Annotated in this window: 46 protein-coding genes and 7 pseudogenes (1 of these 53 running past the window's edge); 27 read left to right on the top strand and 26 right to left on the bottom strand. The window is 43.3% G+C overall.

All coding sequences use genetic code 11. The features are described 5' to 3' along the window. Window positions 1–52: the 3' end of an aldo/keto reductase gene (locus tag ACYRY3_RS08375; RefSeq protein WP_460201239.1), read on the top strand. 329 nt of this gene lie to the left of the window's left edge; only the last 52 of its 381 coding nucleotides appear in the window; its start codon lies beyond the left edge, outside the window; it ends in the stop codon at window positions 50–52. A gap of 187 nt (window positions 53–239) precedes the next feature. Here ACYRY3_RS08375 and ACYRY3_RS08370 read toward each other — a convergent pair whose 3' ends face one another. The 4 genes and pseudogenes from ACYRY3_RS08370 to ACYRY3_RS08355 form a co-directional block, all read right to left on the bottom strand. After that, window positions 240–551: a hypothetical protein gene (locus ACYRY3_RS08370; RefSeq protein ID WP_460201237.1), complete on the bottom strand. Its 312-nt coding sequence runs from the start codon at window positions 549–551 to the stop codon at window positions 240–242. 113 nt (window positions 552–664) lie between these two features. Further along, window positions 665–1468 carry an Rpn family recombination-promoting nuclease/putative transposase gene (locus ACYRY3_RS08365; RefSeq protein WP_460201236.1) on the bottom strand — a complete coding sequence of 268 codons (804 nt, stop codon included), beginning with the start codon at window positions 1466–1468 and terminating at the stop codon, window positions 665–667. A 389-nt stretch (window positions 1469–1857) separates the two neighbouring features. After that, window positions 1858–6282, bottom strand: a complete 4425-nt coding sequence (locus ACYRY3_RS08360) for an amino acid adenylation domain-containing protein (RefSeq protein WP_460201235.1) — start codon at window positions 6280–6282, stop codon at window positions 1858–1860. Between the two features lie 129 nt (window positions 6283–6411). Continuing rightward, window positions 6412–6558, bottom strand: a pseudogene (locus ACYRY3_RS08355) (MbtH family NRPS accessory protein); the annotation flags it as partial. A gap of 9 nt (window positions 6559–6567) precedes the next feature. Here ACYRY3_RS08355 and ACYRY3_RS08350 point away from each other — a divergent pair. Then, window positions 6568–7053: pseudogene (locus tag ACYRY3_RS08350) on the top strand (alpha/beta hydrolase family protein); the annotation flags it as partial. 47 nt (window positions 7054–7100) lie between these two features. Here ACYRY3_RS08350 and ACYRY3_RS08345 read toward each other — a convergent pair. Continuing rightward, a complete protein-coding gene (locus ACYRY3_RS08345) occupies window positions 7101–7928 on the bottom strand; it encodes a DUF2382 domain-containing protein (RefSeq protein WP_460201234.1) in 828 nt (275 codons plus the stop codon). A 137-nt stretch (window positions 7929–8065) separates the two neighbouring features. Further along, on the bottom strand, window positions 8066–8353 hold the full coding sequence (locus ACYRY3_RS08340; RefSeq protein ID WP_460201233.1) for a hypothetical protein: 288 nt from the start codon (window positions 8351–8353) through the stop codon (window positions 8066–8068). Window positions 8354–8524: 171 nt separating this feature from the next. On the opposite strand from ACYRY3_RS08340, the gene ACYRY3_RS08335 reads away from it, so the two are divergent. Further along, window positions 8525–9208, top strand: a complete 684-nt coding sequence (locus tag ACYRY3_RS08335) for a general stress protein (RefSeq protein WP_460201232.1) — start codon at window positions 8525–8527, stop codon at window positions 9206–9208. Window positions 9209–9317: 109 nt separating this feature from the next. On the opposite strand, the gene ACYRY3_RS08330 is transcribed toward ACYRY3_RS08335, so the two are convergent. Continuing rightward, complete coding sequence (locus tag ACYRY3_RS08330; protein ID WP_460201250.1) at window positions 9318–10736, bottom strand: DHA2 family efflux MFS transporter permease subunit; 1419 nt, start codon at window positions 10734–10736, stop codon at window positions 9318–9320. Between the two features lie 108 nt (window positions 10737–10844). Continuing rightward, a complete protein-coding gene (locus ACYRY3_RS08325; protein ID WP_460201231.1) occupies window positions 10845–11132 on the bottom strand; it encodes an MFS transporter in 288 nt (95 codons plus the stop codon). A gap of 175 nt (window positions 11133–11307) precedes the next feature. On the opposite strand from ACYRY3_RS08325, the gene ACYRY3_RS08320 reads away from it, so the two are divergent. The 3 genes from ACYRY3_RS08320 (at window position 11308) to ACYRY3_RS08310 (ending at window position 14872) form a co-directional block, all read left to right on the top strand. After that, complete coding sequence (locus ACYRY3_RS08320) at window positions 11308–11814, top strand: GNAT family N-acetyltransferase (protein WP_460201230.1); 507 nt, start codon at window positions 11308–11310, stop codon at window positions 11812–11814. A gap of 63 nt (window positions 11815–11877) precedes the next feature. Then, window positions 11878–12921, top strand: coding sequence for an amino acid ABC transporter substrate-binding protein (locus ACYRY3_RS08315; protein WP_460201228.1), 1044 nt, complete (start codon window positions 11878–11880; stop codon window positions 12919–12921). A gap of 91 nt (window positions 12922–13012) precedes the next feature. Then, window positions 13013–14872: a DUF4335 domain-containing protein gene (locus ACYRY3_RS08310; protein WP_460201226.1), complete on the top strand. Its 1860-nt coding sequence runs from the start codon at window positions 13013–13015 to the stop codon at window positions 14870–14872. A gap of 219 nt (window positions 14873–15091) precedes the next feature. On the opposite strand, the gene ACYRY3_RS08305 is transcribed toward ACYRY3_RS08310, so the two are convergent. Genes ACYRY3_RS08305 through ACYRY3_RS08295 form a run of 3 tightly spaced genes read right to left on the bottom strand, consistent with a single transcriptional unit; the run spans window position 15092 to window position 16188 of the window. Beyond that, window positions 15092–15553: a ferredoxin gene (locus ACYRY3_RS08305; protein WP_460201225.1), complete on the bottom strand. Its 462-nt coding sequence runs from the start codon at window positions 15551–15553 to the stop codon at window positions 15092–15094. Next, the gene (locus tag ACYRY3_RS08300; protein ID WP_460201224.1) at window positions 15553–15939 is read right to left on the bottom strand and encodes a DUF1257 domain-containing protein; all 387 of its coding nucleotides are present in this window, start codon (window positions 15937–15939) and stop codon (window positions 15553–15555) included. Before ACYRY3_RS08300 ends, ACYRY3_RS08305 begins: the two co-directional genes overlap by 1 nt. Window positions 15940–15978: 39 nt before the next feature. After that, a complete protein-coding gene (locus ACYRY3_RS08295; protein ID WP_460201222.1) occupies window positions 15979–16188 on the bottom strand; it encodes a DUF2997 domain-containing protein in 210 nt (69 codons plus the stop codon). Window positions 16189–16612: 424 nt separating this feature from the next. Here ACYRY3_RS08295 and bioU point away from each other — a divergent pair, with 424 nt between their 5' ends. Together bioU and ACYRY3_RS08285 are read left to right on the top strand one after the other, a co-directional pair. Beyond that, window positions 16613–17638, top strand: coding sequence for a (S)-8-amino-7-oxononanoate synthase BioU (gene bioU / locus ACYRY3_RS08290; protein ID WP_460201249.1), 1026 nt, complete (start codon window positions 16613–16615; stop codon window positions 17636–17638). Between the two features lie 745 nt (window positions 17639–18383). Further along, window positions 18384–19220 (top strand): DUF4198 domain-containing protein, encoded by an 837-nt coding sequence (locus ACYRY3_RS08285; RefSeq protein ID WP_460201221.1) that lies wholly within the window; start codon window positions 18384–18386, stop codon window positions 19218–19220. A gap of 256 nt (window positions 19221–19476) precedes the next feature. Here the strand turns inward: ACYRY3_RS08285 and grpE are convergent. Then, window positions 19477–20070, bottom strand: a pseudogene (gene grpE / locus ACYRY3_RS08280) (nucleotide exchange factor GrpE); the annotation flags it as partial. A 542-nt stretch (window positions 20071–20612) separates the two neighbouring features. Between grpE and ACYRY3_RS08275 the strand changes: the two are divergent. The 4 genes from ACYRY3_RS08275 to ACYRY3_RS08260 all read left to right on the top strand — a co-directional run bounded on the left by ACYRY3_RS08275 (window position 20613) and on the right by ACYRY3_RS08260 (window position 25817). Then, window positions 20613–22625, top strand: coding sequence for a GspE/PulE family protein (locus ACYRY3_RS08275; RefSeq protein ID WP_460201220.1), 2013 nt, complete (start codon window positions 20613–20615; stop codon window positions 22623–22625). 45 nt (window positions 22626–22670) lie between these two features. Beyond that, entirely contained in the window at window positions 22671–23783 is a 1113-nt protein-coding gene (locus tag ACYRY3_RS08270; RefSeq protein ID WP_460201219.1) for a type IV pilus twitching motility protein PilT, read from the top strand. Between the two features lie 110 nt (window positions 23784–23893). Then, window positions 23894–25108 (top strand): type II secretion system F family protein, encoded by a 1215-nt coding sequence (locus ACYRY3_RS08265; RefSeq protein WP_460201218.1) that lies wholly within the window; start codon window positions 23894–23896, stop codon window positions 25106–25108. Window positions 25109–25256: 148 nt separating this feature from the next. Further along, window positions 25257–25817 (top strand): hypothetical protein, encoded by a 561-nt coding sequence (locus ACYRY3_RS08260; RefSeq protein ID WP_460201217.1) that lies wholly within the window; start codon window positions 25257–25259, stop codon window positions 25815–25817. 182 nt (window positions 25818–25999) lie between these two features. Here the strand turns inward: ACYRY3_RS08260 and ACYRY3_RS08255 are convergent, their stop codons facing one another. The 3 genes and pseudogenes from ACYRY3_RS08255 to ACYRY3_RS08245 form a co-directional block, all read right to left on the bottom strand. Then, entirely contained in the window at window positions 26000–26572 is a 573-nt protein-coding gene (locus tag ACYRY3_RS08255) for a Uma2 family endonuclease (protein ID WP_460201216.1), read from the bottom strand. A 182-nt stretch (window positions 26573–26754) separates the two neighbouring features. Continuing rightward, window positions 26755–30063, bottom strand: a complete 3309-nt coding sequence (locus ACYRY3_RS08250) for a GAF domain-containing protein (RefSeq protein ID WP_460201215.1) — start codon at window positions 30061–30063, stop codon at window positions 26755–26757. 26 nt (window positions 30064–30089) lie between these two features. Next, window positions 30090–31388 (bottom strand): annotated as a pseudogene (locus ACYRY3_RS08245) (GAF domain-containing protein); the annotation flags it as partial. A 505-nt stretch (window positions 31389–31893) separates the two neighbouring features. Here ACYRY3_RS08245 and ACYRY3_RS08240 point away from each other — a divergent pair. The 7 genes and pseudogenes from ACYRY3_RS08240 (at window position 31894) to ACYRY3_RS08210 (ending at window position 37107) form a co-directional block, all read left to right on the top strand. Beyond that, complete coding sequence (locus ACYRY3_RS08240; protein WP_460201214.1) at window positions 31894–32220, top strand: hypothetical protein; 327 nt, start codon at window positions 31894–31896, stop codon at window positions 32218–32220. Between the two features lie 59 nt (window positions 32221–32279). Continuing rightward, window positions 32280–32660, top strand: a pseudogene (locus ACYRY3_RS08235) (PspA/IM30 family protein); the annotation flags it as partial. Window positions 32661–32810: 150 nt separating this feature from the next. Continuing rightward, window positions 32811–33140 carry a thioredoxin family protein gene (locus ACYRY3_RS08230; RefSeq protein ID WP_460201213.1) on the top strand — a complete coding sequence of 110 codons (330 nt, stop codon included), beginning with the start codon at window positions 32811–32813 and terminating at the stop codon, window positions 33138–33140. Between the two features lie 102 nt (window positions 33141–33242). After that, window positions 33243–34466 carry an LL-diaminopimelate aminotransferase gene (locus ACYRY3_RS08225; protein WP_460201212.1) on the top strand — a complete coding sequence of 408 codons (1224 nt, stop codon included), beginning with the start codon at window positions 33243–33245 and terminating at the stop codon, window positions 34464–34466. 200 nt (window positions 34467–34666) lie between these two features. Continuing rightward, on the top strand, window positions 34667–34975 hold the full coding sequence (locus ACYRY3_RS08220; protein ID WP_460201211.1) for a PEP-CTERM sorting domain-containing protein: 309 nt from the start codon (window positions 34667–34669) through the stop codon (window positions 34973–34975). Between the two features lie 365 nt (window positions 34976–35340). Continuing rightward, a complete protein-coding gene (locus ACYRY3_RS08215; RefSeq protein ID WP_460201210.1) occupies window positions 35341–36192 on the top strand; it encodes an NF038130 family PEP-CTERM protein in 852 nt (283 codons plus the stop codon). A gap of 492 nt (window positions 36193–36684) precedes the next feature. Further along, entirely contained in the window at window positions 36685–37107 is a 423-nt protein-coding gene (locus ACYRY3_RS08210; RefSeq protein ID WP_460201209.1) for a response regulator, read from the top strand. A gap of 20 nt (window positions 37108–37127) precedes the next feature. On the opposite strand, the gene ACYRY3_RS08205 is transcribed toward ACYRY3_RS08210, so the two are convergent. Further along, window positions 37128–37307: a hypothetical protein gene (locus ACYRY3_RS08205; RefSeq protein ID WP_460201208.1), complete on the bottom strand. Its 180-nt coding sequence runs from the start codon at window positions 37305–37307 to the stop codon at window positions 37128–37130. A gap of 499 nt (window positions 37308–37806) precedes the next feature. Here ACYRY3_RS08205 and uvrC point away from each other — a divergent pair. Then, window positions 37807–38715, top strand: a pseudogene (gene uvrC, locus ACYRY3_RS08200) (excinuclease ABC subunit UvrC); the annotation flags it as partial. 165 nt (window positions 38716–38880) lie between these two features. Further along, a complete protein-coding gene (locus tag ACYRY3_RS08195) occupies window positions 38881–40050 on the top strand; it encodes a homocysteine biosynthesis protein (RefSeq protein ID WP_460201207.1) in 1170 nt (389 codons plus the stop codon). 64 nt (window positions 40051–40114) lie between these two features. On the opposite strand, the gene ACYRY3_RS08190 is transcribed toward ACYRY3_RS08195, so the two are convergent. After that, entirely contained in the window at window positions 40115–41152 is a 1038-nt protein-coding gene (locus ACYRY3_RS08190) for a hypothetical protein (protein ID WP_460201206.1), read from the bottom strand. 521 nt (window positions 41153–41673) lie between these two features. Here ACYRY3_RS08190 and ACYRY3_RS08185 point away from each other — a divergent pair. Next, window positions 41674–42546: a tetratricopeptide repeat protein gene (locus ACYRY3_RS08185; protein WP_460201205.1), complete on the top strand. Its 873-nt coding sequence runs from the start codon at window positions 41674–41676 to the stop codon at window positions 42544–42546. 84 nt (window positions 42547–42630) lie between these two features. Here the strand turns inward: ACYRY3_RS08185 and ACYRY3_RS08180 are convergent, their stop codons facing one another. Then, window positions 42631–43251 (bottom strand): TMEM165/GDT1 family protein, encoded by a 621-nt coding sequence (locus ACYRY3_RS08180; protein ID WP_460201204.1) that lies wholly within the window; start codon window positions 43249–43251, stop codon window positions 42631–42633. A 325-nt stretch (window positions 43252–43576) separates the two neighbouring features. Continuing rightward, window positions 43577–45016 (bottom strand): annotated as a pseudogene (locus ACYRY3_RS08175) (succinate dehydrogenase/fumarate reductase flavoprotein subunit); the annotation flags it as partial. A 5-nt stretch (window positions 45017–45021) separates the two neighbouring features. On the opposite strand from ACYRY3_RS08175, the gene ACYRY3_RS08170 reads away from it, so the two are divergent. The 4 genes from ACYRY3_RS08170 (at window position 45022) to ACYRY3_RS08155 (ending at window position 50690) form a co-directional block, all read left to right on the top strand. Further along, entirely contained in the window at window positions 45022–45312 is a 291-nt protein-coding gene (locus ACYRY3_RS08170) for a hypothetical protein (RefSeq protein ID WP_460201203.1), read from the top strand. Window positions 45313–45731: 419 nt separating this feature from the next. After that, window positions 45732–46010, top strand: coding sequence for a ribbon-helix-helix domain-containing protein (locus ACYRY3_RS08165; RefSeq protein WP_460201202.1), 279 nt, complete (start codon window positions 45732–45734; stop codon window positions 46008–46010). A gap of 210 nt (window positions 46011–46220) precedes the next feature. Continuing rightward, window positions 46221–50489, top strand: coding sequence for a two-partner secretion domain-containing protein (locus tag ACYRY3_RS08160; RefSeq protein ID WP_460201201.1), 4269 nt, complete (start codon window positions 46221–46223; stop codon window positions 50487–50489). A gap of 3 nt (window positions 50490–50492) precedes the next feature. Then, the gene (locus ACYRY3_RS08155; RefSeq protein WP_460201200.1) at window positions 50493–50690 is read left to right on the top strand and encodes a hypothetical protein; all 198 of its coding nucleotides are present in this window, start codon (window positions 50493–50495) and stop codon (window positions 50688–50690) included. Between the two features lie 207 nt (window positions 50691–50897). Here ACYRY3_RS08155 and ACYRY3_RS08150 read toward each other — a convergent pair whose 3' ends face one another. The 4 genes from ACYRY3_RS08150 to ACYRY3_RS08135 form a co-directional block, all read right to left on the bottom strand. After that, window positions 50898–51272, bottom strand: coding sequence for a hypothetical protein (locus ACYRY3_RS08150; protein ID WP_460201198.1), 375 nt, complete (start codon window positions 51270–51272; stop codon window positions 50898–50900). A gap of 6 nt (window positions 51273–51278) precedes the next feature. Continuing rightward, complete coding sequence (locus ACYRY3_RS08145) at window positions 51279–52067, bottom strand: leucine-rich repeat domain-containing protein (RefSeq protein ID WP_460201197.1); 789 nt, start codon at window positions 52065–52067, stop codon at window positions 51279–51281. 236 nt (window positions 52068–52303) lie between these two features. Continuing rightward, window positions 52304–52525, bottom strand: a complete 222-nt coding sequence (locus tag ACYRY3_RS08140; protein ID WP_460201196.1) for a UPF0175 family protein — start codon at window positions 52523–52525, stop codon at window positions 52304–52306. A 284-nt stretch (window positions 52526–52809) separates the two neighbouring features. Continuing rightward, window positions 52810–54225: a 1-acyl-sn-glycerol-3-phosphate acyltransferase gene (locus ACYRY3_RS08135; RefSeq protein WP_460201195.1), complete on the bottom strand. Its 1416-nt coding sequence runs from the start codon at window positions 54223–54225 to the stop codon at window positions 52810–52812. A 370-nt stretch (window positions 54226–54595) separates the two neighbouring features. On the opposite strand from ACYRY3_RS08135, the gene ACYRY3_RS08130 reads away from it, so the two are divergent. Beyond that, entirely contained in the window at window positions 54596–55450 is an 855-nt protein-coding gene (locus tag ACYRY3_RS08130) for a uroporphyrinogen-III synthase (protein ID WP_460201194.1), read from the top strand. Between the two features lie 105 nt (window positions 55451–55555). On the opposite strand, the gene ACYRY3_RS08125 is transcribed toward ACYRY3_RS08130, so the two are convergent. From ACYRY3_RS08125 to ACYRY3_RS08115, 3 genes are all read right to left on the bottom strand, one after another. Continuing rightward, complete coding sequence (locus ACYRY3_RS08125) at window positions 55556–55684, bottom strand: hypothetical protein (protein ID WP_460201193.1); 129 nt, start codon at window positions 55682–55684, stop codon at window positions 55556–55558. An 87-nt stretch (window positions 55685–55771) separates the two neighbouring features. Further along, on the bottom strand, window positions 55772–57268 hold the full coding sequence (locus ACYRY3_RS08120) for a hypothetical protein (protein ID WP_460201191.1): 1497 nt from the start codon (window positions 57266–57268) through the stop codon (window positions 55772–55774). A gap of 151 nt (window positions 57269–57419) precedes the next feature. Further along, window positions 57420–57671: LptF/LptG family permease (locus ACYRY3_RS08115; protein ID WP_460201190.1), on the bottom strand; the 252-nt coding region annotated here is incomplete at its 5' end.

The raw sequence follows: 57671 nt of genomic DNA, 5'->3' as shown, positions 1-57671 counted from the left end.
TGGGCATATTCCGGGCTGCGATCGCAAAGCTGTCATCCGTTTCTGCCTCTAAAACAAAAGTGGGAAATTTTAAAAGAACACGTACATTACAAGAAGTCGGAGTTTGGCGAGTATTTTGTGATACATCAGTGAGCAACGTGCGGATGATTTCTGCGTTTAAGCGGGTTGGGTATCGACAGTATGGGATAAAGTAGTGGTAATGCCCAGTAAGCGTAACCGGGCTTTTTCGCGATTTCGTTCTACAACCCATCAGTCCGATTGATTGACTCAATAAGTTCCTCAACTTCTTCATCATTAGAGCATTGCTGCACTTGAGACTTGAACCATTCCAATTCTTCCGGTTCTGTGTTCTGCACTTGATATACGAGTAGTGTTCCTGCTACCCGTGCCAAGGTGAGTGGTTCGTAGGGGATGCTATTGAGCAGAGTACTGGCATCTTGATACAGCCGTTCTGCTGCTATCTCATCCAAAGGCTGCCCCATTTGCAAAGCAATTTCTTGCAAGCTTTCTTGAATTGATTGTTGAATATCTGGTGGAAAAGAATTGTTCATTCTTTAGGGATATTTTCTACTCCGTATTTGAATGCTTTGTTTGAAAAACTAGATGATAAGTGAATGCCAAAGGTGCTGTGAGGCGTTTCACCAGAAGGTTCCAAAAGATAATATTAACCTTGATTTTGCGCTAACCAAACTTCTAAATCGGTTAAACTCGAAAAATCAAGTAAAGCCTCTCCCAAGTCTTCAACCTGCACCAATGGTAGAGATTGAATTTTTAATTGTAGTACAGGCGGGACAGTTCCAACTTTACGGCTAAGTAGTCGCATAACTAAGGAAAGTGCTTCTTCCTGCAGAATATCCTGATAAATTACAGACTCGCGCATAGCATCACTCCGTAATAGCCTTTTAATCAGTTCCTTGTTTAATATTAACCCAGCTAGTATTGCTGTTGAGGCTGCAATATTACTTTGTGTCCGGGTATCGTTTATTTGCTCAATAGCTTTTGCAACCTGTTGTAACGTTCGCGTTTTATCCTCGGTTTGACTGAGGGTTGCGAACGGTAACAAACCAGGATTCTTCAAAAATGTGTCACTCGGTTGTTCCCAAAGACGAATAACTCCAAATTCATGACGGGTCTTTTCTAAAACAAAAGCTGTTTGCTGGACTAATTCGGATGTGGTGGGTTGCAAGTAAATTACAACTTGATGCATCCGCTTGTTGGGAAATCTACGATACACCCTTAACCGATAATCCGTCATCCGAAAGGGAATTTCGGCTTTTGGTTCAGTTTGGAATTCGATATGCAGAACAATTTCATCTGACTGTAACAGAATTAAAGCATCCGCTCGAATCGGTTCGAGGGATAATTCCGATGGGCTGAGTTGGGTAAGTGTAACAGATTCACCGAGTAGCCAGGAGGCGAAATCGGCTGAGAATGTCTCTGCTAAAAAGCGACATACGTTATCAAACATAGACAAACATCATATCAGCTATGTTTCATGCGTACCATGAATTTGGATAACTTTCATGATTTGTGCCATATTAATTATTTCTCTTTTTTGTAGCAAATAAAATAGGTGGGCAATGCCCACCCTACAAAAATATTTCAATGTTTTGGCATTGCTGAATTTAGTAATGAACTATCATTGTAGTACGTTTTTCAATTTGCAACACATCCTTGTAGAGACCAGCCATGCTTAGTCTCTACACCAATGGTAATTTTGAAATTCATATGTTGATTCAGCGACGCCAATATTTTTTTTCCAACTTTCTCCTAGTACATATCAGCGCAAATAAGGCTACCATTGCATGCTCGTTGTAAAGCTTGCAGTATATGCCAGCTACTTTCATCCTTTAGCCTTCATACTTCAGCCTTTATTAGTGCTTGATTTAAAGAATCTTCAACGCGATACGCTGAAGGCGTTAAGCTCTGCTGCGGAGCCGACAGAAAACCACGACGAATGTAGTATGACAAGTAGGTGTTAAGCAATTCTGCACTGACTGACGGACAGTTGATTAAAGTTCCCGCAAGCCCATTGAGGGTATTCTGACAGTCAAACCTTACTGAGTCATCGGGTGCTGACTCCCCAAAAAAAGGTATTAATGGGTATAATGCATTTTCTGAGGAATGCTCTGCAACCTTGAGCAGCTCTGCTCGCCATTGCTCGTAGGAAATTACTTCAAGGGAGTAACCAAAAGAACGCAGCCAAGTCATAGCGTTGCTCCAGTGGGCTGGGTGGGGATTAACTACGTGAAAAGTTTCTCCCAGACATTTTTGCTGCCTTGATAAGTGAACGATACATTTGCTCGCATAGTCTACAGGAGTCAAATCGACCATCATTTTAAGGTCTGGAACACTTCCAAGTTGAATACAACCTTTGAGCATTCTTGCGAGGAGGTCATCTGTATTACTGGTTCCGGTTTGGCTGTGTCCTGATACTCTTCCCGGTCGATAAATACATACAGGCATTCCTCTAGTGCGTGCAATTGTGACTAACTTTTCCGCAACCCATTTACTTTGCTCGTAGCCGCCTGCAAGATTACCGCTATCTAAAGAGTCATTTTCTCGGAAGATGTGCTCTTTAGAAAAGTCCTTCTCCCAAGGGAAAACGGAAATGGTAGAAATATAATGTACGGGCTTGAGTTTAATTTGGCTTGCCAGTCTCAGAACTTCCTGAGTTCCAAGAACGTTAGCTGCCTTTAGTTTTGGGTACGGATCGACGAAATTAACTAATGCGCCATTATGATAAATGACATCTATTGTACTTGCTAATGTTTGAAACTGTTGCTCGCCCAGACCAAAAAGTGGTTGGGATAAATCCCCGATAACTGAGATAATTCTGGAACTAAAACCCTCATTCCATAGTAAGTAGGATTGAAGATTTGCTCGGATTTTCTTTTTGCCTTCTTCTATATTGGAGGCGCGTACCAAGCAGTAAATCTCAGCATTGGTTTGCTCTAAGAGTTCACTCAGTAGAAAAGCTCCCAGAAAACCTGTTGCGCCAGTCAGAAAGATACGTGCTGGCTGTGGGCTAGACTCAACAGTTATGCCTTCAGGGCGGATTGTCTCATCCAAAACAGCTTCTGCACTCAAATCTCTGACAGATACTGTGCCAGTCGCAGTCGGTTTTGAGTCACGAACATTATCAACCGCCTCCGCCATTGCTGCAACTGTGGGTGTTTCGAGCAGGGCGTGTAAGGGCACTTCGACTTTGAATGTATTTCGGACGCGGAAGACCAGTTGAGTTGCGCTCAGGGAATGACCACCAAGGTCAAAGAAATTGTCATAAACACCAACTCGCTCTAACCGAAGCACTTGAGTCCAAATTTCAGCAAGAACTTCCTCAGTTGGTGTGCGAGGAGCGACAAAAGTTGTGTCTAGTTTCGGTTGTGCTAACTCGGGGTCTGGTAGTGCCTTGCGGTCTAATTTGCCATTGGGTGTGAGTGGTAGGGCATCGAGTACCACGAAAGCACTCGGAACCATGTATTCCGGTAACTTTTGTTTGAGGAAAGCCCGCAACTCACTGGCTGTGGGTGCGGGTTGCTGATGTGCTACTAGGTATGCTACCAACCGCTGGCTACCTACCACATCTCGTGTAGCAATCACGACGATTTGTTTCGCGTTTGGGTGTTGGCTGAGTACCGCCTCAATTTCCCCTAACTCAATGCGGAAGCCACGAATCTTCACTTGGTAATCAATACGACCGATGTATTCGATGTTGCCATCAGCCCGGTAGCGAACTAAATCTCCCGTTTTGTAGAGGCGATCGCTCAATTTGTCAGACGCAAAGGGGTTGGGAATAAATTTTTCTGCCGTCAACTCCGGACGGTTGAGGTAGCCGCGTGCTACACCCACCCCACCAATATGCAACTCGCCCGCTACACCCACTGGTACTGGTTGGTTGTAGCGATCGAGGATGTAAATTTGTGTATTGGCGATAGGGCGGCCAATTGGCACTGTCAACAGTTCGCTGTCTTGTTGGCATTGCCAATATGTAACGTCGATCGCTGCTTCTGTTGGCCCGTAAAGATTGTGCAAACTGCACCCCAAACGTGCAAAAAACTTCTCTTGCAACTCTTTTGGCAGTGCTTCACCACTACAGAACACTTGCCGCAAGCTGGCGCAACTTTCCAAATCTTGTTCTGACAGGAATACCTGTAGCATTGAGGGCACGAAATGCACTGTGGTAATCTGATGTTGGGCAATCAGCTTCACCAGATACGTACTATCTCGATGTCCTCCCGGTTGCGCCACTACTAACCGCGCTCCAGTCATCAATGGCCAGAAGAATTCCCACACTGAGACATCAAAGCTGAAGGGAGTTTTCTGTAAGACGCGATCGCCTGGTGTAATTTGGTACGCTTGCTGCATCCACAACAGGCGATTGCAAACCGATTGATGGGTGTTCATTGCTCCTTTGGGCTTGCCAGTAGAGCCGGAAGTGTAGATTACATAAGCCAGGTGATGGGGTAGCACTCCAGTGTGCGGATTTTCCGTGCTGAAGTGAGAGAACTGTTGGAAAATTGTATCTAAATATACTAACTTTGCCTGCGGCTGTGCCAGTCTGTCCGCTAATTTTTCCTCAGTCAACAGCACCTTGACTCCGCTGTCTGATAGCATATATGCTATACGTTCTTGCGGGTACTCTGGGTCTATTGGTACGTAAGCTCCACCCGCCTTAAGTATACCCAGCAATGCCACAACCATGAACGGCGATCGCTCCAGACACACACCTACCAACACTTCCGGTCCTACTCCCAACGAGACTAGATAGTGCGCCAATTGATTTGCTTTTGCGTTTAGTTCGCTGTAGGTGAGGTGTTGGTCTTCAAACACTACTGCCACAGCATTGGGTGTCTTGTGAACCTGTTGCTCAAACAACTCATGCAGACACAAATCTTGGAGATAATTTGCTTGGGTTTTGTTCCATTCGACCAGTATTTGATTTTGTTCCGCAGCAGTTAACAGAGGTAGTTCTGATAGCTTTTGGTCGGAATTGGAGACTAAACCCTGTAGCAGAGTTTGCAAATGCCCCACCATCCGCGTGATACTTGCATTTTCAAAGCGTTGAGTATCGTAAATCAAGCGCAACGACAGTTGCACTCCGGGCTGGGCGATGAGAGTGAGTGGATAGTTGTTCCTCTCAAAAGAACGAACATCACTGATGTCCAACTTCTGTGAGTGCTCCTCTAAAGCTGCATCTACCGGATAATTCTCAAACACCACGATGCTTTCAAACAACGGCAGCCCTCTAGGCACATCACTCCAGCCCTGAATCTGTACCAGTGATGCGTACTCGTAAGTACTGAGTTCCACTTGTTGCTTTTGTATCTGCTTGAGCTTTGGTAGAACTGTGTCCTCGTGGGAGACTCCCACTCGCATTGGCAGGGTATTGATAAACAGTCCAACTATCGACTCCACACCTTTGATAGCTGGGGAACGACCTGAGACAGTCACGCCGAACACCACATCGCTTTCCCCACTGTATCGTGACAGCAGTAAAGCCCAAGCTGCTTGCACTAGGGTGTTCAATGTCAGTTGATGCTGTCGTGCAAACGACACCAGCACGGAAGTTGCTTCAGTTGAGAGCAAAAGAATCTCCTCGCTGTAGCTTTGTTCTGTGGACTTGTTGTGGTGAGGTTTATCGACTACCAGTGGTGTTGGTGCCGTCACCCCGCGAAGTGTTTGCCGCCAAAATTGTTCGGCAACTTCCAACTTCTGCGTCTGTAACCAGGCAATATACTCGCGGTAGGAACGACTCGGTGGCAGGTGTAACTCTTGCCCCACAGACAATGCTTGGTAATAACCGAGCACTTCTTTAAGTACCAACGGCAGCGACCACCCATCTAGAAGTATGTGGTGATAACTCCACACAAATTGGTAGACATTTTCTGACATTTGAATCAGAGTCAGGCGCATTAGTGGAGCCTTGGTCAGTTGAAAACCACGCTTCCGATCCGACTCCAAAAAGGCTTGTAGTTGTTGTTGCTGCTCATTTGGAGGTAAACCCAGCCAAGAATGAATTTCTAGTGGTAGTTTCACCTGTCGGTACGCTACTTGTAGCGGCACATCACGTTCCCAGATGAAAGCAGTTCGCAAGACGGCGTGCCGCGCTACGACTTGCTGCCATGCTGTACCGAATGCCTCTACATTTAGAAAACCTGTAAAAGTACAACTAAATTGCTGGCAATACACCCCGAATTCCGAAGCATAAAGGGTGTGGAACAGCATCCCCTGTTGCGTTGGGGATAGTTGATAAATGTCTTCAATGTTATTTTTTTTCATTTAATGTTTATTCAAGTATTTAGTACAGAATTGAACAAGTTTGTAGCTTTATGGTTTGTAGTTGCGCTGTTTGTGCTAAAGCACAACTACAAGCCTAAGAGTGCGATACGAATTTATGAAATGTAGTACTTAGCTATATTGTGCTAATTTTTCCATTTGCTGGCGCAAGCTAAGTGGTCTCATATCAGTCCAGAATTCCTTGATGTAATCTAGGCATTCTGCTTTTGTCCCGCTTTTTCCAACATCTTTCCAACCAGGGACATTTTCCCGTTCGCTGAAACTACATATAACTTATCCGATTCACGGGTAAAAGCAGCGATCGCCATTAACCAGATTGGCAGTAGCGTTTTGGGTCAAGCAAGTTTTAGTAAAATTAACATCCCAGTCGCGATCGTCTCTGGCGGTTCTGATACAGTTGCTCCAGCTCTTCCAGAACAAATTCAACCCTTCAATTGGCTAACAACCCCAAACAAGTATTTAGTTTTAATTAATAACGGTACCCACTTCTCGACCATTGCAGAATCACCAAACTCTGCTGTACCCGTTCCTGAAGCGGTGGTCGGTCCAAACCCTGCTATTGCCCGTCGCTATGTCACAGCTTTAAGCCTTCCCTTTTTCCAAACCTACATTGCAAATCAACCAAGTTACAAGCGTTTTTTAACTGCAGATTTCGCCAATGCTATCAGTCAACAACCATTACCACTCAGTTTAGTGCAGTCTCTCAATCAATTAACGGTCAATAGTCCTTCGTCAATAGTCCTTCGTCATTAGTCATTGGTCATTCGTAGGGTGGGCAATGCCCACCACTATTTGACTTATTACTGCTCGATAATTGGGCGTCCCTGGGTGTCAACGTCCAACTCTTCGCGGCGAATAGTATCAGTCGCTTCGGCTGTGTCACGATCTACGACTTTTCTAACTCGAACTTCTTCCCGCACAACGGCTTCTTTACGGATATCGGGCGTTTCTTCATAAATCTCCATACGAGCCACCTCGCCTTCACGGAAGTTGGCATCGCTTGGGTTGACTGGTGTCGTGTTTGAGGGAGATGTACGCTCAATCACAACGCGCTCTTTTTCCACTGGTACTGCAACACGAGCAGTTTCTGTTTCGATGTGTTTGCCAATTGTCACTTCCCCTGCTTTACGGCGTTGCTTATCTGCAATCAACCGCTCTTCATAAAGTTTCAGGGTTTCGCTATCGCGATGGTTGTATAGCGATGGCTCGTGCTCGTAGTTGTAGGTATTCCGGTCATAAGTGGGCTGAGTCATGTCAGGAGTAGCAGCCATTGAACGGTATGTGCCGCGTACCTGCTCTTCGTAGTCGAAATCAACCCTTTCTAAGTCATCAAAACTAGGCAGATTTTCAACTTGCTCTTTAGTCAGACCATTGACGTAAATTCGTTTGTCACTGTAGTGAATGTTGGCTAGACCAACAGGTAGCAAAACTTTTTTGCCAAAAACCCAAAACCCTGTATCTACAATAAAATAGCGAAATTGACCTGTTTGCTCATCAACTAAAAGGTCAGACACCGAGCCTACTTTGTCATCCCCATCCGCATAAACACTAAAGTTCTTGATATCATCAATGTCAGAGTAGTCTTCACGGTAATTGGGGTAGAAGTCTTCAAGTTTTACTAGTGTCATTTTTTTCTCCTACCTTGTTTTCTTACTCCTATTTTAATGACTTTTAAAAACCATTCCTCTTTCAATAGAAAGATTCACTACGCTCTCTGGAAGACCATCTTTTATAGTGAAGATATAGATAAAAAACTATTCCTTTTTTAATTAACTATTCTCATCACTTGTTGCCCTGTTACTTGCAGTACACCGATGGCAAGTTGAATCAGGGGCCACCCAACCAAACATATTAATGACGCTCGAATAGTGCTAACATCTAATCCTTGGCGAACTGCTACGATCGCAGCCAGCAAACTCCATACTGCCAGTATTAACTCAATCGGTCGCCCTAGTAAGGGAATCAATGTTAAAAAATTTAGCACTTGTGGCGCGTATGCAAATCCAATTGGACTCAGTAAGTCACTGAAAGTGGGATTTGGAGATATCCTCATCAAAATTCGCAATCTCAAAAATGTCTGACAAATGAAGATTAACACTTTCGACTGATGAAGACTTTGGTTTGAGACGACAAACTAGAAAAGAGGTTGTGAAAGTTACTCAGAACGCACAACTAAAGTTTTGCTGTAAAAATGAACACATTTGTAATCTTGTAAGGAGGAAAAATGGCACTTCAACAACGCAAGCGTGCCGTTGGTACATTTTCTAGCCGACAAGAAGCCGAAGCAGCTCTGAATGACCTGAGAAACTCTGGTTTCAAAATGGATAGAGTTTCCATATTAGCTAAACATGCAGACCGTAACGATAGAATTGCTGGCGCTAATGTGAGCGATCGCGGTGACAATGAGGCTCAAGAGGGTGCTGGGATTGGTGCAGTAGCAGGCACGGTCTTGGGCGGTATCGGTGGTTTACTTGTAGGTCTTGAAGCTTTAATCATTCCAGGAGTTGGTCCTTTTCTCGCAGCTGGTACCATAGCCACTACTCTGGCTGGTGCTGGTATTGGTGCAGCAACAGGAAGTCTTGTAGGAGCATTAACTGGTGCTGGTATTCCTGAGGAGGATGCCCAAGCCTACAGCAACCGGATATCTCAGGGCGACTACTTGGTGATGATTGAAGGAACCGACGACGAAATTAACCGCGCTGGTTCTATTTTGCGGAATCGGAATATCAGTAATTGGAATATCTACGACATATCAGATCGCGGTCGTAATGACATTTCTGATGTTCCTCCTCCTATAGATCGGGCTTCAGATAGATATGAAAACAGAACTGCTGCTAACTACGAAGATAGAACTGCTACTGACCACGATGTCGTAGAGATTGTTGACAACCGGGAGCAAATCCGCTAGTTCTTCTTTCATGGAAATAGACATCTCCAGAAATTAACTATGCGTTGTCCATAGTCGTTGTAGAGACGTGCCATGGCGCGTCTTTACATCGTTGTTTAATGGTGATGGCTCACAGCCATTGCCTTTCACCTTTCGTTTTCATAACAGCAGTCATCACAGCTGCGCCACATAATAAGAGTGCCGCTAGGCGATAACTTCCTTGAAATCCTGCAACGATCGCTGCAGGTGGAGCAACAGCTACATCAATACCAGGAGCAGAATTTGCAATCAAAGTTGCAAACACTGCCCCGATGACAGAAATTCCTACATTAACCCCTAAAGTACGCGACAGAGATAGCAATCCAGAAGCAATTCCCAACCTTTCTCGTGGAACCGCCCCCATAACGGTGCTGTCGTTAGGCGCTCGAAATAAACCCAGCCCCGTGCCAAAAAGAAGATACCGAACCACAAAATCTTTTTCAGTCATGGTAGCATCTAAGGTGCTAATCGCTACACAGGCACCAATCAAAACACTCAACCCAATAAGGCACATTAACCGAGAACCAAAACGGTCTGAGAGCGTGCCTGCTATGGGAGCCATTGACCCACTGACAACAGGTGATACTGCCATTAACAGCCCTACTTGATAGGTAGGATATTGCATGACCTGTTGTAAAAAGAAGGGGGTGATGAGCAAGCCACCAGTTATCACAATAAATACCAGCCAATTATTCAGCAAATTGATACTCAGGCGATCGTTGCGGAACATTTGTAGTTCGAGCAGGGGTTCATCCACAAGTGTTTCAACGACCAAGAAACTTATCAAACCAAGCAAAGAAAGAAACAGTAACCACAGTGTGCCACCGCTCATAAAGCCCTGGCTTTGACCAATGGTCATGCCTAAGGCAAAATTACCCAGCGTTATTAAAGCCAACAAAGCTCCAAGCAAGTCAAAACGTTGTTTTTCCTTATGAGGTACAGAAGGAGGGACAACTGAAGTGACAAGCAAACTGGCAACTAAGCCCAGGGGTATATTGACAAAGAAGAGGATGCGCCATCCAGACAAGCCCAAAAGCAATCCCCCAACCGATGGACCCAGAGCAACGCCCAGTGAAACTACACTGCCAATAATGCCAACAGCCCTTCCTCGTTCTGATGAAGGGAAAGCTTCTATGACAATTGCCAGACTTAGCCCGGAGATAAACAGAGAACCCAGTCCCTGAAGCGCCCGAAAACCAATCAGCCAGTCAATACTTGGTGCAATGCCACATAGTAGGGAACTTAGGGTAAAGAGGATAAGCCCCCCCAGATAGAGATATTTCTTACCCCACATATCCCCCAAGCGAGTCGCTCCCAATACCAAGCTAGAGCTAATCAACTGATAACTTAACACTGCCCATTGAGCCTTGGGAAAACTGGTTCCAAAGAACTGAACCAATGTGGGCAAAGCCACGTTAATAATGCCTACATCTAGGGTAGACATCAACACCCCCAGACTCACTCCAAGCATCACCCACCATTTCTGGGAAGCTGCTACCCTGACTTGCACGTCTGCCAATTTTTCACCTCCTGAATCACTAATTTTACGCTCATAAATAGTTTATACTCGTAATATTTCGGAGTCCAGATGACTCTTGTAATTAACTCGGGGAGAATTTTATTCGTTGAGCGCGGCGATCGCTGCGATCCCCAAGCCAATCAGCACAACTAACTTGCGATCGCGTCGGTCTGCGAGCTTTCCCAACCACGGACGACTCAAAATGAGACCAAGGGCAAATGCTCCCATCACAAAACCAACTTGTTGCGGCGAACCACCTACATCTTTAATGTAAAGTGGCAACGTGGCTATTAAAGAACTATGGCTAGACCAAAACAGTATGCCTACTGTGAAAAGCAATAGAAGGTTTTTGCGTTGCTGTGGTTGAAGGATACGAAAAACTGTCATTTACAGATAGTCTTACGAAATTTTCTCTAAGTCATTTGTGCAGTCTAATTACAAATTATCCCACATAAAATAAAATGTTTTTTATTAACTCCGGTAAATTGACCAACAATTAGTAAATTTATATAATAAGTAAAATATTACTATAGTAAATGGTAACCTGTATAAATTATGTGTAATGAATTTTTCTGTCAAGCAGGCGCAGTCAGAACAAGCCTACGTTGTTTTTAACATCCTTATGGAAGCGGTATCTTGGCTGGATGCACAAGGTATGAGCCTTTGGAGGGCTGATGAGGTTACACTAGATAAAATCCAGCCAGATGTAGACGCAGGGCTGTTTTATCTTGCTTGGTATGAAAATCAGGCTGTTGGTACTCTTAAGTATCAGCTTGAGGACGAATTGTTTTGGCCGGATGTTCCAAAAGGCGAGTCAGCTTTTATTCACAAACTAGCTGTTAGACGCAAGTATTCTGGTAGTGCTGTTTCCAATCGTCTTTTACAATGGGCGGTTGAAAAATCAAAATCACAAGGCTTGCAATATCTGCGATTGGATTGTGATGCCGCCCGTCCAAAGTTATGTGCTATATATGAGAAGTTTGGTTTTGAACGGCACAGTACCAGGCAGGTAGGACTGTTGTATGTGATGCGATTTGAGTATTTGCTTTCAAATTTTCGACGGACTTAATAGTTTCTTGGTATTAGATATGGGAAACTTTTCATGTTACTGCGTTTGTAGAGGTAATGGAAAATGAAGATAGGTAAAAGGGGGTTATTAGTACTTGCTGCTTTACCTCTGGTCTTTTTGCTAAATGCCTGTGCTGGAGCTTCAGGAGGAAATACTGCAAGTCGATTAGACACAATTAAAAACCGTGGAAGGCTGATATGCGGTGTCAGTGGAGGATTGCCGGGATTTAGTTATGTAAAGCCTAGCGGTGAATATGCCGGAATAGATGTAGATGTATGTCGTGCGATCGCCGCCGCAATCTTTGACGACCCCAAAAAAGTAGACTTCCGCAACTTAAACACCAAAGAACGCTTTACAGCCCTGCAAACAGGAGAAGTAGACATCCTCAGCCGCAACACAACATGGACAATTAGCCGAGATACGTCTGTTGGGCTAGAATTTGCCCCCGTTGTTTTTTACGACGGGCAAGGAATAATGGTGAAAAAAAATAGCAACGTTAAAAAGTTAGAAGAACTGAAAGGCAAATCCATCTGCACCCAAACAGGAACAACCAACGAACAGAACCTATCAGACCAAATGCGACAGAGGGGCGTTACCTACAAACCTCTCGTCTTTGAAGATGTTAACACTGCCTTTGCTGCATACGAGCAAGGTCGTTGCGAAGCTGTTACCGCAGACCGTTCTGGGTTAGTTTCTCGCCGTGCCATTATGAAAAAACCGGATGACCATGTTGTTTTAGATATCGTTATGTCTAAAGAACCCCTAGCACCTGCTGTGGTTAACGGGGATTCTAGATGGTCTGATGTGGTGAAATGGACTGTATTTGCTCTGATTAATGCCGAAGAATTGGGAGTCAATTCCAAGAACGTTAACCAATTAACAAGCAGCACCAATCCAGAAGTGAAGCGCTTGCTGGGTACAGAAGGTGACCTAGGCACAGGAACTGGTTTAACAAACGATTTTGCCGCACGCATTATCAAACACGTGGGCAACTATGGAGAAGTTTACGAGCGCAATTTGGGGAAAAACTCTGAGTTGAAATTGGATAGAGGACAAAACAGACTTTGGAACCAAGGTGGAATTCTCTATGCTCCTCCGTTTCGTTAATTTGTTATTTGTCATTTGTCATTCGTCATTTGTCATTTGTTATTTGTCATTTGTTATTTGTAAATAATTAATGACCAATGACCAGTGACTAATGACCAGGGCTTGCACTGATAGACCGTTCCACAAAATTTTAAATTTCATTCTCCAAAATTTACATATCGCAACCGCCGATAAAACAAAGAATTCTCCGCGTTCATCCGCGTTAAGAGTGCGGTTCAAAATCCAAAATAACTTGCTTGCAGTTCCTGCCATGCCTGTATCAAATCCTGTTATCCGTAGGTATACACCGCCCACTTGTACACTAGAAGTCTTAGCTCAAGGCTCGGCTTTATCAAAGTGGATGGGTAAATCTGTTCTGAAGCAGCTCAGATTTGAGCTTCGCTTTGACGATCCACAGCTTCCAGAAGACAAGAAAATTGCCATTCGGGGCGACAGCGAACAACTTGAAGCTTTGTGCGTAGCAGTAACAAACTACGTTCAGGAATTCCTACAGATGTCTCCTGAGAGCTTCTGGGCAAATTTTTCATCAATTAGAGATACAAGCCTTGCATCGGATGAAACATTAGTGCCAGATTTTGCCAACTCATCTTCGGCAACTAGCACAGTCATAAACCCCTTTAGCAATCAAATGCCTGGGGGAGATATCTACATCCAACCCAACAGTCATTTAACACACAGTCTGTTTCTTGGATCTCTGGCAAACCCAATATCTGGTGGGGTAATTGAGCTAAGTTTACTACAACTGTTTGACTTAGCAACTGCCTTGGAGGAATATTCATCTGATGTCATGGCACTGCCAAATCTCAATTCCCATTCCAGAACATCTGCCATGCCAGTTTGGGCACCGATTGCAGCAGTGGTGGTGCTAGGGGTGGGTTTAACACCGTTGACTTGGCAGTATGCTAATCGTATGAGACAACAGCAGACGGCTAGTAAAACTGATTCGACATCACAAACAATTGCTTTACAGAATTCGCCATCATCTAATTCGCCATCGCCTCTACCAACACTCAGCCCTTCAAGCAGTTTGCCATCGCAGCCACTACCAACCTTTGGCGCTTTTCCATTGCCCGCTTCTACTTCTGCTCCGTCTGCTCAAACGTCTCCAATCCTACCACCAACTCCTCCACCAGGCTCGCAATCCCAGTTACCTTCTGTTTCCCTAGCATCTCCAAAATCCGCTTTCCCACCTTCAACTCCAGGGTCTCCCAACATTGCGTCTTTTCCTACGGGAATCCCATCTTCAGGAGGAACATTGACTATACCCGAGACAAATCCTCCTATTCTTTCTTCCTCTCCACAAAATACAGCATCTCCTAACAAAGCACCAAATCAAAAAGTTGCTCTTCAACCAAACTCTAAACAGAGCAATATTGGTTTTTCGTCCTCTTCCAGAAATGAAATTCCTACCATCGCACCTGAGATTCAAACTCCGCCAAGTAGCTTAAGCGATCCAGGGATTACATCTCCTTCGAGTATCTCAGCACTTCCCCCTGCTCTTCCCAACTTATCTAGTGCTCCTAGTATAAATCCTAACCCAGCAATTTCCTCACCCAATTCAACAACTCGAAGTGAATCTGAGGAACTGATCGGGAGATTGCGTCAAGGACGTCGAAACAACAATCTTCCCACACAGGTAGCGACTAGTAGTAGTAGCGAGAGATTGTTGGACACAGCCCAAATTGCAGAAGCCAGAGACTTTTTGAAAGAGCGCTGGGAACCGCCTACTGGGTTGAAGCAAGCAATCGAGTACAGTTTGTTAGTAGGTGTGGACGGCTCAATTGAAAGAATTATGCCCTTAGGAAAAGCTGCGAGAGATTATGTCGATCGCACGGGTATGCCTCTCATTGGTGAACCTTTTGTCTCCCCCAATAAAAGCGGACAATCTGTTAGGATTCGGGCAGTTTTTAGTCCCGATGGTAAGGTGCAAACTTTTCCTGAAACGGAGTAAAAATATATTACACAACACATAGCAGTTTTTATACTATTTCTCCATAACTAGACTACACATTAAAAAAGGTTAGTAGTTGCGCTTAAGCGCCATAATCATCAACGATGTGTAGTATTAATTCAGAGAATTAGTATTATTTCTGCCGACTACATAAAAAATGCAGCAGAAAAAGGAGGATTGGTCAAACCAATCCTCCATACATAAGTTATGATTTCTTCACTAGTAACGGGATTTCTTCCGCTTGAGCTTTTGCTTTTTACGTCGTTGTTGAGAAGAAACAACAGCCTGGTCTACCGGATATCCGATTAAGGGAATAACCTGGTATTTGCGTTCTTCTTCTAGCGTTTTGAGTTTGGTGTAATCAACCCAGTGAATGCAATCAACAGGACAAGTGTCGATCGCTTCTTGAATCACCTCTTCTGAGTCGCCATCTTGACGTATAACCCGCGATCGCCCGTAATCTTCTTCTATATAAAATGTGTTACGAGCCACATGGGCGCAATGCTTGCAGCCAATACAGGTAATTTCGTCAACGTAAACGCCTTTTTGCCGCAGCACTCCACCTAACTCTGGTTCCAGACCAGAACGTTCGGGGGAATCCCGCAAAAAACCGCCCAACTCAGGCTCTAAACCAGAGCGATTATCCTCGCTTTGTTCTGGGGACGGTAAAAAATCGGACATTACGCACTCCAGCGCTGCACAACTAGGCGAACTGAACCATCTTCATTATTTTGTTGTTCGGCAATTTGAAACCCTGCGCGAGCTGTTTCCTTGACCACTGTGTGGAATGCATAACGCTGTGTGACTTTGCCTAGAAATCCTTCCACGGATAAATTTTGTTTCCAATATTGTAGGTCGGCTACCAGTTCGTATTCTTTTCCATTCCATTTAAAGCCAATATCGTAGCCATTGTTTTGCTCAATGGTAATTTCAGCATTATGTGTCTGACCACGATATCCACGAACTTCCCGTGGACCTTGTTTCCAATCGATACCCAAGTCCGATAGGGCGTCTTTTAAAGATTCAATGTTACGGATTTGGGTTTTTATTTGGCTGAAGTGTGACATGGTGGTTGTAATTCGATGAAACTAAAGTGTTATGAAAACTTACCAATCGCTGAAGGTGGTTTGTGTATTTGCTACACCAGTTTCCTGTACCTTGGTAGCGAAGTGTTCCGAGGTTGGCTCCTGACTGAGTACCTGTCCCAGCTGTGCCTCTATGGCTGCTGTGACTTCGGCACAGGAAGCCCCCACGATGCCAGTGACTTTTTCTTGTACGCGACCGTCTGGATAAATTATGAACTCTAATGTTTCCATGCTTTTAGCCAACCAAAACACTAAGCGCGGACAGTGCTGCTGTAGCAAACAGCTACAAATGTAGCCCCTTGGAACAGAGTTTTCCCTTAGCTACAAATTTGCCATTTGTTAACTAATGTTCCATCTCTCAAAATATATATCTCAGAAAGTTAACAAAAATTATTATGATTGTAAGTCTTTACCTCTGATACTTGTTAGTTTCCCTTAACCTTAGAAATTAGTCAAGCTTAAAAACCAGAATACAAATAATGTGCTACAAATCTTAAAAACCATTAATAGCAGTCTCTGTGAGCTTGTAGCCTACTAAGATTATTGCAAAACTTTATCATTATCATCAACAAGGCACTATTAAGGTCTGTTTTGAGAGTTTGAGCCGAAGCCATCGGTGTACGATAAGCTTTTATCTATCTCAACAAATATGTCGATGGTGGAGCCAGAAGAAGTGACAGGGTATACAAAGAAAGCAGATGCAATCCGCGTGGGAGTACTGGGTTTTGGCGGATTGGGGCAAGCAGCTGCTAGAGTACTCGCCCCAAAAGGTGAAATGATTTTGGTGGCGGCAGCAGACAACAAAGGTTTTGCTTGCTCTACTGAAGGTTTAGAGGCTCAAGAATGTATTGCTAAATATCAAAGTCAAGGTTCGGTAGGTTACCTCGAACCCTTTGGTACTCTTACAAATCGTAGTATTGAGGATTTATTAGAAAAAGCGGTACCCGTAGATGGGTATTTCTTAGCTTTACCCAACTTACCTAATGATTTTATTCCCTCCGTAGCCAAAAAGTTCATTAAGGCTGGTTGGCGTGGGGTACTGGTAGACGCAATTAAGCGTACTAGTGCCGTTGAACAACTCTTGTCCATGAAAGAGGAACTCCTTGCCGCAGGAATCACCTACATGACAGGATGTGGGGCAACCCCAGGACTGTTGACAGCTGCCGCCGCAATCGCCGCCCAAAGCTACGCCGAAATTCATCGGGTGGAAATTACTTTTGGTGTGGGAATTGCTAACTGGGAAGCTTACCGCGCTACTATCCGCGAAGACATTGCCCATATGAGTGGGTTTAACGTAGAAACTGCTAGGGCAATGACCGATGCAGAAGTAGAAGCACTTTTGGATAAAACCAATGGCGTGCTGACTTTGGAAAATATGGAACACGCTGACGATGTGATGTTGGAGTTGGCTGGAATTGTAGACCGCGATCGCGTTACTGTTGGTGGTATAGTGGATACCCGAAATCCCAAAAAACCCATCAGCACAAACGTCAAGGTTACGGGTCGTACATTTGAAGGTAAAATTTCCACCCATACCTTTACATTGGGAGATGAAACCAGTATGGCAGCCAACGTCTGTGGTCCTGCCTTCGGTTATCTCAAAGCTGGTATTGGATTGCATCGGCGTGGCATTTACGGCATATTCACCGCAGCCGAAATTATGCCCCAGTTTGTTAGGTAAAAGTTCTACCTATCCACCTATCATTTATCAAAGCCCAGAAACCCGGTTTCGTAGAAGTAATCGGGTTTCTAATATTTTGTCATTTGTCAAAAGTCATTTGTTATTTGTAATATTCCGTAGGTTGGGTTGAGGAAGAAAACCTAATGTCACTAATTTACTTAGACGTTTGCTGTTTAAATCGTCCGTTTGATGACCTGACTCAAACTCGTATTTGCCTTGAGGCTGAGGCAATCTTGTCAATTCTACAACACTGTGAGCGCGGTGAGTGGCAATTAGTTGGTAGTGAAGTCATAGATTTAGATGTACAAGAACTAACACTACTTGTCATCAAAAAAATTATGCATAAACCCCATAGGTTAGGTTGGAGGAACAAAACCCAACCTCTTATCATAGTGCGCTGCATTATATTTAATTCAAATGAAAACCCCTTATATTTTAATTTTTACTTAAACGTATTGTGCTATTAGCATCTGACGGATCGTATAGCAATTTTATTTTAAGTATAAAAACTTAGAATCTTGAATAATAATATCGATCCCCTAAAATCTGAAAAAATTAATATTTACTTTATAAAATAAATTGAAAAATAGAAATTTATATTAACAATAAAATCCCTGATGGGGGGATTGTTTTGTAAAAAAAAAAATGGTCTTTAATAAGTGTGTAATATAGCGGTTTCCAAATCAGTGAAGTATCTTGATAGGTCGAATGCGAGTGCTTGCTGGCTAAGCAAGCATACGGTTGAATGCACCTACAATTTGGCTTATTGCACGATTTAGAAAACTGCTACAGCTCCATAGAGGCAATTGGGATGCTTATTCGTAGTTTGAAAAATTTGGTATTAGGGTTGGCAATTCTACCATTTGTTTGGCAACCTGCTTCAGCACATGTTGTTTGGTTTAACTATGAAAACGGAGAGTACAAGTTATTGTACGGTCATCCAGAAGAAGGACCGCAATCCTATCGCGTCTCTGGCTTTAGAGAAGCTAATGCGTATGATGCAAACAGACAAATAATTCCAGTGACTATTAGCCAAAATGAAGATGGAATTTCTCTTACTGCTAATAGCAGAGTAGCGGCATTAACTGGATTTTATGATAATGGCTTTTATGCCAGAGTACCGGGAAATAATTACCTTAGAATTTCAGAATCAGAAATAGAGCAATACGAAAATGTTAGTCATAATCTGAAGTATACCAAAGCTCTGTATGATTGGTCTAAGGCTCTAGGGCAGCCCTTCAACCAGCAATTGGAAATCGTTCCTTTACAGAATCCTTTTTTAGTTAAGGAAGGAGACAATTTGCCAGTTCAAGTCTTCTATCAAGGAAACCCAATTTCAGATGGTTTGCTAGTAGAACACTTAGGTCAAGAGGTACCGAAAGGTAATGATGGTGTTTTTAACATTCCCATTGGTGTTGAAGGGTTACAAGCAATAGAAGCAAGCTACGACACAGTTTTGTCGGGTACAAACGTTACACTTTCTTACGCAGCTAGCTTTACAGCACAAAAAATCTTTGAACCATCGGCATTACTTGGTCTAGGCGTAGTAAGTTTGCTTGCAATACGTAAAAAAAGAATTTAGTTTGTCGTTATTCTCTGTTGTGTAGCAGATACGCATGCAGTAGGGTCGAAATATTGTAATAACCTTACGAATAAACTAAATTTCACCGATTGAGACTGGCTTTAACACCCAATCTGAAAGTTTTATTTTTTCGATCGCTTTTTTGCAATCCCTTCATCCTAACAACGTTCATCCTTCATACTTTAAATGTTAGGTTTCGTTCCTACGTTCATCCTTCATCCTTCATACTTTAAATGTTGGGTTTCGTTCCTCAACCCCGCAATACTGCTTCGTGTAGGTTGGGATCGAATGGTTGACCCTCAGGACGCATGGGAGATACCCCTAAGCGTTTGAGACAATCCACTAAAAGCTTGTAAACACCCTGATAGCTCTTGTGAATAGTCATTTCGCCATCATTTTGGGGTTTAATTTGTGCTCGTGCTCGTTCAAAATTATCAACAACTGGCAGCAATTCAGTAATTGTCACTCGCTTGATTTGCTGCTCTAAGTCTTCTTTCTCTTTTTGGTTTCGCTTGCGATAATTCTCAAAATCTGCTGCAATCCTCATGTATTGAACACTGCGCTCTTCGACTTGCGCTTTGAGAGACTCAATTTGTTGAAGCAGTTCTGCTTGTTTTGCGTTTGAGTCATCACCAGTCACTTCAGCAGTTGCAGCAACATCACTGTCTTGATTGATTGTAGCCGTTTCTGGTGCGACGTCGGTTTGAGTTCCCACTTGCTGATTCACCTCGTTACCGGATTCGTTAGCGTTTATCTGCTCTGTAGAGTCTGGTGTCATTGTTTGCTGCTCCTCGGTTGGTTGACCTGATTGCTGATTTGTATAGTTTTGCTGTTGATTTTCGTCTACCATTGTGTACTTTTTCCAGATGCGATATTTTACGGTTATCGCTACATCTAGCAGTCAATGATAAATTTGTGAAGCAAAAAGCTGTCACCTGAAGTATGAAGTATAAAGTATGGAGTGAACGTCTGTCGCGTAATCTAAAAGCGCTATAGCGTAGTTTTTCTTAATAAAACGTAACAAATCTGTGTATGCTAGCTAATGTGAGTGTATCAGCTAGCATTTATGTTTTTAACTCCGAATATTTGAGACTTACTGTCTCTGGAAACAAGGCACCAGAAGGCAGGTTTTTGATGAAGGGTGTTCTTGTGAGAGCAAGCTATTAAATTAATACACGATAATTTAAGTGAATATACATAAAAAAATGGCTTGACCAGCACCTACTGACAGCCAACAAATAACTGCCACCTCATAGTTAGGGTCGAGGGGGCGTAGATGAAGGAATCTGTAAAATCTTTATTTCTGTATTAATTTTACTGAGTGAGGATGTCAATTCTGTCCTAGACCTTGGGAATACTCTAATCAGAGGTTTCCGCGACTAATGAGATATTATGACTTACTCGTCACCACAAAGGCGCAGTACAGCTCTTACGACAAGAGTTGAGTTTTCGCCCTTCGGCAACAAACTCGTGCAATCTGGCTTTGTCAACAGCGAACAAATGAGACAGGCGCTGATTGAAAGCCGCAAGTCAGGCAGACCCCTGACAGAAGTGTTAGAAACAATTTCAGGCAGACAACTGACGCCAGAGTTACTCCGGCAATATAAAAAGCAGCAATTATTTGAACTCAAAATATTATACGGCGTTGAATCTCTCGATCCGGAAGTCAGCCAAGTTGGTCAAACAACTGTTGGTCAACTGATTGATACCCTTGTTCCGGTAGATATCTGTCGTCGTCATCGCTTAGTACCTTTGGCAAAACACGATGACCAAAACCCACCCTCTGTTTTGGTGGCAATGGTAGATCCAGATAATTTGGAAGCTTCAGATGACTTAAACCGTATCTTGCGCCCCCAGGGATTGGCCTTGCAGCGCATGGTTATTACCCAAGAGGATTACCAAAATCTTATTAACCAGTACTTGGATGAATTAGCAGTTCGGCAAAAGCATCTGGAACAGGAAAAATTTACAGATATTAATCAGGATTTAGAAAATTTAGACAATCTCAATATGGATGATGCACCCGAAGAAGGTGAAGCCGATTTGGGTGCGGCAATGAAGGGTGCTGAAGATGCCCCAGTGATCAATCTAGTTAACAGAATCCTTGCTAAAGCATTGCATGAAAAGGTTTCTGATATCCATATCGAACCACAGGAAGAAAACTTACGTATCCGTTTTCGGAAAGATGGGGTACTACGTGAAGCTTTTGACCCTCTGCCGAAAAAAATCATCCCTGCTGTAACAGCCCGTTTCAAAATCATTGCCAACCTGGATATTGCTGAACGGCGTTTACCTCAAGACGGGCGAATTCGACGATTGTTCGAGGGACGTAAGGTTGACTTCCGGGTTAACACCTTGCCCAGCCGCTATGGGGAGAAGGTAGTACTGCGGATTTTGGATAACTCGGCAACACAATTGGGTTTGAATAAGCTCATCACGGACCCAGATACCTTAAACATAGTCAAAGAGATGGTTTCTCGTCCCTTTGGTCTCATTCTGGTCACAGGACCCACAGGTTCTGGTAAAACAACAACCCTGTACTCTGCTCTTTCAGAAAAGAACTCTCCGGGCATCAATATTAGTACAGTGGAAGACCCCATTGAATATAGCTTGCCTGGAATTACACAAGTGCAGGTGATTCGGGAAAAAGGGCTGGACTTTTCTACTGCTTTGCGAGCTTTCCTGCGGCAAGACCCAGATGTGCTCCTTGTGGGTGAAACACGAGACAAGGAAACAGCAAAAACCGCAATTGAGGCAGCATTGACAGGTCACTTGGTTTTAACAACCTTACACACCAATGACGCCCCAGGTGCGATCGCTCGTTTGGGAGAAATGGGCATTGAATCTTTCATGGTTTCCAGTTCCCTCATTGGTGTACTGGCACAGCGCTTGATGCGACGCGTCTGTTCCAGTTGTCGCATTCCCTACACTCCCACAGTAGAAGAACTCGCTCGTTACGGGCTATCAGCAAGCCAAGAGGCAGGAATCACTTTCTACAAGGCAAATACCCTAACAGCAGAGCAAATTCAAGAAGCCAAAGGCAAGAATCATTTGTGCCCGGATTGTAACGGCGTTGGTTATAAAGGACGTTGTGGTGTTTATGAAGTTATGCGAGTCACCGAACGTTTGCAAGCCCTCATTACTGAAGAAGCACCAACAGAACGCATCAAAGAAGTAGCAGTGGAAGAAGGCATGAAAACCTTGCTTGCTTACAGCTTGGACCTCGTGCGTCAAGGCAGTACCACTTTAGAAGAAGTAGAACGGGTAACGTTTACCGATACAGGTTTGGAAGCAGAGTTAAAAGCTAAACGTAAAAGCGGTCTTACCTGCCGGACTTGCAATGCTGGATTGCAACCGGAATGGTTGGATTGTCCTTACTGCATGACACCAAGGTTTCAAGATTAGTCCTTAGCTTTTAACCACTAACAAATAACAAGAGGAAGCAGAACGATGGAATTAATGATTGAAGATTTGATGGAGCAAATGATTGAAATGGGTGGTTCGGATATGCATTTATCCGCAGGTTTGCCACCCTACTTTCGCATCAGTGGCAAACTAACTCCCATTGGGGACGAACCAATGACAGTAGATCAGTGCCAAAGATTGATCTTTAGTATGTTGAACAACACCCAGCGTAAAACTTTGGAGCAAACTTGGGAATTGGATTGTTCCTATGGTGTTAAGGGATTAGCTCGTTTCCGGGTCAACGTATATAAAGAGCGTGGAGCATATGCTGCGTGTTTGCGGGCACTCAGTTCTAAAATTCCTAACTTTGAAAAATTAGGCTTACCGGACGTTGTTCGAGAAATGTCAGAAAAGCCTAGAGGATTGGTATTGGTAACAGGTCCCACAGGTTCTGGTAAGACAACAACCCTAGCCGCAATGATTGACCTCATTAACCGTACCAGGGCAGAGCATATTTTGACTGTGGAAGATCCCATTGAATTTGTTTATGAACCTATTAAAAGTCTGATTCACCAACGGCAGTTGAATGAAGATACTAAGAGCTTTGCGAATGCTTTGAGAGCAGCACTCCGGGAAGACCCTGATATTGTTCTTGTAGGGGAAATGCGGGACTTAGAAACAATTTCTTTGGCTATATCTGCTGCGGAAACAGGGCACTTGGTATTTGGTACCCTACACACGAGTTCTGCTGCACAAACAGTAGACAGACTCATTGACGTTTTTCCACACGAAAAACAAACTCAAGTGCGGGTGCAGTTGTCTAACTCACTAGTGGCAGTATTTAGCCAAACTCTAGTTCCTAAGAAAAACCCCAAACCTGGTGAGTATGGTCGAGTCATGGCTCAAGAAATTATGGTGGTGACTCCTGCTATTTCCAACTTGATTCGTGAAGGCAAAACCTCTCAAATTTACTCTGCTATTCAAACTGGAGGTAAGTTGGGAATGCAAACTCTAGAAAAGGTTTTAGCCGATTTATATAAAGCTGGAACTATTTCTTTTGAAGCAGCAATGTCTAAGACTTCCAAACCCGATGAAGTTCAGCGCCTCATTGGACCTGTTGCTCCAACCCCAGGTGTCAAATCAGCTGCTGCACATTAATCTTCCTCTAGTTAGCGATCGTATAGACGCGTCATGGCGCGTCTCTACATTAGTAGTTTGACCACTAATTACTAACTATTTCTCATCCAAAATCTAAAATCAATATAAGTATGCCAACCTTCGTTGCTCGTGTTAAAGATTCGCAGGGAAAACCGAAAACAGAAAAAGTCGTAGCTGATTCCTTGGCTGATGCTCGTACTTCTTTGCGACAGCAGGGTTATGTCATCCAAGACCTGAAAAAACAAGCTCAAGGCTTTGATTTTAAAGAGTTTTCCACAAAATTTACTAGTGTTTCTGTTAAGGATAAAGCCGTTTTTTCACGTCAGCTTGCTGCATTGGTTAATGCAGGCGTGGCAATTGTTAGAAGTTTGGGAGTACTATCCGAGCAGTGTAGCAACCCTAAACTGAAACAAGCTCTCTTGGGTATTAGCTCTGAAGTTCAAAACGGGGTTAATTTATCAGAAGCAATGCGTAAATATCCTGATTGCTTTGATAGTTTATATGTCAGCATGATTCAGGCTGGTGAGGTCGGTGGTGTTTTAGACGAGGTGCTGAATCGTTTAGCTAAGTTGTTAGAAGACGTTGCGCGACTACAAAACCAAATTAAATCAGCAATGGCTTATCCCGTTGCTGTAAGTGTTATAGCGATCGCCATCTTTGTTGGCATGACTGTTTTTCTGATCCCAATTTTTGCAGGTATTTTCGAGGAGTTGGGAACAACTTTACCTCCTTTAACCCAATTCATGATGTTTTGCAGTGAAACTTTGAGAAGCTGGAAGGCTTTTGTTCTGATTGGTTTTGCTGTAGGATTCAAGATTGCCTATGGACAATACTACAAAACTCGCGTTGGACGCGAAACAATTGACCGTCTTTCACTGAAAATGCCGTTACTTGGTGACTTAATTCAAAAATCATCCGTTGCCCGCTTCAGCCGTACTTTTGGTTCTTTAACTCGTTCAGGCGTGCCAATTCTGACTTCTTTAGAAATTGTACGCGATACATCAGGAAATCAGGTGGTAGCTAATGCTATTGATGCTGCAAAAATTGAAATTCAACAAGGAGGTATGATTAGTCTTGCTTTGCAAAAAGAAAAAGTTTTTCCTCCAATGGCAATTCAGATGATTAGTATCGGTGAAGAAACAGGTGAATTGGATGGGATGTTAATGAAAATTGCCGATTTTTATGAGGATGAAGTTGAGCAAGCAGTGAAGGCTTTAACCAGCATTATGGAACCAATTATGATTGTAGTTCTGGGAGGTATGGTAGGTACTATCTTGATGTCAATGTACTTACCTCTGTTTGCAGTCTTCGAGAAGATGGGCTAAATGAAGGATAAAAGTTGAAGGATAAAGGATGAAAAATTTATCATCCTTATTTCTTCTTATATCAATTTTGAATTTTGGGTTCAAAAGCTTTAAACCAAGCAATTTATTATTTTATCCTTCATAATTTATACTTTATCCTTGACAAACTATGTCAGTACAAAAATCACATTATGAATCTTGCTTAGCAGAGTACAGCAATATTATGGCTGCGATCGCACTGCTAAAAGAACACCGTCCCTACCTCGAAATGATTCCCAGTTTGCGACGTCCTGATGAAAGTGCGATCGCCATTCCATTGCCTGTTGCCCATCTTCGTAGGGAAGGAATGACGGCAGAAGCAACTCGCCTACCCTGTGATGTGGCTATTTTGATGTGCGATCCAGAATGGAAAATCAAAACCGGACCTGAAATCCTGATTTTTATCCATCGTCCCCATGAGGATTTTTCTGACCTGTTAGGACGTTGGCGACAAACACAGGTTTTATTAGATAAAGACTATGAGTGGCTCATGCCCATGCACTACAAACATATTTTGAGTGAAGGCACGAATAGCATCTATCCTCTGTTTGTTGTCTTTCCTAAAACCTCAGAACGTATCAAACGGGGTTGTTTAGGAGCTGGTATTCCTTTGATTGTCATTTCAACATCAGAATCATTGCCAGAAGAAAACACGATAGAAAGTTTATCTTTAGAAAATCCACCTTTGTAGATGAGAGATTTAAAGGATAAAGGATGAAGGATGAAGGATGAACGTAGAACGTAGGTTGGGTTGAGGAACGAAACCCGTGCTTTGCCCTGCCAAAAAAGTTGCGCGATCGCTCTAACATCATAATATGGTTGTCAGTTAGTGTCGAGGTTGCTTGGATTTTGATAGACAGAAAAATAGAAAAACTATTTTGCTACCTTTAACCAAGCGAATATATCAGCTGGCGAAACTTGCCAATCCCCCAAGACATCAAGGATGGGTAATATACTAGTATCATATTTTACTTCTGGTAATTGGTTCGGTTGAAATACCATCACCGATTTATCATCAGGGTCAATGAACCAACCCAGTTTTGTCCCCTGATTGATACAAAAAATAATTTTATTAATGACACGGTTGGGAGATTGTTCGGGTGATAGGATTTCAATAGTCCAATCGGGGTAGCTTTCAAATTTGTTGGCAATTTCCCCTTCTTCATCAGTCGGGATGCGCGACCACTCAAACACCGCAATATCTGGAACTAACGACCGTCCGCCAAAGGTGCAGCGTAACTCAGTTAATGCTAAAGCTAACTTTTTTGGTTTACCAAGCTGATTAATTGCCGATGCTGATTCAGTTTGGAGAATGCTATGTTTTCCTTGGGGCATTGGTTTTTGGTAAATGCGACCGTCAATATACTCACTAGCAGGTTTGGTTTCTGGCAAATTCAAAAATTCTTCTAACGTCTTGTTGAAAGATACCTGAGTTGATAGCGCCATATACAATTACTCCCGAAACAATCCCAGCCAAAAAACAGTTTGACTTGTGGCTGTTCTACTTGTGCATAGTACCAACCTAAGTAAGTAGGCGTGAATAAACAGAACTACGTTACAAAATGTAAACCTATCTGAAACCCTTACCAATGACAAATGACAAATGACAAATGACTAAGGACAACTACTTAGTTAAAAACCTTTTGCTTCATTGGAATTTCAATCCAAAATTCCGTACCCAACCCTATATGAGAATCACATTTAAACACTCCTCCATGTTTCTCCACAATAATCTGGTAACTAATTGACAAACCCAAGCCAGTACCCTTACCGACGGGCTTTGTTGTGAAAAATGGGTCAAAAACCCGTTGGATAAGCTCTTGAGGTATCCCCGCCCCGTTATCGCTAATACGAATGACTGCACTGGGAATGTGACCATCGATTTGACCGATAGATGTACGGATTGTAATTTTATCCTGTTGGGATTTTGAAGCAGACGCCCTCTGTTGATCCAAAGCATCAATAGCATTGCTGACAACATTCATAAAGACCTGATTGAGTTGTCCTGGATAGCACTCAACTGGGGGTAGATTGCCGTACTCTTTAACTATCTCAATCCCAGGGCTATCAGGTCTTGGTTTTATACGGTAGTGCAAAATCAGCAGGGTGCTATCAATTCCCTCATGAATATCAACAGGCTTCATTTCAGCTTGATCGAGCCTGGAGAAATTTCTTAAAGACAGAACGATTTGACGGATGCGGTCAGTTCCTATCTTGATAGAAGAAAGTATTTTAGGCAAATCTTCGACAATAAAATCTAACTCTAGTTCTTCTGCCTGCTGAATAATTTCAGGGTTGGGATTTGGATAGTGTTCTTGATAAAGTGCCAAAATACTGAGCAAATCCTCAGTGTACTCATTCACGTGAGCGATGTTGCCATAAATAAAGTTGACTGGATTGTTAATTTCGTGGGCAACACCTGCAACAAGTTGACCGAGGGAAGACATTTTCTCAGTCTGAATGAGTTGTGTTTGAGCTTGCTGTAGTTCGTGCAGGGCTTGGGTTAACTGTTCTGCTTGCTGTTGGGTTTGAGCAAGTAAACTAGATTGTTCGATCGCCACAGACAGTTGAGCGGCAACTTGAGTTGCAAACTGAATTTCGGAAGGCTGCCAACATCGGGTTTGAGCGCACTGGTTAATACACAGCAAACCCCAAAGTTCATCACCTTTCATCACTGGAACAATTAAAGCTGCCTGAATTTGAAATTCTTCCAGCATTTCTACATAACATTCATGCAGTTTACCATTGTGAATATCAGAAACTGCTTGTAAACGTCCCTGGCGGTATTGGTCTGCATAAACTTCTTGAAAACAATGGTCGCGAATTTTGATTCCCAATGTCGAAGGTAAACCAGGCGCTAAATCTTCGACGATGTACTCACCCTCAGATGCATCTGAATTAGAATCAAAGCGATACATTCCCACTCTGTCAGCATTCAGGAAGCGCCGAATCTCTCTGGTTGTTGTGCTAAAAATCGTATTTAGGTCAAGAGACTCCCGCATCTTAGTAACAACTTCAAACAATATCTGTTGTTGCTTTGCGGCTTGTTGCAAGTCCAGTGTTTGCTGTCGTGTTTGAGCTAGCAATTCAGCTTGTTGGAGGGCCACTCCAAGTTGGGCAGCAACTTGACTCATAAATTTAATTTCTGCTCGTTCCCATTGGCGGGGTTGAGTGTGTTGATAGGCTGCTAGTAAACCCCAGAGTTTATGACCGACAAAAATGGGAGCAAGAATAAAAGCTTTGATATGAAACTGTTCTAATATATCAATGTGGCACTGATTAAAACCCGCTTTATAAATATCATCTACAGCAGAAGTTTCGTTGTTGCGATAGCGTCCCCCTTGGGTTTCTTGTAAATAGGTATCGTTCCAAACTGAATTCGTACTTAATAGAAAATCATTGGACCATCTTTGATTGGATGCTTCAAAACTTCCAACAAATTCGCCACCCCATTCGGAATTAAAGCGATAAACAGCAACGCGATCTGTTTGAAGAAGCTGACAAACTTCTTTTGTTGTTGTTTGAAAAATAGTATCAACATCAAGAGATTCGCGAATCTTAGTAACAACGCTAAACAACGCCTGTTGTTGTTCTGTTGCTTGTTGTAGCTTGGCTGTGCGTTCTTTGACTTGATTTTCTAAGTTTGTATTTAGGGCATTAACTTGTTGGTAAATTTCACGCTGCTGAATTGCCAAGGTAAACTGCTTACCCAATGCTTGGGCTAATTCAATTTCTTCCGCAGTCCATTCACGAGCCTCAGCTTGTTTATATTCTCGCCAAACTTCAAATGACAAGCGGGGATACAGTTGTCGTTCGTCGGGATCGAAGCGTCCCGCCCATAAAGTTTCTGTATCAATTTCATCCCTAAAGATACTTAAGTAACCCAGTAATTGCTGACGGTACTGGAGTGGAACCATCAAAATGCCACGAATTTTAGTAGGTCGGAAAGCAACTTGCAAATTTCGCAACTGTGGTGTTTTATAAATATCTGGAATTGACCAAATATGATAATCACCGGATTTATAGTGTTCTTGCCAGACGCTGTATTGCTCCATCAGTTGATATCTTGCAATTTCTGGCATCACAGGTTGTTGACCGTAAGTATAAATCTTGACAGAAAGGTTGTCAGCGTTCAGGCAGTCTGCCAAAGTTCTCATGCTGTTGTTTTTAACGTCAAAAGCTCGATGTCTGATGCAAAGCCTGCCACCAGACCCGCCAAATGCGGCAACCACTTCTTCTAAAGCTGGCTGTAATTCAACGGTAGGCATTGAATGCAACAGGGTCGTAACGCGGTTGACGATCGCTTCCCGTTGCATTTTTGCATGAGCCTGGGTCAAAATGTTACTTTGAGCGATCGCCACCGACAGCTGGTCTACCACCCTCTGTACTGCTTCAATATCATCTTCGCTAAACAAACGAGTCTCTGAATGATGGAATACCAGGAGTCCCCAGAGTTGTTCTTGATGGAAAATAGGTGTTATTAAGGAGGACTTAACCCCCATTGCTGTCAAATACTCCACATGACAAGGGTCTATAGGGCGGTAACGTATACTCTCTGAGAGAGTCTCTCCCGTTTCCAAATTACGTAGGGCGCTTTGACCAATTTGCCGATTCTCAACATCAGCAACAGAACGCACCCGTGCCTTCATAAACATTTCTCGTGCCTGTGGAGGAATATCATCGGCAGGAAAATTGAGCCCCAGTAACGATGGCAGCCGATTGCCATCAATTGCCTCGGCAATCACCTGACCGCTGTTATCAACATGAAATTTGTAAATGAGCACTCGGTCGGTTTTCAGTAGCGAACGAACTTCCCCAACCGTTGTTGTCAAAATCTCTTCTATAGAAAGTGTTCGCCGGATATTGTTGACAATGCGGCGTAATAAATTTTCTTGTTCTAGGCGTACCTGCAAATCAGGTTTTGGAATGGGTGTCATTGCTTGTAGCCAAATAAATTCTGGAATAAGTTGGCATTAAACGCTTGCAGCTGTTGGTGAATCTCATACTGTTGAATGAAGAGGGCAAATTGTTTGCCTAAGGCTTGGGCTAGTTCAACTTCTTCCACAGTCCATTCACAAGCTTGTGCCTTTTTAGATTCTCGCCACACCTCAAATGACAACCGGGGATACAGTTGCCGTTGATCGGGGTCAAACTGACCTGCCCACAAAGTTTCTGTGTCAATCTCGTTCCGGAAAATGCTTAAATAACCTAACAAGTGCTGACGATACCGAAGCGGTATCATTATCATGCTACGGATTTTAGTTGGTTGAAAAGCAATTTGTAGATTTCGCAATTCAGGTGTTTGATAGATGTCCGTAATTGCCCAAACATCGCTGTTACCGGACTTGTAGCGTTCCTGCCAAACATTATACTGTTCCATCAATTGATATTTTGCTACCTCTGGCATAATAGGTTGCCAGCCACAGGTATAAAGGTTAACAGAAAGATGGCTTGTATCCAGACAGTCTGACAAACTTTTTACAGTATCGTTATGCAAACTAAAGGCTTGATGTCTAAAACAAAGCCTGCCACCAGATCCAGAAAATGCCAACACAACTTCTTTTAATGCTGTCTGTAATTCGACGGTAGGCATTGAATGCAGCAAAGTCGTTATGCGATCGAGAACCGCTTCCCTTTGGGCTGTTGCTTGGGCTTGAGTGAGAATATGATGTTGAGCGATCGCCACCGACAACTGGTCTACCACCGTCTGTACTGCTTCAATTTCCGACTCAGGCACGGAACGGGGCTCAGAGTGATGGGAAGCTAAAAGCCCCCAAAGTTGTTCTTGATGGAAAATAGGCATCACTAGAGAGGACTTAACTCCCATTGCGGTTAAGTACTCAACATGGCAAGGATCGACAGGGCGGTAAGTCATGTCCCCTGATGCTGCCTCCCCCGTAATCATATTACGCAAAAGGCTTTGACCTATCTGTCGGGTATCAACATTGACAACAGAACGCGCCCGTGCCTTCATAAACATTTTCCGTGCGTGAAGCGGAATATCATCGGCTGGAAAATTTAACCCCAACAACGATGGTAAGCGATTGTTATAAATCGACTCAGCAATCACTTGACCGCTGCCATCGGCATGAAATTTATAAATCATCACTCGGTCTGTTCCCAGTAAGGAACGGACTTCCGCCCCTGTCGCCGCCAGAATGTCTTGTAAATCTAATGTTTGATGAATACTGTTTATAATACGGCGCAGTAAATTTTCCTGCTCCAGACGCAATTGTAAATCTCGTTCTGTGATTGAGTTCATTGTTTTTCATTAAATAAATTTCGCTAAATAAAGGAAAATAAATTTCAAAGGATAGTTTTTATCTAAAAATATTGTGAATTTTAATTGTGTTATTTGTCTTCAGTAGAAATACTGGCAATTTTTGCAAATTAATTTTAAATTATTATCACTTTAAGCAAGGAAACAAATTTCAGGTTTATATCTCAAGTAGGGTCAGCACTGCCCACCTTAGCTACGTAATTATATGACAATGCTCACCTTGACATTTCAAGCTTTAGAATTTACCAACCAAATTAGAAGTGATAAGATTTTAAAGATGTTCTGCTCTCCCGCTTTCACTGACGTTAGCCGAGCATCTGAACCCACTTTACAAAGCATAAAAATCTACTTTCCAAACTTGATTTTGTTCGCTCGCACTTTCCCAACCAAAAGGAGTTAAAACATCAGCTGAATTGCCAGAAGAAGTTACGAATTAAAATGATGTAAATAGGAAGCGGAAAGGGTTGCATCCATAGGGGCTAAAAGGGTGGAGAAAGCAAAATCAGCCAAAAAAGATAGATGGTATCGAGTCTTCTTTGGAGCAAGAACGCGTATTTTGCTGTCATACGTTGTGTTGATGGCATTTTCTACAACGGTTTCTATCCTCGCAATTCGGCAAATTCAGCTTGTGCGACTGGAAAACCGGATCGAAATGTCTCTGTTGCAGGAAATCAAAGAATTTCGACGGCTGGTTAACGGTAGGAATCCTATGACAGGAAAACCTTTTGGAGACGATGCCATTGGTATATTTGATACATATTTATCCCGTAATGTTCCCAATGAGAACGAATTTTTTATCGTATTACAGCAATAAAAGCAGAAAGCCCACAAGATTGAGCCACGAAGTGTGACTTCGTGGCTCAAGCGTCCTTTAGGTGTGAAATGCTCAAAGCACGGATTACTGCTGCCAAAGCCCAAGAGCAACTCCAAGGAATGGTGCGCGGGATGAATACCAGCAGCGCAATGGCTGCTTTTGAGCGGATGGAAGAAAAAGTCATGCTCCAAGAAGCCCGCGCCCAATCAGCAGCTGAGTTGGCTGGTGCAGATTTAGAAAGCCAATTTGCAAAATTGGAAGCCAGCAGCGATGTCGATGATGAATTGGCGGCTTTGAAAGCGGAATTGTCTCTTCCCGGTGGTTCACCAACTCAACAAGCACTTCCACAACAATCATCTGCTCCCAAATCAAACACGACTAACAATGAAGTTGTTGATGCTGAGTTGGAATCGCTACGCAAGCAGTTAGACCAAACCTAAAATTGGATAAAATTTGTTTGAGCTAGTCCCACACCTATGGGTTGTGGGATTTTACATTGAAAACCAGTACTTAACTAGTGGAGTGCAAACAGATTAAGATAAAGTATTTTGTGTGCAAACGTAAAACAATATCATCTGGTGGAGACAGCAATGAATAAGGGTGTTATAACCATCACTGATGCTGAGTTTGAAACTGAAGTGTTACAAGCCGAAAAACCAGTATTGGTTTACTTTTGGGCTTCGTGGTGCGGTCCCTGTCAATTGATGTCATCAATTATAAACGTAACGGCATCCACATACAGCGATCGCCTAAAAGTCGTCAAAATGGAAGTCGATCCAAATCCACTGAGTGTTAAGCAGTACCAAGTGGAAGGCGTACCTGCACTCCGGCTACTTCAAGGGAGCAAATTACTAGCGTCTACTGAGGGAGTTATCAGCAAAGATAAGCTTCTCCAAATCATAGATGAACATCTAAATTAGTCAAGAGTCATTGGTCATTAGTCATTAGTCATTAGCACACAGCAGCAAATGGCATAAAGACTAAGGACAAATGACACAGGACAAATGACATAGGACTAAATTATGAAATTTGCTAAACGTTTAGAAACCCTACATTTCAATGTATTTGCTGATATGGATAGGGCTAAGGCAAAAGCTTTGGCTCAAGGACAGCAATTGATTGATTTGTCACTAGGGTCTTCTGATTTGCCAGTAGAAACACACATAATAGAAGCAATTACTCAATCCCTACACGACCCAAGTACCCACGGCTACTTGCTTTTTCATGGAACCCAAGGGTTTCGCCAAGCAGCAGCAAGGTGGTACGAGCAAAAATTTGGTATTCCTGTCGATCCAGAAACTGAAGTTCTACCTCTTATCGGTTCTCAAGAAGGAACGGGTCATTTTCCTCTAGCAGTCCTCAATCCAGGAGACTTCGCCCTGTTACTCGATCCGGGTTACCCGTCTCATGTGGGCGGAGTTCACCTAGCCAACGGTCAAATATACACAATGCCACTGCGGAAAGAAAACGGTTTTTTACCCGTATTCACAGATATTCCCCTTCCTGTTTTGGAACAGTCCCGCCTCATGGTATTGAGCTACCCTCACAATCCTACAACGGCGATCGCGCCTCTGTCTTTCTTTAAAGAAGCTGTTGCATTCTGTCAGCAACACAACCTTGTTTTAGTTCACGATTTTCCTTATGTAGATTTAGTTTTTGAGAGAAACGGTGACAACGGGAACCACGCAAACAAAGTAGACAACGAGGAAACTTCCCTCATCTCCTCCCTCGCACCTTCAATTTTTCAAGCCGATACAGATAAAAGCGTCTCAATAGAATTTTTCACCCTGTCTAAGTCATATAATATGGGGGGCTTCCGCGTTGGTTTTGCTATTGGTAATACTGAGTTAATTGGTGCTTTACGTCGGATAAAAGCCGCAATTGATTTTAATCAGTATCGGGGAATTTTAAATGGTGCCATAGCAGCCCTAACTGGTTCCCAAACAGGAGTCAAAGTAACTGTTGAAACTTTCCGCAAACGCCGAGATGCCTTTATCGGTGGCTTACACCAAATTGGTTGGTATGTTCCTACTCCCAGTGCAACAATGTACATTTGGGCAAAATTACCAGAACCTTGGAGTCAAAATTCTGTAGAGTTTTGCACTCAGTTGGTGCAAGAAACAGGGGTAGCAGTCGCACCCGGTGCTGGCTTTGGGAAATCTGGAGAAGGGTACGTTCGCTTTGCTTTGGTTCACGATACCCCTGTTTTAGAAGCTGCTGTCCAAAGAATTGCTGGCTTTTTGTAGTAAATTCACGGAGTCTTCACTAAGAATTAACTATAAATTTACTAGCTATGACCGTGTTTTTCAAGAAGTCAGCATAAACTACTGAAGTATTACTTAAGTAATCTGTTGCTCTCATACTCAAGTTAAATGCTAATTGCAACTTACGCAATTAGCATTTGATTGCAGCAGCCTGTTTACTGAAAGTAAGGGAAGTAGACCGCATGAACAACCGTATTAAAAAAGTTGCTAGCTACGCATCAACAGTCCTACTGATTTACGGGCTGACTGCGACTTCAGCACAAGCTCAAGTTAACCCTGAGACAGATACTATTACTTACACCACAACTTGGGCACCAGTTGTTACCCAAAGAGATACTCCTGTTAGAAGAAGAGTTCCAGAACCTTCATCAATATTAGGGCTAGTTGCAGTCTTTGGTTTATTCGCAACCCAAGGTCAATTGATGAAAAAAGGTCGTTTTTCCATCAAGTTTCCTAGGGACATGGAAAGCAGTACAAAAGTTGACAGGTGATTTGATGACTCACCCTTTAAGAGGGATGGGGAATTCCAGCGAATTAGTTAAAACATCTGACTCAACCCCCTGAGTCAGATATACAACATTTCATTTTCAGAAATCGAGAGTTAATACTTAGAAAAATAGGAATGGTGCAGTCATATTTTTAGCAAGAGTTAATGGAGGCTCTACAGTAACTTAACCTATTTCGTCTCCAAGTTTCATAGACTGGGTGAGGACTGTAGGTGATGGTAAGGGATAAGCAAAACTGCCGTGGTTTGAAAATAATGGTAGTCATGAAAACCCAAGCCTGCAACTACGCTAACCAAACCTTAAAAGGGGTAGGTGTATAAAACTCAACCCCAGAACTGATGGAGACAACAATGAAAACTCTTGTTAACAAACTCTTGATTGGTGCATCAATAGCCGGTGGATTGAGTGCGATCGCAACCTCCCCAGCATCTGCCGCAAGCTTGACTAATCCTTCAATTAGCGGTGGTGAATATATTAAATACAATGCTGATGCCAAGAATACCTATGCAGATCCAAATGCTAGTTTGTCCAGCATCTTAACTGGTAACAGTAGCAGTCCTACTGGTAACGTCGAACTCTTTTCTGACAGCGAAAGTAACTTCTACAAAAATCTGAACAACTTCAAAACTGCTCCTGTTACGACATTAAGCGGTACTATTGGTGACCAGAGCCTGAGCTTGAGTAGTTTAAATGGTGCTGACTGGTTTACAACCAAGGGCGGTACCTACACCACTAGTTTTGGAGCAGATAACTTTGCTAACCGTTGGTTTAAAGATTTTAGTGTCAAAGCTGGTGTTGGCTACAATATGTTTTCCTATAACCTGTTTTTAAATAATGGTGGATTCCAAAAATCCAGCGACCCCAACATCTCCTACGTTAACCAAAATGACTCAACGGGTTTAATCAGTATTGGTTTAGCTGGTCATTACAATCTACAAGATTTATATTCTTTTGTACCTAACGGTTTTCAAGCCAGTGAAGTAGTTAAGTACACTTACAACGGAGTGACTGACTTCCTTTACGGTTTCCAAGCTACAAACTCTGGGTTAGTTGAAAAAAGCGATGGCATATCTCACACTGGCAACTACGAAGTCAGTTTCCAAGGTGTGCCTGTTAAATCAACCCCAGAACCTTCCGTCATACTGGGCATGCTAGTAGTTGGTGGTGTCTTTGCCACACAAAGTAAGTTGAAAAAAGCATAATTATTCTCAATGTGACGATTGCAAACTAAAAATCAAATAGGGGTAGTGCCATTTAATTCCTACCCGCTTTTACCCACATCGCTACTTATCTTTGGGTAGGTCTGATATCAGTTGGTTAACACATTCCCTAAGCCGTTCTTTCCAGTCAAGGACGGCTTTTGATTTTTACCCCACACCTTATATAGCGCTTCTCGCTTGCGTGCTATACATAAATGTAGAAACGCACTTTTTGTAGCATTTCTACGTTATTTGTAAAGTTGTATTGATTTAAATGACAACTGCTATATTCAAACCTTTTTCCAAAAGAACTTGATTTTTTCTATAATTTATATATTATGATGTTAATAACATCGTTTGTTGCTAGACATAATAAGATTATTAAGTAATAGTATAGGTAAAAGCTTTCTGAGTTTGATTGCGTATATTTACGTAATTAAACAATTGAAAATTTCGCAAACATTGTTGACTCTTAACATAAAACGATTGGTAAAAATGACAGCAAAATTACGTTTTATAAAGCAGAAATTACATTCACGACCCACTCGACGAATTTTGCTCATTGAAGATAATGATGCCAACAGAATGTTGCTGGGCGATTATCTGAGTTATTGTAAATATCAAGTGCAAAGCTTAACAGGAGCTTCTAATTTTTTCACTACGGTAGACGAATTCCAGCCAGAGTTAATTTTATTAGATTTAAAATTGCCAGACATTAATGGTTATGTGCTGCTAGAACAAATCCAGCAGCAACCGCATCTGGCCAAGATACCCGTGATCGTAGTTTCAGCATTTGCTTTTCGGGCAGACCAAGAAAGAGCTATAAAACTTGGTGCTTGTCGTTACTTTGTTAAACCAGTTAATCTTTCACATCTTCTGGAAGCAATTGAAGAAGAGTTTGCTTATCGTTATTTTTAAATTTTATGCTTATCTCATATTTATTTTGATTTTTGCTCGAGAATGAATTCTTCAACATTTTGGCTGAGAATTTGTACGGTATTTCCAATTTGAGAAACTTGATTTTGTGCTTGTGCTAGCAACAAAATTACTGTTTGCAATTCGTTTAGGGCTCGATCCATAGTAATACGATATTGGGACTCAAACTCTTCTATATTCACTTCTTCTCCTTAGACAATTTCAATATTATAATGTTAATAATAGCCTAAAGGAGAATTATATAAATCCGTTAATTCTCTTAATCATTAAATCTTAAATTAAAATCCGAAAGATTTCCGATATCTATGAAAAAATATAACAACTTTATATATAGGCTAGAAATCTTTACAAAAATATACTACTGTCTTCCAACTAGAAGATTACCTAAATAAGCAGGTAGTTAGCACCTGGTTGGTAGTGCCCACCCTACCTACAAAAATTGGTAACCTTAGAGCGTCCAAGGAGTAGTTGACTCATGTAAACCTATAAATTAAGTCAAACCAATGAAATGTAAGATACTTTGAAGTTTTAAGTGGCGCGATCTTCCCATGCTGCAGTTGTACTTCTGTCTTCTTACCAATGACAAATGACTATTGACAACCTTATTCGTGTCAACGTATTTAGTAATCTTACTTAAAATAGAAATAAGTATATTCGTAAAAATACCAAAAATCTTTTATTGTGACAGCATCTGCTCAAACAGTACCACTTGTTAAAGATCCAGAACGTCTAGAAAGCCGTCTACAAGAAATTCCGCCCGAACCGGGAATTTATTTGATGCGGGATAGCAGCGATCGCATTATATACATAGGAAAATCGCGAAAACTGCGATCGCGGGTTCGTTCCTATTTCAGAGAATCCCAAAGGTTAAGCGAACGTATTGCTACGATGGTGAAGCAGGTGACAGAGATTGAATTCATTGTCACCGACACCGAAGCCGAAGCCCTGGCGTTGGAAGCAAACCTGATCAAGCAGCATCAACCGTACTTTAACGTGCTGCTGAAGGATGATAAAAAATATCCCTATGTTTGTATTACATGGTCAGAAGACTACCCGCGTATCTTCATTACCCGCAAACGCCAACTTGGTAAAGAAAAAGATAAATTCTACGGACCTTACACAGATTCTCGATTGTTGCGAGAAATATTGCGTCTGTGCAAGCGCATTTTTCCTCTCAGACAGCGCCCTCAACCCCTGTTTAAAGACCGTCCTTGCCTGAACTACGATTTAGGTCGCTGTCCTGGTGTGTGCCAGCAAATGATTTCACCTGAAGAATACCGCAAAACCGTACAAAAGGTGGCAATGGTCTTCCAGGGGAGGTCTACTGAACTCATAGACACCTTAACCGAGCAAATGCACAAAGCAGCAGAGGCGTTGAATTTTGAGTCAGCAGCACGTATCCGCGACCAAATCACTGGGTTAAAGTCACTAACTGCCGATCAAAAAGTCTCCTTACCGGATGACACCGTGTCACGGGATGCCATTGCACTAGCAGCTGACGAACAACACGCCTGCATTCAATTATTCCTTTCCTCCCTCACTAGTTCATATGTTCGCATTGAAAGGGCTGGCAGTGCCCACCCTACTCCATGTGGTGTATTTACCTTGAAAATGGCTGTAAATAGGTAATCTTCTGGAGGGAAAGGAGTAATTGACAAACGGTGGGCAGTGCCTACCCTACAAATTAGGAGAAGCGGTTGCTGTTATGGATATGATTTAGAAAATTGAACATCCCTGGAAATATATCTTATTAATATGCGAACAATTGCGGAAATCAATGACAAAATCAACCGCAAGCAGGCGGTAGTAATGACCGCTGAGGAATTAAAAGTACGAGTTCAAGAGGTTGGTGTTACAAAAGTTGCCAAAGAAGTTGATGCGATCGCGACGGGTACTTTTGAGCCAATGGAATCTAGTGGTGCCATTATTAACCTGGGGCATACCGATCCACCCATAAAAATTCGTCGTTGTTGGTTGGATGGTGTGCCCGTATACTCTGGTTTTGGTGCAGTAGATTTGTACTTGGGTGCGAGTTGTGCTGTAGAAGTGATGGACGGAGAAGAAGTTCGAGAACGAGGTGGTGGTCATGTGATTGAAGATTTGATAGCTGGCAAACCCGTACACGTAAGAGCCCAAGGACAAGTTACAGATTGTTATCCAAGAGCAACTTTTGAAACAACGATTACCAGTGAAACTATAAATCAGTTTTATCTATTTAATCCTCGCAATATATATCAAAATTTTATAGTTGGGGTAAATGGAGGCGATCGCCCACTATACACGTACCTTGGAGCTTTGCAACCGCGTTTGAGTAATGCAGTTTACTCAAACCCTGGTGCTATTGCCCCTTTATTCAACGATCCAGACTTACAACTCATTGGTATTGGGACGCGCATTTTTTTAGGAGGAGGGATTGGTTATGTTGCATGGGAAGGTACACAGCACTTCCCCTTACAAAAGCGCTTACCCAATCGCACACCTATTGGTCCGGCTGCAACTTTAGCTTTAATTGGTGATGCAAAACAAATGAATACTCGTTGGGTACGAGGTTGTTACTTCAAAAATTACGGACCTTCGTTAATGCTTGGAGTGGGGATACCACTTCCGGTATTAAGTGAAGATGTAGTAGCTAAGTGTGCAATCCAAGACAAAGACTTAGTAGCCCCAGTCGTAGATTTTTCCATTCCCCGACGCGTTCGTCCTACCTTTGGTTTAGTCAGCTATGCTCAACTTAAGTCCGGACGCATAACTATTGAAGGTAAAACCGTGCGTGTTGCGCCCCTTGCCAGCATATTTCTGTCCAGACAAGTTGCCCTAGAGTTGAAAAAATGGATTGAATCAGGGGAATTTACTCTCACAGAACCCGTTGCTCAAATTCCGATGGAGCGGTCTTTTCTTCCACAAGACCGCTGGACGGAATTTTAGGACTGGGGATTGGAGATTGAAGATTGAGCAAGAGTTATTCTCCTTGTTCCCCAGTCGCCAGTTCCTACTCTTGGGTTGGTTTCGGTCGCTTCACCGGTTTAGGAGTGGGTTTGGTGGATACTGGGCTGGGACGAGTTGCTGTAGGATCGCCAGTTTTCCGGATTGGGCGTTGCGGTTCCCCACTGCGTTGTCTGGGGGGAAATGGTCTCTTGCCGCTGGGACCGCCAGGACGACGCCCACCACCTTTGAAACCACCTTTTCTTGGTGGTTTGCGCTTTCTGGGTAGATCGGCTATGACTTCACCACTTTGGATTAACAATAAGTCGGCTTTCCGCGTTACTTGAAAATCCCAGAATCTACCGACTGCTTTAGTCTCGAGAATACCTACAAGCTTCAACTTGAAATATTTAGGTTTATCATTGGGTTTGCGCGGAGCCTGCTTAATTTTAATGACTAAATTTCCCGCCTCAGTAGATTGGTAAACAACCTCTCCGCGAACGGAAAAACCACCGTCTGGAATTTCTGAAGAGGGTTGGACGGAATTTGATAAACCATTAACAGGTGTTTGGGAATCTTCAGAAACTTCATCTTGCTGGTCATTAGCCCCTTGACTTTTTGCCAAGTTTTCTGGCTCCCAGACTCCTACAATCTGTAGGTGCAAGTTATCATTTTCTTGGCGAGTTCGAGGGTAGACTACCCACAGATGCTCTTTTTCCAAGTCTAAATGATTTTTTACTAAACTCATAATTCGACCCAGAAGAACAGCATCAAGCTCTGTGCCGTCTGAAGTCAGCATTATACCTTGCGTAAATTGTTCGTTACTGGCAATATAGCGACCTCGGACTAACCCAATAGCACGATACTGCATGGGTTCGGAAGGAGGGGGAATCGGTTGCTGACGATTAACGAAGTTCCCCCCATCATCGGCGGTTTCGCTTGGGTTGTCAGGTAAATTCTCTTGTTCTGCTATGGGAGGCGGTGTAGATGCATCTGCATTTGCATTTGCATTTACATCAGTTACGTTGACATCTTGATTTGTTGGCACCTCTTGAGATGCAGTTACATTGGACGATTCGGACGACGGCATCAGGTCGGAATTCATAAAAAAACTCCTTGCGGCGGAGACATATCCCAATTGTGGGATTTTACAAAGGCAGCTGGAAAGAGCGTTTGTGCGGCGCTTGTAAGTATATTTCCTTTCAAGACAGCTACGCCTTAACGCTCTGTGGGATACTTAAGACGCGAAATCTCGCATACATATTATGCTTAGGTGTAATTTAGCGCCTTTACACTAGTTTCGGAAGCATACCATAGCTTCAATTTAGACGGTTCCTCCTAAAGTCAACACTTGTGTAGAGTGCGTATATTGTTATTTGTTATAAAATTCACAAGAAACTCACGGGATTCCGCAAAGTTTTTAAAATTTTTAACTTTCTTGATTTCTGTAACCGATAATGTCAGCTAAATGGCTGAAGTGTAAAGTATGAAGTATGAATAGAAGGTTGAAATAGAAAGTATAAAGTAAACTACATTGTAATCCAATTTTTATCTGTTACTTTTTGTCCTTCATACCTTCTTTCATCTTTTATCCTTCCCTTGTCACTAGAGTTTAAGGACGGTTTTGTGTCTCAATCTCGCAATCGCTGGATGGTTAATGCCGTTTTGATAATGGCAGTTCTTGCTTTTGTTGGAGTTTCGATGGTTCCTTTAATAGCAGCGTTTAACGACACGGAACCTTCAACACAACAATCTAGCAGCAGTAGAAGCAGTTTGACTTCTTCCGAGCAAAAATCAAAGCTGGAAGACGCTGCAAGGGGTTACGAACAAGTTTTGCAGCGAGAACCAGATAATCAAACGGCGCTGCGAGGATTGCTCGAAACTCGATTACAACTGATAAGTTTGGGCTCAGGTGATATCAAATCGGTGATTGAACCTTTAGAAAGGTTAGCCAAGCTGAATCCAGAGCAAACACGCTATTCGGTACTCCTCGCACAAGCAAAGCAGCAAATTGGGGATAGAGAAGGAGCAGCCCAAGCTTTTCGCTCTGTTTTGGAAAGTAAACCAGGCGATCTTAATGCATTACAAGGTATGGTGGCTCTTTTATTAGAGCAGAAACGACCGGAAGCAGCGATCGGTTTGTTACAAGAAACTCTCAACACCGCAACTCAGGCAAATAAAATTCAGCCTGGAAGCGTGGATACAGTAGCAGTACAGGTGCTTCTGGGCAATGTTTACGATTCTCAGAAGCGCTACGCTCAAGCCCTTGCTGTTTACGATCGCGCAATAAAAAACGATAAGCAAGATTTTCGCCCTGTCTTGGCAAAGGCAATGCTTTTGAAGGAACAGGGCAAAACAGAAGAGGCAAAAATCTTGTTTACTCGAGCTGCTGCTTTGGCACCCGCTCAATATAAAGATGAAATTAATCAGCAAGCAACAGCATCAGCCTCGCCTACTCCCTCTCCTACCCCATCTCCTACAGCGACACCAACACCTTGAGTCAACAGGGAGTTATTAGTCAAACAAATAACTAATGACTAATAACTCCCCTCACCAGTTAATTTGTTTTATGTTGAACCAACTTTATGATTCCAAGGCAGCAACGACACCAAACACCAGAAATAAAAATCCGCCAATCAAAGTCAGTGTCTTTTCAGAAATTCTTCCAGCAATCATTCTTCCACCGATGACAGCAATGGCTGCACAAATGGCGTGTCCTAAAATCGCACCTGTTGTCACTCCTAATGGATTATTTCCGGCGGCTAAGGCTATGGTAGCAATTTGGGTGCGATCGCCCCACTCTGCCATAAACGTCAGCACAAAAGCTTGTAAGAGAACACCTAAGTAGTTTTTCTGTTTTGGCTGTTGCATATCAGCCTCTTCCACGGCTGTTTTCGCCTCTTCTACAGCTTCTTCTGTACTACAATTGGAAGCTGGCATACGGTATCCATCGTACAGTAATTTGATACCAAAAGCGAAAAACAAAGCTATTTCAGCGTGATGAATAAAATTCTTTGGCAGTAATGAAGCTGCTTGTCCCACTACAACAGAAAGTATTGTCATGGCAGCTAAAGCAGCTGTCACACCTATAAAAACCAAACGCCGTGAGTGTTTCATCGATAGAATCACGGCGATGAAAAATGTCTTATCGCCTAGCTCAGAAACCGTAATTAATAGCAACCCTGCCGTAAAAGCTGTCAGCACTCTCTCAAGCTCCTTTTATAACCTTCTCCGCCTGTGAGCTTGATGAGAGTTGCAACACTTCACCAAGCTCACACTTTACATCTGTGAACTTAGTGAAGGTCTCACTTCCAATGGCCTGTTAACAGCCAGCGCTTAGCAAAATGGTAGTTGGATACCGCAACGTTGCCGATCGCTAAAAACCGATAACTAGGGCTTCTCGTCACCTGAACCAGGCTCATCGCCAGTGTGTTGATTCAAGTGTACTGGCAAAAAACTGTTGCCAGCAGCTACTCCCCTTCGTTTATGAAATTATACATCTGTCTTGGGTTGTAGTAAAGCAGTTATCTCAATACTTCCGCTCTTGTGGCTTAAACATAGTAATTGCTACGGGGCGATATTGGATGTCAATACCTGCTGGCGAATAATAAGCCATTGTGTGTTTGAGGAAGGTAGTATCGTCTCTTGCTGGATAATCTTCGCGGAAATGAGCACCCCGGCTTTCCCGACGATTAGCAGCTGATTCGAGAATAATACGCCCTACTAACATTAAACTCCGCATTTCCAGAGCTTCTACAATTTCCGTATTCCAGGAGTTCCCTTTGTCATCAAGATAGATCTGTGAGTATTGCTGTTGTAATTCTTGTAATTGACGCAGACCTTCACGCATTAATTCCTCTGTGCGGAAAACACCGCAATACTGAGTCATACAATCCTGAAAAGCTTCGCGGAGTTGGTTGATCCGGTACTGTCCGCGCTGGTCTAGGAGGGCTTGAATTTGTTGCTTGCCTTCGGTAACGTAGCGTTGTTCATCTACTATTGGCATCTTGCGTTTTTGCACAAATTGTGCTAAGTATGCCCCAGTTCTACGCCCGTAAACTACGCATTCCAACAAAGAATTACTGCCCAGACGATTTGCACCGTGTACGGAAACACAAGCGGTTTCACCCGCAGCAAAGAAACCATCTACCAATCCATCGCCGCTGCTGCGAACCTGACCATCCGTATTAACCGGGATACCGCCCATACAATAATGAATCGTGGGTCTGACTGGCATGGGTTGAGTCACTGCATCAACACCTACTAGGCGGTGTGCTTCTTCCCAGCAAAAGGGGACACGACTCATAATCTTTTCTCGTCCCATGTGCCGCAAATCGAGATACACGAAGGGACCACCAGCACGACCATCGGGGTGAATACCCCGACCAGCACGAATTTCATAGGCGATCGCCCGTGAAGTAATATCACGAGGAGCTAGTTCCATACGGCTGGGGGCATATCTTGCCATAAAGCGCTCTCCCTCACTATTAATGAGATACGCTCCTTCTCCGCGCACCGCTTCTGAAATCAACACGCCTACCGGGTATAAACCAGTCGGATGGAATTGAACAAATTCCATATCCTCCAAAGGCAAACCCGCAGAAGCCGTCATGGCTAAACCATCACCAGTGGATGCATAATCATTGGACGTGGTGTTATAGACTCGACCATAACCACCTGTGGCAAACATGATGGCTTTAGCCCGTACCACTTCAATTTTTCCGTCTTGTATGCGGTACATCACAACACCTTTTGCCTGACCATCTTCTAAAATCAGGCGCATCACGTACCACTCTTGATAAATTTTTACACCATAACGCCGCAAGTTGTTGACCAACTCGTGTAGAATGGCGTGACCCGTTTTATCAGCAGCGTAACAAGTGCGATTGTGAGAATGTCCGCCAAAAGCACGTTGGGCAATGCGACCATCTGGCAAACGAGAGAACAGAACACCCATGTGTTCTAAGTCGTTCATTGGGAGAATTTTTTGTCACCGGACGCGGTAGTCTACCACCCAGCCCTCTGGAACCATTAGCCGCTTACTCCGACCTGGTTTCTCTTGCTACCTTGGATGGCGATACAAAGACCCAGGAACACGAGGACAGGTTATCATCAGAATTTAGGGATAGCGATAACTCTGAAATTATCGAAGCACAAGGTTGGATAAAAACTGCTGATGGCAAGGTTGCCTTAGTTGCCTCTGCACCTGAAGCTACACCAATTTCTAGTCCCACTGCATCAGTTTGCCCGGAGCAACATCAGTAGGTTAGCAAGAAAAAACACAAATTCTTATAGTTCCAAACCCTTCGGGCATCTTGACCACAGGTGCGATCGCAACTAACGTCAGAGTTATTTTGAACTACTGCTATAGCGTCGTTCTCCTTTGAACTTTAGACTAAGACATAACAAATAGCCCAGTGGTGCTGGGTTTGAGAAGTTTGAAGCTCTTGGTGAAGAAAATGCTTTTTGTTAGCGTACCAGCCTCGAAGCCCCTTTTTTCGTTCGGCTAGCCCAAAGTTCACAAAAGCTTATCGGTAGGTTTCCGGTCAATTCATAAGTCTTGCTTAACTTCCGTTAGGAACAAAGGACTGCTGGGCTATAGCTTTAAGCTTTGCTAAGACTTTTTTAAAGGTATGATTTAATCATACACTTTGATAATCTGGCTTTAGGCAGGAGAATCCCTTATGAGAACAACCCAGGCACTTACTATCACGTTGCCTTACGATATGCTGGAGATGGTTAGGGCTAAGGTCACCTCTGGCGAGTATGCAACAGAAAGTGAAGTTATCCGCGATGGTCTGCGGACGCTCCAGGCGCGTGACGCTGCTATGGAAAAGTGGCTGCGGGAAGAAGTCGTCAAAAGTTATGACGAATGTGAAACTGATGAAACATTGGGTGTCCCCGCAGAACAGGTGATGGCGCGTATCCGCTCCCGGTACCGCAAGCGGACAACAGCAGAGTAACCCTTCAAATATCTTAAATTCTTCCCAAAATTGAGCTTCTAATTCCTTTGGTAAAATCATAATCCAATGCGATAAGCTGGGCAAGGCTTGCGCCAAAGCGATCGCGAATCCCCACCAACTTTGTTAAAAAACAATTGCATAACTTCAGGAACCGCAGAACTAATCTAATAATGTATAAGTTGGCCACCGTGAATTTACCATTACTTACCAATGAATCAGATACTGGTTTGGTTTCAGCGCTCGCTTGTCTGTAGCCTGTTTCTTGTTTCTACAACTACACCAGTTCGCTCTCAAATTACCCCGGATAATACCTTGGGTGCAGAAAATTCATCTCTCACCCCGAACGTTGTCATCAACGGTGCAAATGCAGACAGGATTGATGGTGGTGCTCAACGTGGTAGCAATCTTTTCCACAGTTTTAGTCAGTTTAATATCAATAATGGGCAAAGAGTGTATTTTGCCAACCCTTCAGGAATACAAAATATATTTACACGAGTGACAGGTGGGCAAAGTTCAAATATTCTTGGCACCTTGGGGGTAGATGGTAGTGCAAATCTATTTTTGCTCAATCCCAATGGTATTTTATTTGGTCCAAATGCGCGGTTAGATGTGCGAGGTGCGTTTCTGGGAACGACAGCAAATAGCTTTGTCTTCCCTTTTGGGGTAGAGTTTAGCGCCACTAATCCCTCTGCACCACCACTATTAACCATCAATGTGCCAATCGGCTTGCAATTTGGTTCCCAACCCGGACAGATAATTAGCCAAGCTGTGAGTCGCGACGAGCAAGGAAATCCTGTTGATGGCTTGAGTGTTACCAATGGTAGCACACTGGCATTAATTGGTGGTGAAATCAGTTTGGATGGTAGTCTGTTGAGTTCAAATGGACAGGTGCAATTAGGTGCAGTTGGTGGAGAGACAAATGTTGGTCTAAACGTTAATGGATCTGAGTTGGATTTCTCTGTACCAGTCAATGCAAAGCTCTCTCCCATGACTTTTACTAATGAATCTGCCGTTTTTACAAGTGGAGATAGTGCCATTAAACTTGTAGGCGGACAGATTAAGCTCAATGGTTCATCTCTATTTAGTCAAAATGGTGGCTCGATTTCGATTAATGCAACTCAACTTGGTTTAGATAATCGTTCTATAATTGGAACTGCTACTGAAAGCGCAACGAAAGCAGGAGATATTCAAATTCAAGCGAGTGATGCAGTCACCCTTGTCAATCGCAGCTTTATTTTGTCTAACACTAACAATTTAGCCACGGGAAATGGCGGTGATATTGCCATCAATGCTAGGACGATCGCGATCGCTGGAGATGGAACAGTAGAGAATGGTAGTAATATTAATACTCTTACCAATGGTCAGGGCAATGGAGGGAACCTCATCCTAAATGCAATAGAATCCGTCAATATCAATGGTGGATCTGTCTCTGTTTTGACTGGTGGTGCAGGCAACGCAGGGAACTTAACGGTGCAAGCTGGGAATGCAGTTAGTGTGACGGACAAAGGCAGTTTATCGCTGTATACCAATGGTACAGGTTCAACGGGTAACTTGCAGATTGAAACCGGAAGGTTGCGCGTTCAAAATACAGGCGGAGCGGGAGGAGTGAGAGCGACTAATGGTGGCTCTGGCAGTGTAGGTTCGATTTCGATTCAGGCACGTGATGCTGTTGAAGTCATAGATGGTCAAATTACCACAGGAGTTATACCTGGCGGTGTAGGTCGGGCGGGGAATATTACCATTGAAACGCAGCGAGTTAATCTTAGAGATGGCGGACAAGTCAGTACAGATACCTTTAGCAGTGCTAATGCAGGAAATATTTCTATTCGAGCTAGTGAGTATGTAGATATTCGCGGTATCTCAAGCGATATTTCCGTAACAGGTGTCCTACGTAGTGCCGTCACGAGCAGTACAGGTGATGGGGCAACGGGGAACGGCGGTAATGTCACGATTGAAACGCCCCGGTTGACCTTAAGTGGGGGAGGAAGTGTAACGACTACATCGAGTAGAAGCCTGGGTAACGCCGGCAACATTACCATCCGTGCCAAAGATGTGGAGCTTGACGGTTTTGTGAATGTGCCTAACGAACGTCTTCCAGAGCAATTTCAGCAACCAAGCGGCAGTCTGTCTTTTCTAAGTCAGTTAAGTTCAGAAGTTAATGGCAGTGATGCAGATGTGCGGGGTGGGACAATTAGCGTTGACACCGAACGGTTGAGGTTAACCAATGGCGCAAATCTCGCAGCATCAGTGGTAGTGGGACGAGGACAAGGAGGAAATTTAGTGGTTCGTGCGACCGACTCGATTGAGATTACAGGCGTCGGTGGAAAAAGATTGGATGGTTCACCGTTTTCCTCGGGTTTATTTGCCGAGTTGCAAACGAGCAGCATCGGTTCGGGAGGCAGCATCAGTGTCGAAACCGGGCGCTTGAACATGAGTAATGGCGGACAAATTTCTGCGTCTACCTTTAATCAAGGCAATGCTGGAGACATCTCGATTCGTGCTGGTCAAATTGATTTACGCGGACAAAATACCTTCATTACAACCTCAGTTGACGACCAAGCTACGGGTAACGCTGGCAATCTTAGCATCAGCACCCAAGGGTTAAACGTGCGAGATGGAGCGCAGGTAATTTCTGGAACTCTTGGAAAGGGAAATGCTGGGAATTTAACAATCCAAGCCAATGCTATTGAACTTACAGGTACAGCCAGTGGCTTATTTTCATCAGTAGACACGGGAGCGGATGGTAACGGGGGCAATTTAAGCATTACAAGCGATCTCCTCCTGGTTCGTGATGGTGCAGAAGTTTCTTCCAGTACTTTTGGTACTGGGAACGCTGGCGACTTAACCATTCAGGCAAATCAAATTGAACTTATTGGCACAGCTGGCTTGTTCTCACTGGTTGGTTTCGACGCCAATGGTAACGGCGGCAATTTGAGCGTTGTTACAGATAGCCTCGTCCTCCGTAACGGTGCATCGATCGACAGTAGTACTTTTGGACAGGGACAAGCAGGCGACTTGACAGTCAACGCCAGAGACTTTGTTGAAGTCATTGGGATCTCTCCAAATAATCAAAATTTCAGCACTCTAGCGACTGCTACATATGGTTCTGGCAATGCCGGACGCTTAAACATAACCACTCGTCGCCTCAGTGTTCGTGATGGGGGATATATTAATACACAAGCATTGGAAGGAAGTACGGGGAAAGGCGGTGACGTTACAGTCAACGCTACAGACTTAGTAGAGGTTATTAGTAACTCTCCAGACGATTTCTTTAGTAGTGCTTTGAACACTTCAACGGCTGGTTCTGGTGATGCCGGAAGCTTAAGCATTAACACCCGTCGTCTTAGTATTGGCAATGGCGGATTTATTGCTACAGGTACAACCAGTGTGGGGCGAGGCGGTAATCTAAATATTAACGCATCTGAATCAATAGAGATTGCAGCAAACCCCGCAGATACGGATTTGGCTGATGGAATTTTCACATCAACAGGTGGGTCTGGAAATGCGGGAGATTTAACTCTAAGCACTCAACGTCTGAGTGTTCGCAATGGTGGAACGGTGAGTGCAGGAACAGCACCGGGTAGCACGGGGCGAGGTGGCAATCTCACAATTAACGCTTCCGACTGGGTTGAGGTTGCAGGTATCTCCAATGACGGTCGGCTTCAAAGCTTCCTCTCTGTCCGCAGTCGAGGTGCGGGACAAGCAGGAAATATCACTGTGAATTCGCCCCGCATTAGTGTCAAAGATAAAGCTGCCATCAATGCAGAATCTTTTGCAGCTGATGGTGGAAACATTACCCTAAACACTAATTTACTACTACTGCGGCGTGGTGGTACTATTTCTGCGACTGCAGGAAATCAACTTGCAGGCGGAAATGGCGGTAACATCACAATTAACGCTCGTGCGATCGCTGCTGTTCCCAAGGAAGATAGCGATATTCGTGCTAATGCCTTCTCAGGGCGTGGGGGAAACATTACCATTAGTACTGATGCACTATTTGGCATTGCTCCCTCTCGTGTCCCCACTTCCCAAAGTGACATTACTGCTAGTTCCGAACTTGGCGTCCAGGGAGAGATTGCCATCGAGCAACCAGAAGTTCAACCCAACCAAGAACTGATTCAATTACCAGGGCAAGTTCTTGATGCTAGCAACCGAATTGCCCAAATTTGTCCTAGAAGCCCTAGTGGTAGACCTCTGGGCGAATTTATCATCACCGGACGCGGTAGTCTACCACCCAGCCCTCTGGAACCATTAGCACCTTACTCTGACCTGGTTGCTCTTGCTACCTTGGATGGCGATGCAAACACCCAGGAACAAGAGGACAGATTATCATCAGAATTCAGAGATAGCGATAACTCTGAAATTATCGAAGCACAAGGTTGGATAAAAACTGCTGATGGCAAAATTGAGTTAGTTGCCTCTGTACCTGAAACTACACCATCTTCTAGTCCCACTGCATCAGTGTGCTCTAGTAGTTAAGCTTTGCGGCGCGGTGGTACTATTTCTGCTACCGCAGGCAATCAACTTGCAGGCGGAAATGGCGCTAACATCACAATTAACACGCGTGCGATCGCTGCTTTTCTCAGGGAAGATAGCGATATTCGTGCAAATGCCTTCGCTTGTCGTTGCTATTGTGCCACGGCTACCGCCTCCATTTCTGGGGCGGCTAGTACACGCTGACGTAAAGGCGGCTCATATCATGTTCGGTTAATAACTTATAAAATAATATGTTCGTAGTAGCGCTTCAGCGCATACATCGTAACGACAAACCTATTGATAGTAAATCATAAATCTGGTTTTTTGGTTTTCTGGTTTGGATTACATCATACTTACAAAAGTAGCAGTAGTCACGTATATTTGTAGTTCATTCTTGTTTATTGGTACGAATTACGGTGTGGGTGCAGGGGAAGGATGTTTTCCTGCATAGTAAACAACGACTTTCAACTGTTCAAGGTCAGGGACATAAAATACTCTGTCCCCTTTTGTCACTTCGTATTCCCATGCCCCCTTGTAGAGTTTGCCCTTCAAAGGGAAAACACGCCCTGGCTGTCGAGTGGTTGGTGCAGTACATAAATCCTCATAACAGCGAAGGGTGTTTTCTGGATGACGCTGCATTAAAGCTTCCCAATCCCGATTCACCCGACGATTTTTGGCTACCACCAACCAAGTACTTTCTACCTCAAATAATTCAGGAGCCGTCAGTTTGACTTCTGGCGGCTCCAAATTTTCCACTATTAGATTTTCTGCTAGATTATCTGACATACTCTCTCACACAGCACTAAGAGCAGATGGTTTAGTTAATGGCACTTCATCAGTTTCAGCACTAAAAGCTGCTGCCAGTTCGGGGCTAGAGTGGACTATTTCCGGTGGCAGCCCACTGAGTTGATTAAAGCTGAGGGAGAGCGATTGCAGGTTGGAGAGTTGTCCTATTTCCGGTGGCAGCCCACTGAGTTGATTACTGCTGAGGGAGAGCGATTGCAGGTTGGAGAGTTGTCCAATTTCCGGTGGCAGCCCACTGAGTTGATTATCGATGAGATAGAGCGATCGCAGGTTGGAGAGTTGGACTATTTCCGGTGGCAGCCCGCTCAGTTGATTACTGCTAAGGTCGAGCGATCTCAGGTTGGAGAGTTGTCCTATTTCCGGTGGCAGCCCACTGAGTTGATTACTCCTGAGGTCGAGCGATCGCAGGTTGGTGAGTTGGACTATTTCCGGTGACAGCCCACTGAGTTGATTTCTGCTGAGGTCGAGCGATCTCAGGTTCGTGAGTTGCCCAATTTCCGGTGGCAGACTTTTGAGGTGATTATCTACTATTAGAAGTTCTTCAAGTCGATCGAGCCTTCCAATTTCTTGAGGCAAAACACTCAGATTGTTCCCGATGGTACCGACGATATTCCCCTTTTCGTCATATAGATATTTACCGAGAATCAGTTTTTTGAGTTGAGTCAACTTGCCAATCAATGGTGGTAAAACTGTCAACCCACAGCCAGATAGATCGAGTTCCGTTAACCCCTCGCTTGCTGCTTGTTCAATTTTCTGTAGCAGTTCTGCCTCGGTCATAAACCCCTCAATTAAGCGAATTTCCTTACCTAGGCGAACCCTTGGAGAATTACACTAGGAATCACTATCGTTTTGACAGGCGTGCTATTACTTATAACAAAATATGAGCTAGACACAAACTTAGCAAGAAAACTCTTAATCTTTAATAGGTGAAACTGAAATGAACTGATGGAGCAATGAAGTTGGCTTGTCTTTATGCTCTCGTGCGCTCGGGTTAACTCTGGCTATACGGAATTTCAATGAATAACTCCGTGCCAACTCCTAATTTTGATAGACACTTCAACGTGCCACCGTAAACGGGTAACTCCTGCAATCTCTGCTGCTTTACTTTGAGAAATTTCTCCTAATTCGTACCATTTAATAGCAGCAGCAAGGCGCATTTCTTTGATAAATTCATCGGGCGTTTTGCGGAGCGCAGATAATACAGTTTTAGGTAATTTTATAAATACAGTTTTCATATATGAAATGCTGTTGTTAATATCTTCCTTCTCAGGATAACTTGTTTCTGAGCTTTTAAGGTGAGGATAACGGTTCTCATCTGCCCAACTACGTTTCCTATCCGATAAGGATTTTGAGCTTTTTGCGATCGTACCAAGTGTGACAGTCTAAGTAATATCATGTTCGGATGAACACTTACACTAGGTTTGTCGTTGCGATGCATGCGCTAAAGCGCAACTACGAACAAATTATTTCACGTAGCCACTCGTTGAATCTTGAGAGGAAGCAATTGCTTTCCAAAAACTCAAGCAATCATCTTTTCCAACGCTACTTGTAAATCGTGCGTTAGGTCATCAACTGCTTTCCTTGCTGCTTGGCGGCTGGTTTGATAAGTTGACCAACGTTGTGTCACTGAAATTGGTTCACCCACTGTTAGCCGAGATTTTCTCCAACCCAGGCGGGGTCGTGCGGGGTTTTTCTCGCCTTTGATTCGAGCAACAAGGTCAAATAAGATAAGGGAAGTTTCTGCAAATCTTTCAAAGGTAGGCTTTTCTAGAACATAGCTTCCGGTAACTGCAACAAAACTCTCTGCTAAACGCATGTGCAGTACCCGCAGAGATGCTTCTTCTGCAATCCAGTCTGCCAAACCCCGTTCTAAGGGTGATATTGTCTCTAAATTGGGCAAATCTTTGCGGTAAATATCTTCCCAAGATGCTGCTTCCAGTCGGCGACAGCGTTCAATTATAGTTCCTTGCTGTTCAAGACCAAAATATTGCTCGCCGGCTTGCAATGACCTATCCAATACTTTATGAAGTCGAGTTTCAAGTATCTGGTTGCGAGTCGCAGATGGGTCTGCCGGTGCAATGGTTGGTGTACTTTGGTGGTAGAAGCGATCGTAAAACTTTTCCATTTGAGAAAGAATATATTCTCCTAGGTTAAAGAGTCGCTCGTAGAAAAACTTTTCTCTCTCAACTAAACTAGCTTGGCTCATTTGCTGCACTGATAAACCGCAATCTGCTTCTAATTTGCCCAACAACCAATCGAGTTTTTCCCAGGATGGATTGATGTAGCTATATTGAATGCCAATTGGCACAATAAAAACTTCCTCGGTTCTGTTGGCTTTGAGCAAGTCTTCTACACACCAAAATCCCATATGAGCAACGCCCGGTTCTAAAGGGCTAATAATTTCACTATGCCCATTGGTAGCACCTTCAGGAGCTATAGAAATTGGCATTTTACCATTGGCAAACAGGTCTCGTGCTGTTTTCATTCCCACTCTATCTACTCGCTTACCTCGATGAATTGGCAAGCCCCCTATCCGGGAAAACAGCCAACCCAACCAGTTTCCAGCCCATATAGTCATCCCGCGATCGTAAAGAAAGTGTGAATGAATTGGATGTTGTAAGGAGATACCATTTTTACGGGCAATTTCTGGTACAGCTTTGGCCACCAAATGCAGCATACAGAGGGGGTCATCAACCTCGGGGTGGCGAAATGCGATTAAAAAGCGGATTTTTCCAGCTTGAAATTGCTCGTAGAGCTTGGCTAGCACCTCAACATTCACAGTTTCAACCTGCGCTATACCAGTAGGCAACCAGGGTCGCATCCGAACCCGCAAAAACAAGGGCAACAACGCCTGCATCATGTAGCGTACAAGTGGATTAAAACGCGGTGTAATAAATTCTAGTGGTGGTTGAGCAGGTTGAATCTTATGGGGCAAGATAGCTCTCCTGGTTCTCTTTCAAAGGATAGAAATACTTAGTACTGAGAAATAGCATAATTCTTTAAATTATAGTCCGTGCTTACCTTGGAGATAGAACAAACAATCCCCATCATAAAAAAACATAAAGAATAGCTCTACGACATAAAAGAAATAGATGCTAAAACAGAATAAGACAATGTCACATCACCACTTGACGGCAGAACCTTGACAACAAGGTTAGTTTGCTGTCTAAACTTTAAATAATTAACTGCTGAGACTCCTATTGGGTTTTTCTGCAAGAGAAACGCGAGAATATAGCGAAGATTTCTCGCGTTCTGCTGTATGGAAAATTCTTTGTCTGCATGGTTTGTTTTATCTGATTTTTAATATGCAATCTATAAAAACAAGCAAAGAGGTTAAGTTGTTAACAGTATCTACCCAGCTTCCCCTATATGGAAAGAGAATTCTTATTACCGCACCTCGTAATTACGCCCTAAGATTATCTCAGCTATTGATTAAGCAAGGTGCATTACCGTTGCTGATGCCAACTGTCGAAACCTATCCACTAGAAGATTTTGCTCAGTTAGATTCTGCACTAGAAAAAATCGAGCAATTTGATTGGATCGCTTTTACCAGTAGAAACGGAATTGATGCGTTTTTTCAACGGTTGGAATATTTACAAATAAACCCTTTGGTACTTACAAAATGTTGTTTGTGTGCGATTGGAGTAGATGCAGAAAAGTTAGCTGCTTTTGGAGTCAATGTTGATTTAGTACCAGAAGAACCCAGTCCAGCAGGAATTATTACTGAGCTAGCGAAAATTCCGGATATTGCCAAGCAATCTGTACTTCTTCCTGTTCCTCAAGTGGTTGGTGTACCAGAACCTGATGTGATTCCAAATTTTATTGCGGGTTTGGAAATGTTGGGTATGAATGTGACTCGTGTCCCAACTTATATGACTCGTAGTATAGAAAAAGCTGCCTATGAGGTTGAGCTAAATTTGATTCGGCAAGGGAAAATTGATGCGATCGCCTTTAGCAGTACTGCTGAAGTCGCAAGTTTTTTAAAAATGGTTGATTCAAAACGCGATTATGAAGAAACTACCATAGCCTGTTTTGGACCCTACACAGCAGCTAATGCAGAAAAATTAGGCTTAAAAGTCTCTATTGTGGCTAAGGATTATAGTTCCTTTGTAGGATTTACAGAGGCGATCGCATCGTTTTTTACTCGCGTCCGGGTGTAGGATTTCCAAACTGGTTTTTCCCTTTTTTGATGTTCTCTTTAATTTGAGATATATGGTGGGCAATGCCCACCCTACGAAAAATTTTTGCTTTGAGATAGGGGCTTTTCAAGAAATAAATTCTCCTTCTTGTGGTACGGGCGTCCCCGCCCGTTCTGTGCAATTGACGGGCGTCCATCCCGCACCACAAGAGAAAGTTGGAGATTTTTTTATCTGGAAGTTCCTAATGGTGGGCATTGCCCACCCTACTTTAATTTGAGATATATGGTGGGCAATGCCCACCCTACGAAAAATTTTTGTGGGGAAAGAGTAGTGTCAACTAATCTATTGTCCGGGAATTTGGGTGGGGTATGAGTAGTTGTTTTGTGGAAGTGGTTGTTGTATACCCGAACTGCCATAGTTGTTGGGAATGGCAGGATTTGTGTAGGTTACACCTTGATTGGGAACTGAATTATAGTAAGGTGCAGGAGCAGATGGTATCACTGGTGTTTGCTGAATAGCACTAGGTAATGCCTGACTGCTGTTAATGCTGGGATACCCATTGTCTCTCCTGATTTGGTTTACTAATTTTGTCAGGCGGCGCTGGTCACGATCTGTATAGAAATTTTGTGGCTGGTACAGTTGTCCTTGTTGAGTGTAATTTATTCCTGGAGTCAGATTCTGTGGCTGATTGGTAAGACCGGGCTGGCTATAACCTATTCCAGGAACAGTATTTGGCAACTGATTTGCGGTTACTGGTTGGCTATAACCCGTTCCAGAAATGGTATTTTGCGGCAAAAGGTTCCTTTGTCCGGGCTGTATGAAACCTGTTCCCACGTTGAGATTTTGTGGGACATTTTGTGGCTGAGTTACTATTCCCGGTTGTGTATATCCAGTACCAGAGTAGAAATTTTGCGGTTGGGTTACTATTCCCGGTTGTGTGTATCCAGTACCGGAGTAGAAATTCTGCGGCTGTGTCAATTGTGGTTGTGGATAGCCCGTTGTTCCTGGAACGGAATTTTGCAACGGGTTTGTCAACCCTGGTTGTGCATATCCCGACCTGGGAAATGAGGAATTGTTTGCATTTGTGGTCAACCCATTGTTGGGAGTGAGATTTTGAGCGAGAGTATTGCTGATTGGCGATGCTAATGAACTGAAGGGGTTAACCTGAGTTGAATTGGTGTTACCCGGACTTAGCTGATTCTGGTTTGTAGATTGATTAAGTGCTGTTTGTAAAGCGCTTTCTCGGACAGTAGTCTGCCTAAAATTAACTCCAGTATTTAATCCCAAGGAACTTTGTCCTATACCTGGTTGAGAAGATGTTGGCGTTAAAGAACCAACACCTACAGACTGAGTCTCATCTTGAAAGTTACCAAATTTCAATAAACTCTCAGCTTGTGCCAAAAAGGGATTGTCTATCTTGTTTGTTGATGTAGAGTTAGCTGAATTGGCACTGGCTTTTGACTTGCTATCATTCCCAGAACTCTGGTTTTGACTGTTTAACCTTTCCAATAAGGTTTTATTATTCTTTGCTTGATTTTGCTTGGAAGTTGTTGCTGGTAAATTTGCTGTTACAGAATCGTCAACCAAAAGAGGCAAGTTATCTATATCAGCAGCAATAGCTTTATCTTCTGGTGAAAGAGGTGTGTTACCACGGTTGTTGGCAGGAACTTGATTTTCTTGACGGTTAGATAAGAAATTGGGTTGCGCCCAGTACTCCTTAATGACCAGCCCTACTACAGATAAAAAAATGGCTGTTCCCCAAAAACCAGGTCGCGTTAAGTTCCATAACCTGGCTTTAAAGTAGCGTAAGTAAGCGGGAGGGTAGTGACGGTGTGGCATGGTCGGCAGTATCGAGATTTACTGGAAGTTTGCCCTGTGGTTTCAAGCCCAAACCCAGAGGTAACTTTTACAACCGAAGTTGAGCTATACCTCTATCCTACTCGCTCAAAGATGAGAAGTCATTAAAGCAGTTTTAACTTTTGACGTTGTTTTATTTTTTCGCTACCCGCATCAAGAGGAATATACCGACTCCGATTCCCAGGAAATTTGATAACCAAGCAGCCATAAAGGGGGAAAGAACACCAGCTTGTCCCATTGCACCGCTAATGAACCAAAGTAAATAGTAAGTAAAAATAACTATGACGCTTATACCAAAACTTGTTGCCCGACCTGTTCGTTGGGGTATGGTTCCCATAGCAGCACCAACTAAACCAAAAACGACACAGACAAAGGGTAAGGAGAT

It is taken from the genome of Scytonema sp. NUACC21 (assembly GCF_054684315.1).
Note: the sequence above shows the minus strand (reverse complement) of the source record. Positions and strands in the feature narration are given on the sequence as shown.

Coding starts and splice junctions, on each gene's coding strand:
- ACYRY3_RS08370 (WP_460201237.1), bottom strand. CDS start 551: ATGAACAATTCTTTTCCACCAGATATTCAACAATCAATTCAAGAAAGC.
- ACYRY3_RS08365 (WP_460201236.1), bottom strand. CDS start 1,468: ATGTTTGATAACGTATGTCGCTTTTTAGCAGAGACATTCTCAGCCGAT.
- ACYRY3_RS08360 (WP_460201235.1), bottom strand. CDS start 6,282: ATGAAAAAAAATAACATTGAAGACATTTATCAACTATCCCCAACGCAA.
- ACYRY3_RS08345 (WP_460201234.1), bottom strand. CDS start 7,928: ATGACACTAGTAAAACTTGAAGACTTCTACCCCAATTACCGTGAAGAC.
- ACYRY3_RS08340 (WP_460201233.1), bottom strand. CDS start 8,353: ATGAGGATATCTCCAAATCCCACTTTCAGTGACTTACTGAGTCCAATT.
- ACYRY3_RS08335 (WP_460201232.1), top strand. CDS start 8,525: ATGGCACTTCAACAACGCAAGCGTGCCGTTGGTACATTTTCTAGCCGA.
- ACYRY3_RS08325 (WP_460201231.1), bottom strand. CDS start 11,132: ATGACAGTTTTTCGTATCCTTCAACCACAGCAACGCAAAAACCTTCTA.
- ACYRY3_RS08320 (WP_460201230.1), top strand. CDS start 11,308: ATGAATTTTTCTGTCAAGCAGGCGCAGTCAGAACAAGCCTACGTTGTT.
- ACYRY3_RS08315 (WP_460201228.1), top strand. CDS start 11,878: ATGAAGATAGGTAAAAGGGGGTTATTAGTACTTGCTGCTTTACCTCTG.
- ACYRY3_RS08310 (WP_460201226.1), top strand. CDS start 13,013: ATGACCAGGGCTTGCACTGATAGACCGTTCCACAAAATTTTAAATTTC.
- ACYRY3_RS08305 (WP_460201225.1), bottom strand. CDS start 15,553: ATGTCCGATTTTTTACCGTCCCCAGAACAAAGCGAGGATAATCGCTCT.
- ACYRY3_RS08300 (WP_460201224.1), bottom strand. CDS start 15,939: ATGTCACACTTCAGCCAAATAAAAACCCAAATCCGTAACATTGAATCT.
- ACYRY3_RS08295 (WP_460201222.1), bottom strand. CDS start 16,188: ATGGAAACATTAGAGTTCATAATTTATCCAGACGGTCGCGTACAAGAA.
- bioU (WP_460201249.1), top strand. CDS start 16,613: ATGGTGGAGCCAGAAGAAGTGACAGGGTATACAAAGAAAGCAGATGCA.
- ACYRY3_RS08285 (WP_460201221.1), top strand. CDS start 18,384: ATGCACCTACAATTTGGCTTATTGCACGATTTAGAAAACTGCTACAGC.
- ACYRY3_RS08275 (WP_460201220.1), top strand. CDS start 20,613: ATGACTTACTCGTCACCACAAAGGCGCAGTACAGCTCTTACGACAAGA.
- ACYRY3_RS08270 (WP_460201219.1), top strand. CDS start 22,671: ATGGAATTAATGATTGAAGATTTGATGGAGCAAATGATTGAAATGGGT.
- ACYRY3_RS08265 (WP_460201218.1), top strand. CDS start 23,894: ATGCCAACCTTCGTTGCTCGTGTTAAAGATTCGCAGGGAAAACCGAAA.
- ACYRY3_RS08260 (WP_460201217.1), top strand. CDS start 25,257: ATGTCAGTACAAAAATCACATTATGAATCTTGCTTAGCAGAGTACAGC.
- ACYRY3_RS08255 (WP_460201216.1), bottom strand. CDS start 26,572: ATGGCGCTATCAACTCAGGTATCTTTCAACAAGACGTTAGAAGAATTT.
- ACYRY3_RS08250 (WP_460201215.1), bottom strand. CDS start 30,063: ATGACACCCATTCCAAAACCTGATTTGCAGGTACGCCTAGAACAAGAA.
- ACYRY3_RS08230 (WP_460201213.1), top strand. CDS start 32,811: ATGAATAAGGGTGTTATAACCATCACTGATGCTGAGTTTGAAACTGAA.
- ACYRY3_RS08225 (WP_460201212.1), top strand. CDS start 33,243: ATGAAATTTGCTAAACGTTTAGAAACCCTACATTTCAATGTATTTGCT.
- ACYRY3_RS08220 (WP_460201211.1), top strand. CDS start 34,667: ATGAACAACCGTATTAAAAAAGTTGCTAGCTACGCATCAACAGTCCTA.
- ACYRY3_RS08215 (WP_460201210.1), top strand. CDS start 35,341: ATGAAAACTCTTGTTAACAAACTCTTGATTGGTGCATCAATAGCCGGT.
- ACYRY3_RS08210 (WP_460201209.1), top strand. CDS start 36,685: ATGACAGCAAAATTACGTTTTATAAAGCAGAAATTACATTCACGACCC.
- ACYRY3_RS08195 (WP_460201207.1), top strand. CDS start 38,881: ATGCGAACAATTGCGGAAATCAATGACAAAATCAACCGCAAGCAGGCG.
- ACYRY3_RS08190 (WP_460201206.1), bottom strand. CDS start 41,152: ATGAATTCCGACCTGATGCCGTCGTCCGAATCGTCCAATGTAACTGCA.
- ACYRY3_RS08165 (WP_460201202.1), top strand. CDS start 45,732: ATGAGAACAACCCAGGCACTTACTATCACGTTGCCTTACGATATGCTG.
- ACYRY3_RS08160 (WP_460201201.1), top strand. CDS start 46,221: ATGAATCAGATACTGGTTTGGTTTCAGCGCTCGCTTGTCTGTAGCCTG.
- ACYRY3_RS08150 (WP_460201198.1), bottom strand. CDS start 51,272: ATGTCAGATAATCTAGCAGAAAATCTAATAGTGGAAAATTTGGAGCCG.
- ACYRY3_RS08145 (WP_460201197.1), bottom strand. CDS start 52,067: ATGACCGAGGCAGAACTGCTACAGAAAATTGAACAAGCAGCAAGCGAG.
- ACYRY3_RS08140 (WP_460201196.1), bottom strand. CDS start 52,525: ATGAAAACTGTATTTATAAAATTACCTAAAACTGTATTATCTGCGCTC.
- ACYRY3_RS08130 (WP_460201194.1), top strand. CDS start 54,596: ATGCAATCTATAAAAACAAGCAAAGAGGTTAAGTTGTTAACAGTATCT.
- ACYRY3_RS08125 (WP_460201193.1), bottom strand. CDS start 55,684: ATGCCCACCATTAGGAACTTCCAGATAAAAAAATCTCCAACTTTCTCT.
- ACYRY3_RS08120 (WP_460201191.1), bottom strand. CDS start 57,268: ATGCCACACCGTCACTACCCTCCCGCTTACTTACGCTACTTTAAAGCC.